The organism is Trueperaceae bacterium (genome assembly GCA_036381595.1).
Classification (GTDB): domain Bacteria; phylum Deinococcota; class Deinococci; order Deinococcales; family Trueperaceae; genus DASVCN01.
The window spans coordinates 1-50,072 of the sequence record DASVCN010000031.1; the positions used below are offsets into that span (position 1 = coordinate 1).

General features: G+C 66.6%; 45 protein-coding genes. 22 read left to right on the forward strand and 23 right to left on the reverse strand.

The window, feature by feature from the left end:
- Positions 1-103: 103 nt before the first annotated feature.
- The 5 genes from VF168_11290 (at position 104) to VF168_11310 (ending at position 6,251) form a co-directional block, all read left to right on the forward strand.
- Positions 104-1,939 carry an ABC transporter permease subunit gene (locus VF168_11290; protein HEX7004756.1) on the forward strand — a complete coding sequence of 612 codons (1,836 nt, stop codon included), beginning with the start codon at positions 104-106 and terminating at the stop codon, positions 1,937-1,939.
- Positions 1,940-1,970: 31 nt separating this feature from the next.
- Complete coding sequence (locus tag VF168_11295) at positions 1,971-3,182, forward strand: amino acid ABC transporter permease (GenBank protein HEX7004757.1); 1,212 nt, start codon at positions 1,971-1,973, stop codon at positions 3,180-3,182.
- Between the two features lie 34 nt (positions 3,183-3,216).
- On the forward strand, positions 3,217-3,996 hold the full coding sequence (locus VF168_11300; GenBank protein HEX7004758.1) for an amino acid ABC transporter ATP-binding protein: 780 nt from the start codon (positions 3,217-3,219) through the stop codon (positions 3,994-3,996).
- A 49-nt stretch (positions 3,997-4,045) separates the two neighbouring features.
- Entirely contained in the window at positions 4,046-4,945 is a 900-nt protein-coding gene (locus VF168_11305) for an aminoglycoside phosphotransferase family protein (GenBank protein ID HEX7004759.1), read from the forward strand.
- A 148-nt stretch (positions 4,946-5,093) separates the two neighbouring features.
- Positions 5,094-6,251, forward strand: a complete 1,158-nt coding sequence (locus tag VF168_11310) for a PilT/PilU family type 4a pilus ATPase (protein ID HEX7004760.1) — start codon at positions 5,094-5,096, stop codon at positions 6,249-6,251.
- 47 nt (positions 6,252-6,298) lie between these two features.
- Here the strand turns inward: VF168_11310 and rimO are convergent, their stop codons facing one another.
- The 3 genes from rimO to VF168_11325 are packed head-to-tail and all read right to left on the reverse strand — an operon-like array spanning position 6,299 to position 9,616.
- Positions 6,299-7,654, reverse strand: coding sequence for a 30S ribosomal protein S12 methylthiotransferase RimO (gene rimO / locus VF168_11315; protein ID HEX7004761.1), 1,356 nt, complete (start codon positions 7,652-7,654; stop codon positions 6,299-6,301).
- A complete protein-coding gene (locus VF168_11320) occupies positions 7,651-8,904 on the reverse strand; it encodes a hypothetical protein (GenBank protein HEX7004762.1) in 1,254 nt (417 codons plus the stop codon). The genes rimO and VF168_11320 overlap by 4 nt, the downstream gene beginning before the upstream one ends.
- Positions 8,905-8,947: 43 nt before the next feature.
- A complete protein-coding gene (locus VF168_11325; protein ID HEX7004763.1) occupies positions 8,948-9,616 on the reverse strand; it encodes a DUF3108 domain-containing protein in 669 nt (222 codons plus the stop codon).
- Positions 9,617-9,743: 127 nt separating this feature from the next.
- On the opposite strand from VF168_11325, the gene VF168_11330 reads away from it, so the two are divergent.
- A complete protein-coding gene (locus tag VF168_11330; protein ID HEX7004764.1) occupies positions 9,744-10,826 on the forward strand; it encodes an SDR family oxidoreductase in 1,083 nt (360 codons plus the stop codon).
- Here the strand turns inward: VF168_11330 and VF168_11335 are convergent.
- Positions 10,756-12,843 (reverse strand): EAL domain-containing protein, encoded by a 2,088-nt coding sequence (locus VF168_11335; protein HEX7004765.1) that lies wholly within the window; start codon positions 12,841-12,843, stop codon positions 10,756-10,758. The two genes, VF168_11330 and VF168_11335, sit on opposite strands and share 71 nt — an antisense overlap.
- On the reverse strand, positions 12,840-13,247 hold the full coding sequence (locus tag VF168_11340) for a response regulator (GenBank protein HEX7004766.1): 408 nt from the start codon (positions 13,245-13,247) through the stop codon (positions 12,840-12,842). The genes VF168_11335 and VF168_11340 overlap by 4 nt, the downstream gene beginning before the upstream one ends.
- 297 nt (positions 13,248-13,544) lie before the next feature.
- Between VF168_11340 and VF168_11345 the strand changes: the two genes are divergently transcribed.
- The gene (locus VF168_11345) at positions 13,545-15,032 is read left to right on the forward strand and encodes a hypothetical protein (GenBank protein HEX7004767.1); all 1,488 of its coding nucleotides are present in this window, start codon (positions 13,545-13,547) and stop codon (positions 15,030-15,032) included.
- Between the two features lie 53 nt (positions 15,033-15,085).
- Positions 15,086-16,366 (forward strand): serine--tRNA ligase, encoded by a 1,281-nt coding sequence (serS, locus tag VF168_11350; GenBank protein ID HEX7004768.1) that lies wholly within the window; start codon positions 15,086-15,088, stop codon positions 16,364-16,366.
- A gap of 92 nt (positions 16,367-16,458) precedes the next feature.
- On the opposite strand, the gene gatC is transcribed toward serS, so the two are convergent.
- The 7 genes from gatC to VF168_11385 all read right to left on the reverse strand — a co-directional run bounded on the left by gatC (position 16,459) and on the right by VF168_11385 (position 21,154).
- Positions 16,459-16,758: an Asp-tRNA(Asn)/Glu-tRNA(Gln) amidotransferase subunit GatC gene (gatC, locus tag VF168_11355; GenBank protein HEX7004769.1), complete on the reverse strand. Its 300-nt coding sequence runs from the start codon at positions 16,756-16,758 to the stop codon at positions 16,459-16,461.
- Positions 16,759-16,791: 33 nt separating this feature from the next.
- Positions 16,792-17,526 (reverse strand): DUF554 domain-containing protein, encoded by a 735-nt coding sequence (locus VF168_11360; protein HEX7004770.1) that lies wholly within the window; start codon positions 17,524-17,526, stop codon positions 16,792-16,794.
- On the reverse strand, positions 17,523-18,206 hold the full coding sequence (locus tag VF168_11365) for a M15 family metallopeptidase (protein HEX7004771.1): 684 nt from the start codon (positions 18,204-18,206) through the stop codon (positions 17,523-17,525). Before VF168_11365 ends, VF168_11360 begins: the two co-directional genes overlap by 4 nt.
- Positions 18,207-18,285: 79 nt before the next feature.
- A complete protein-coding gene (gene thpR, locus VF168_11370) occupies positions 18,286-18,852 on the reverse strand; it encodes an RNA 2',3'-cyclic phosphodiesterase (protein HEX7004772.1) in 567 nt (188 codons plus the stop codon).
- A gap of 7 nt (positions 18,853-18,859) precedes the next feature.
- Positions 18,860-19,618 (reverse strand): N-acetylmuramoyl-L-alanine amidase, encoded by a 759-nt coding sequence (locus VF168_11375; protein HEX7004773.1) that lies wholly within the window; start codon positions 19,616-19,618, stop codon positions 18,860-18,862.
- A 47-nt stretch (positions 19,619-19,665) separates the two neighbouring features.
- Entirely contained in the window at positions 19,666-20,304 is a 639-nt protein-coding gene (gene phoU / locus VF168_11380; GenBank protein ID HEX7004774.1) for a phosphate signaling complex protein PhoU, read from the reverse strand.
- Positions 20,305-20,365: 61 nt separating this feature from the next.
- Positions 20,366-21,154: a hypothetical protein gene (locus tag VF168_11385; GenBank protein HEX7004775.1), complete on the reverse strand. Its 789-nt coding sequence runs from the start codon at positions 21,152-21,154 to the stop codon at positions 20,366-20,368.
- A 94-nt stretch (positions 21,155-21,248) separates the two neighbouring features.
- Between VF168_11385 and VF168_11390 the strand changes: the two genes are divergently transcribed.
- Positions 21,249-22,148, forward strand: coding sequence for a patatin-like phospholipase family protein (locus VF168_11390; protein ID HEX7004776.1), 900 nt, complete (start codon positions 21,249-21,251; stop codon positions 22,146-22,148).
- A gap of 28 nt (positions 22,149-22,176) precedes the next feature.
- Here the strand turns inward: VF168_11390 and rocF are convergent, their stop codons facing one another.
- The 3 genes from rocF to gnd are packed head-to-tail and all read right to left on the reverse strand — an operon-like array spanning position 22,177 to position 25,554.
- The gene (gene rocF, locus VF168_11395) at positions 22,177-23,073 is read right to left on the reverse strand and encodes an arginase (protein HEX7004777.1); all 897 of its coding nucleotides are present in this window, start codon (positions 23,071-23,073) and stop codon (positions 22,177-22,179) included.
- A gap of 3 nt (positions 23,074-23,076) precedes the next feature.
- Entirely contained in the window at positions 23,077-24,576 is a 1,500-nt protein-coding gene (gene zwf / locus VF168_11400; GenBank protein HEX7004778.1) for a glucose-6-phosphate dehydrogenase, read from the reverse strand.
- 3 nt (positions 24,577-24,579) lie between these two features.
- A complete protein-coding gene (gene gnd, locus VF168_11405) occupies positions 24,580-25,554 on the reverse strand; it encodes a decarboxylating 6-phosphogluconate dehydrogenase (protein HEX7004779.1) in 975 nt (324 codons plus the stop codon).
- Between the two features lie 156 nt (positions 25,555-25,710).
- Between gnd and tyrS the strand changes: the two genes are divergently transcribed.
- Positions 25,711-26,916 carry a tyrosine--tRNA ligase gene (gene tyrS, locus VF168_11410; protein HEX7004780.1) on the forward strand — a complete coding sequence of 402 codons (1,206 nt, stop codon included), beginning with the start codon at positions 25,711-25,713 and terminating at the stop codon, positions 26,914-26,916.
- Positions 26,917-26,949: 33 nt separating this feature from the next.
- Here tyrS and pfkA read toward each other — a convergent pair whose 3' ends face one another.
- Complete coding sequence (gene pfkA / locus VF168_11415; protein ID HEX7004781.1) at positions 26,950-27,918, reverse strand: 6-phosphofructokinase; 969 nt, start codon at positions 27,916-27,918, stop codon at positions 26,950-26,952.
- Between the two features lie 55 nt (positions 27,919-27,973).
- On the opposite strand from pfkA, the gene VF168_11420 reads away from it, so the two are divergent.
- From VF168_11420 to VF168_11475, 12 genes are all read left to right on the forward strand, one after another.
- Positions 27,974-29,113 (forward strand): Re/Si-specific NAD(P)(+) transhydrogenase subunit alpha, encoded by a 1,140-nt coding sequence (locus VF168_11420; GenBank protein ID HEX7004782.1) that lies wholly within the window; start codon positions 27,974-27,976, stop codon positions 29,111-29,113.
- Entirely contained in the window at positions 29,110-29,382 is a 273-nt protein-coding gene (locus VF168_11425) for an NAD(P) transhydrogenase subunit alpha (protein HEX7004783.1), read from the forward strand. Before VF168_11420 ends, VF168_11425 begins: the two co-directional genes overlap by 4 nt.
- Positions 29,383-30,759 carry an NAD(P)(+) transhydrogenase (Re/Si-specific) subunit beta gene (locus VF168_11430; protein HEX7004784.1) on the forward strand — a complete coding sequence of 459 codons (1,377 nt, stop codon included), beginning with the start codon at positions 29,383-29,385 and terminating at the stop codon, positions 30,757-30,759. It abuts the gene before it with no gap.
- A 79-nt stretch (positions 30,760-30,838) separates the two neighbouring features.
- The gene (locus tag VF168_11435) at positions 30,839-31,207 is read left to right on the forward strand and encodes a VOC family protein (GenBank protein HEX7004785.1); all 369 of its coding nucleotides are present in this window, start codon (positions 30,839-30,841) and stop codon (positions 31,205-31,207) included.
- Between the two features lie 81 nt (positions 31,208-31,288).
- On the forward strand, positions 31,289-33,874 hold the full coding sequence (gene clpB, locus VF168_11440; GenBank protein ID HEX7004786.1) for an ATP-dependent chaperone ClpB: 2,586 nt from the start codon (positions 31,289-31,291) through the stop codon (positions 33,872-33,874).
- Positions 33,875-33,945: 71 nt separating this feature from the next.
- Positions 33,946-34,698 carry a PIG-L family deacetylase gene (locus VF168_11445; protein ID HEX7004787.1) on the forward strand — a complete coding sequence of 251 codons (753 nt, stop codon included), beginning with the start codon at positions 33,946-33,948 and terminating at the stop codon, positions 34,696-34,698.
- 55 nt (positions 34,699-34,753) lie between these two features.
- Entirely contained in the window at positions 34,754-36,160 is a 1,407-nt protein-coding gene (locus tag VF168_11450; protein ID HEX7004788.1) for a tetratricopeptide repeat protein, read from the forward strand.
- Positions 36,161-36,176: 16 nt separating this feature from the next.
- Complete coding sequence (locus VF168_11455) at positions 36,177-37,763, forward strand: NFACT family protein (GenBank protein HEX7004789.1); 1,587 nt, start codon at positions 36,177-36,179, stop codon at positions 37,761-37,763.
- A 44-nt stretch (positions 37,764-37,807) separates the two neighbouring features.
- Positions 37,808-38,995: an MFS transporter gene (locus VF168_11460; protein ID HEX7004790.1), complete on the forward strand. Its 1,188-nt coding sequence runs from the start codon at positions 37,808-37,810 to the stop codon at positions 38,993-38,995.
- A gap of 57 nt (positions 38,996-39,052) precedes the next feature.
- Positions 39,053-39,586 (forward strand): response regulator, encoded by a 534-nt coding sequence (locus VF168_11465; protein HEX7004791.1) that lies wholly within the window; start codon positions 39,053-39,055, stop codon positions 39,584-39,586.
- 72 nt (positions 39,587-39,658) lie between these two features.
- Positions 39,659-42,064 carry a tetratricopeptide repeat protein gene (locus VF168_11470; protein ID HEX7004792.1) on the forward strand — a complete coding sequence of 802 codons (2,406 nt, stop codon included), beginning with the start codon at positions 39,659-39,661 and terminating at the stop codon, positions 42,062-42,064.
- Between the two features lie 106 nt (positions 42,065-42,170).
- Positions 42,171-43,652: a S8 family serine peptidase gene (locus VF168_11475; GenBank protein HEX7004793.1), complete on the forward strand. Its 1,482-nt coding sequence runs from the start codon at positions 42,171-42,173 to the stop codon at positions 43,650-43,652.
- A 132-nt stretch (positions 43,653-43,784) separates the two neighbouring features.
- On the opposite strand, the gene VF168_11480 is transcribed toward VF168_11475, so the two are convergent.
- The 7 genes from VF168_11480 to VF168_11510 form a co-directional block, all read right to left on the reverse strand.
- Positions 43,785-44,303 carry an SRPBCC domain-containing protein gene (locus VF168_11480; GenBank protein HEX7004794.1) on the reverse strand — a complete coding sequence of 173 codons (519 nt, stop codon included), beginning with the start codon at positions 44,301-44,303 and terminating at the stop codon, positions 43,785-43,787.
- Positions 44,304-44,320: 17 nt separating this feature from the next.
- Positions 44,321-44,725 carry a metalloregulator ArsR/SmtB family transcription factor gene (locus VF168_11485; protein ID HEX7004795.1) on the reverse strand — a complete coding sequence of 135 codons (405 nt, stop codon included), beginning with the start codon at positions 44,723-44,725 and terminating at the stop codon, positions 44,321-44,323.
- A gap of 190 nt (positions 44,726-44,915) precedes the next feature.
- Positions 44,916-45,836: a class II fructose-1,6-bisphosphate aldolase gene (gene fba / locus VF168_11490; protein ID HEX7004796.1), complete on the reverse strand. Its 921-nt coding sequence runs from the start codon at positions 45,834-45,836 to the stop codon at positions 44,916-44,918.
- Positions 45,837-45,882: 46 nt separating this feature from the next.
- Positions 45,883-46,608, reverse strand: coding sequence for a futalosine hydrolase (gene mqnB / locus VF168_11495; protein HEX7004797.1), 726 nt, complete (start codon positions 46,606-46,608; stop codon positions 45,883-45,885).
- Positions 46,609-46,614: 6 nt separating this feature from the next.
- Positions 46,615-47,547, reverse strand: coding sequence for a signal recognition particle-docking protein FtsY (gene ftsY / locus VF168_11500; GenBank protein HEX7004798.1), 933 nt, complete (start codon positions 47,545-47,547; stop codon positions 46,615-46,617).
- Positions 47,547-49,073 (reverse strand): glutamate--tRNA ligase, encoded by a 1,527-nt coding sequence (gltX, locus tag VF168_11505; protein HEX7004799.1) that lies wholly within the window; start codon positions 49,071-49,073, stop codon positions 47,547-47,549. The genes ftsY and gltX overlap by 1 nt, the downstream gene beginning before the upstream one ends.
- Before the next feature lie 134 nt (positions 49,074-49,207).
- Complete coding sequence (locus tag VF168_11510; protein ID HEX7004800.1) at positions 49,208-50,032, reverse strand: undecaprenyl-diphosphate phosphatase; 825 nt, start codon at positions 50,030-50,032, stop codon at positions 49,208-49,210.
- Positions 50,033-50,072: the final 40 nt, after the last annotated feature.

Here is a 50,072-nt window from a genome sequence, read left to right on the forward strand (position 1 = left end):
CCCCCCCCCCCCCCCCCCGACCCTAATCTTCAGCAGAATGGTATTTTGGCAGTGAGTGATTCAGTCAAAAGAGGCTAACAGGGGCCGGGTCGGGAGTATCTAGGTGAACCGAACATTGGCAAGGCCCGAGGATGTTCGCCAGCGCGAGCGGATCCCCTTCTACCGCAACGTAAAGACCATCGCGGTTCTCGCACAGCTGATCTTCGTGGTCGCGGCCGTCGCCGCCATCTTCATACTCTGGCGCAACGTCACAGTCGGCCTCGACAAGTCGAACCTCACCTTCGGGTTCGGCTACCTCGACGATCGCGCGGGATTCGACCTCGGCGAGACCACCATCCCGTTCAACAGCAGCGATACCTACCTGAAGGCGATCATCGTCGGCATGCTCAACACCCTGAAGGTCGGCCTCGCCGGCGTGGTGCTCTGCACCATCCTCGGAGTGTCGGTTGGCGTCATGCGACTTTCTGCCAACTGGCTGTTGAGGACGCTCTCCACCGCCTACGTCGAACTGCTGCGCAACACGCCTCTCGCGGTTCAGCTCATCTTCTGGTACTACGCCGTGATTTTGGCGATCCCACCACGTTCGGAGAACGCCTCCCGGATACTCGGCGACGTCTACCTGAGTCAGATTGGCGTCGCGCTCCCCTGGCTCTACCCGAGTTACAACTTCGGCCGCTGGCTACCCTGGCTCATCGCGGCTTTCGTCGTGCTGGTCATCACCTACTTCTTCCGGCGCCGTCAGATCCAGCGTTCGGAGCGGCCGGGCAATCCCTGGTACGCCTCGCTGGGCCTGGCGGTCCTGGTAGCCGGCGTCGGCTACCTCGTGGCGGCCAGCGGGGTGAGCGTCCCGCAGAACCTGACCGCCGAAGTGAGCCCGGCGCGTGGTGTAGGCGTCGTCTACCTCGACAGTGACGGAGATGGCGAGCGCGACCGGAGCGAGGAGCGGGTGCCGTACGCGCCGGTGATAGTCACTATCGACCAGGCCAGGTTGACGACGAACAGCACCAACCTCGTCGAATCGCAGGAGATCGTCTACAGCACCTTCCGCTTCCCCATGCTCAGCCCCGAGGAGTACGACGAGGTCGAGGTCGTCTTCCGCAACCCGGAGGAGGCCGAGGGCCTGAGCGTCCACTTCGAGCGTTACCCGAGCATAGGGACCATCTACCTGGACGAGAACGGGAACGGTGAGTTCGACGAAGGGGAGAACACCTACGTCGAGGATGGCTTCATCCGCGGTTACCGCGGTATCGGCCTTGCGATGAACATCGACGGCTTCAGCCGGCGCCTGGTCTCGGACCGGATCGGCGAACTCCGGATGCCGATCTTCTCCCCGCCCCCCGTGGAGGAGCCCGCCCAGGCCGAAGAGGACGAGGGTCGCGGCGGCGGACTGGCCGGCCTGGGCGCGCTCTTCGCACCTGCGGAGCAGGCGGCTGTCGAACTGGAGGCCGAGGTAGAGCTGCCGGCAGCCAAGCCGTTGGTGTACAGCGAACCAACCATCCCTCGAAGCAGTTACTTCGGCGGCATCCGCCTCTCGACGCCCTTCCTGGCGCTGCTGCTCGGCCTGGCGATCTATACCTCCGCGTTCGTGGCCGAGATCGTCCGGGGCGGCATCCAGGCGGTGCCGCGCGGTCAGCCCGAGGCAGCCAAGGCGCTGGGACTCGGCGCGGTGCAGACCTTCTTCCTCATCGTCTTCCCGCAGGCTCTGCGGATCATCATCCCGCCGATGATCAGTCAGTACCTGAACCTGATCAAGAACTCCTCGCTGGCCATCCTGGTGACCTTCAGCGACTTCTTCCAGGTGTCGAACACAGTGGGCAACCAAACCGGCCAGTTCGTGTCCGTGTACGTGATAATCCTCGTCGGCTACCTGAGCCTGACGCTCGTCTTCAGCCTCATCCTGAACGTCGTCAACTCGAGGATGGCGCTGGTGGAGAGATGACGCCGTCGAGCCTCACACCAGGAGGTCCACCGTGACGACTCATCGCCTTCCGCCACGGCGCTACACGGGGGTCCGGGGCTGGATGAGGGAGAACCTCTTCAAGACGCCCGTCTCCTCGGCGGCAACGGTGATCGTTGGGGTGCTCGCTGCCTGGGCGCTCGTGGGTCTCTTCGGCTGGGTGATCAACGAAGGCAACTGGGAGCGGCTCTGGGTCAACCTCAAACTGTTCGGCGTCTTCCGCTACCCGGTCGAGCTGCTGTGGCGTCCACTCGTGGCGCTGGGGCTCATCCTCTTCGCCTTCGGCGTCTCCAGCCACAGTGGAGAGGGTACCTCGAAGATCCTCCGGGGGGCCTTCTACCAGTTCCTCTCGGCCGTCGTCTTCCTCACGGTCGTCTCGGTGATCGCCCAGTGGCAGGTGACGCCCTACTACATAGTCGCCACCGTGCTGGGTCTTGCCGGGTTCCTCATCGGTCGCTTCCTGCCGGCCGTGGCCGAGCGGGCAGGGCTGGTCTGGATCGTCTCGCTGCTGGCCGTCCCGGTGCTGCTCTACGGCATCCCCGGTACTCATGGCGCGATGGAGGTCGTGCCCATCCGCGAGTGGGGCGGGTTCATGCTTACGCTGGTGCTCACCACCGGGATCGTGCCGAGTTTCCCCATCGGAGTCGCCCTGGCGTTGGGTCGGCGCAGTAAGCTCCCGGCGATCAAGTACGTCTGCATAGGCTTCATCGAACTGATCCGGGGCGCCCCGCTGATCGTCTGGCTGTTCGTCGCCAACCTGATGGTGCCGCTCCTGTTCAACGTGGGGCCCGACGTAGTGCCGTCGCTCGGCAAGGCCTATATCGCGCTCACCCTCTTCAGTTCCGCCTACATGGCCGAGAACGTCCGCGGCGGCTTGCAGGGGGTACCGACTGGGCAGAGCGAGGCGGCGAGGGCCCTGGGTCTCTCGGGGTGGCAGACCACCAGGCTCATCGTCCTGCCGCAGGCTATCCGCTCGGTGATCCCCGCCATCGTCGGTCAGGCGATCGGCCTGTTCAAGGACACCTCGCTGGTGTTCATCCTCAACCTGCACGACTTCTTCAACGTCCACAACATCGTCGCTCAGCAGCCCGAATCGATACAGGTGACGGGCGGGATCCGCCTCGAACTCACTCTCTTCCTGGCGATCACCTATTTCTTCTTCGCCTACCGCATGTCGGTAGCCAGCCGCCACCTGGAGCGACTAATGGGGGTAGGGGAACGATGAGAGTCGTCCCGTCACCCCGACGGAGGTATCTTTCGTGATCGAGACAGCACCGAGAAAAGTCGACGGACACGCCCCTGAGGGTGGCGAGCGGATCATCGAGGTCTACGGGCTCAACAAGTGGTTCGGTGAGTTCCAGGCGCTGCGTGACATCGAGATGTCGGTGAACAAGGGCGAGGTGGTCGTTATCATCGGGCCCTCGGGTTCCGGCAAGTCGACGCTCATCCGCTGCATCAACAGGCTCGAGGAGCATCAGGAGGGCCGGATCGTCGTCGACGGCATCGAACTCACCGACGACGTGCGCAACATCGACATGGTACGGCGCGAGACGGGCATGGTCTTCCAGCAGTTCAACCTCTTCCCCCACCTGACCGTTCTGGAGAACATCACCCTCGCACCCATCCGGGTTCGCAAGTGGAGACGCAACAAGGCCGAGGAGCGCGCCCGCTACTTCCTCGAGAAGGTAGGCATACCCGAGCAGGCCAGCAAGTACCCGGGTCAGCTGTCGGGAGGACAGCAGCAACGGGTGGCGATCGCCCGCGCCCTCACGATGGAGCCTAAGGTGATGCTCTTCGACGAGCCGACCAGCGCGCTCGACCCCGAAGTGATCGGCGAGGTCCTCGAGGTGATGGTCAACCTCGCCAAGGACGGCATGACCATGTGTGTGGTCACCCACGAGATGGGTTTCGCTCGCGAAGTGGGACACCGGGTGATCTTCATGGACGCCGGGCAGATCGTCGAGGTCGGCACTCCCGAGCACTTCTTCACCAACCCACGAGAGGAGCGAACCAAGGCGTTCCTCTCGAAGATCCTGTAGGGACCGCTGCCGTAGCCCCCTTGGCAGTCGAGAGCGGGACAGGAGTGTGGTGAGTCAGCGCAAGATGCACGCCGACGAGATCCAGGTCGGCCCTTCGCTCGTCCGTGAGCTCGTTGCCAGGCAGTTCCCGCAGTGGGCGCATCTCCCGCTCAGGAAGGTGAAGTCGTACGGTACCGACCACCACATCTACCGTCTTGGCGACGACCTAGCCGTTCGACTGCCGCGAGTCGCATGGGCTGCCCGGCAGGCTACGATCGAGGCGGAGTGGCTGCCGAAACTCGCACCACACCTGCCCTTGAAGCTTCCGACGCAACTGGCTCTGGGACGGCCGGTGGAAGGATACCCGTTCGCGTGGTCTGTTGTGGAATGGCTGGACGGTGAACAGGTCGATGGGAACATCAGCGACCTCGAGCAAGCAGCCGTCGACCTCGCCCGGTTCATAACTGCGCTACGGGTAATCGACTCGACCGGCGCTCATCCGCGCCCGCCCGGCGCCCGGGGCAGCCCGCTGGAGGAACTCGACGAGGCAGTGCGTCGGTCCATCGCGAAGCTCGGCGATAGGATCGATTCGCACGCCGCGTTGCGTTCATGGGAAGAGTCGGCCGAGGTTACTGCCTGGCAAGGTAAGGAGGTGTGGGTACACGGTGACCTTCTGCAGGGCAACTTGCTCGTGGTGGGGGGCCGTCTGTCCGCCGTCATCGACTTCGGAGGCCTCAACGTGGGCGATCCGGCTTGTGACCTTCAGCCAGCATGGAACATATTCTCTCGGACCAGCCGCGAAAGATTCCGGGAAGAGCTGGGGGCAGACGACGGCATGTGGCTTCGTGGCCGCGGTTGGGCGCTCTGCCAGGCCGTGATGGCGTTGCCGTACTACTGGGACACCAACCCCGGCATAGTTCGTCAGGCGTCCCGAGCGCTGTCCAACGTTCTCGGGGACAGCGCCAGCTGATGCATGGAGCCACATCAGGAAGTGACGATCTACATCGGAAACCTGCTTTGAACCTTTATACAGCGGTCAGCCGCGCCTCTGACTAGACTTGTGCGATGTCGCAGCGCGCATCTGGTCGCTGCGGAAAGAGGCGGAGGTAGGCCAGACGATGAGTGACGCTAAGGGCAAGGGAGTTCGGATCGCCGACATGCTCCGCCAGATGGTGGCGCAGCGCGCCTCCGATATCCACCTCCAGGCGGGGGCCAAGCCGTACATGAGGGTCGACGGGAGCCTGAAGCCGTTCGACGGTTCGCCCGAGCTCACACCCGCCCAGACCGAGCAGATCGCCCTGGCGATGATGAGTGAGTCGCAGCGCGACCTGTTCACCCACCGTCACGAGCTGGACTTCGCCTTCAACCTGCCCCAGGTGGCCCGCTTCCGTTGCAACATCTTCCGTCAGCGGGGCGCCGTTGGCGTGGTGATGCGGGTCGTTCAGGACACCGTGCCGTCGTTCGAGGCGCTCGGCCTGCCCTCGTCGGTGATGTCCGACTTCGCCTCGCAGTCGCGCGGTCTGATCCTGGTAACCGGTCCCACCGGTTCCGGCAAGTCGACGACCCTGGCCTCTGCCCTCGACTTCATCAACAGGAAGTTCCCCCGCAACATCATCACCATCGAGGATCCGATCGAGATCGTCCACAAGAACCAGCGCAGCCTGGTCGTGCAGCGCGAGGTGGGTCTCGACACTGCTGACTTCGTCGACGCCATCAAGTACGCCATGCGGCAGGACCCGGACGTGATCATGCTGGGCGAGATGCGTGACAAGGAGACGGTTGAAGCGGCCCTCACGGCGGCCCAGACGGGTCACCTGGTCCTCTCGACGCTGCACACGCTCGACGCGGTTCGCACGGTCAACCGGATCATCGACTTCTTCCCACCCCACGAGCGAGACCAGGTCCGCATCATGCTGGCCGAGTCGCTGCTGGGCATCCTCAGCCAGCGACTGCTGCCCCGCGCCGATGGACCGGGGCGCATCGTCGCTCTCGAGGTGCTGGTGAACACGCCGCTCATCCGCGACTACATCAAGGATTCGGACAAGACGGCCCTCATCAAGGAAGCGTTGCAGGACGACAACATCCGCGGCATGCAGACGTTCGACCAGCACCTGGTCGACCTCTACCTCGCCAAGAAGATCACTATGGAGGACGCTGTCGCCATGGCCACCAGCGCCCACGAGTTCAAGCTGATGGTCACCCAGCGGGAGGGCGGGGAAGACGACCTCACCGCGAGCGGTTCGTACGACAGCGGCGGCTTCGTCAAGCACCGCTGAACACGAGTTCTCCGTCGTGGCAGTGCAGGCCGAGGGTTCCGAGAGATCTACCGGCCGAACTGAGGAACGGCAGGCTCCCAGGGAAGGGTGCGCACCACCTCACCGGTGAGGTCGTACTCGCGTGCCGCGTCTATCCGCACCTCCACCCGCTCGCCGATACGGACCGTACCGTCGCCCTGAGCGTAGATGACGCCGTCGATGTCGGGGGCGTCGAACATCGAGCGGGCTATCACCTCTCCCGGCGCCTCACCGTAATCGTCGACCACGGCTTCCACGATTCGGCCTACACGCCCTGAGTTCTTCTCGAGGCTTATCCGCTGTTGCAGCTCCATGAGTCGGGCGAACCGCTCACGCTTCACCTCTTCCGGCACCCGGCCGGGCAGCTCGTTCGCCGTTGCGCCCTCCACCTCGCTGTAGGTGAAGGCGCCCACCCGATCGAGCCGCGCTTCGGCGATGAAGTCGAGGAGTTGCTCGAAGTCGTCCTCGGCCTCACCGGGGAAGCCCACGATGAACGTCGAACGCACGACCAGTTCGGGGCACACGGCCCGCCATCCGGCCAAGGTATCCAGGTGACTCCGGGCGCCGCCCGGGCGACGCATCGCCCTCAGAACCGAGGGTGAAGCGTGCTGCAAGGGCACGTCGAGGTAGGGGAGGAGCTTGCCTTCGGCCATGAGCGGGATCAGGTCCCGTACGAACGGGTAGGGGTAGACGTAGTGGAGCCTCACCCAGGCGCCCATCTGCGCCAGTTCTTCGACGAGCGGCACCAGGTGAGCGGCCACGCTCCTGCCCTGGAACTTGCTCTCACGGTGCCGCAGGTCGCTGCCGTAGGCGCTGGTGTCCTGGGCGATGACGAGCAGCTCTTTCGTCCCGCTCGCCACCAGCCGGTACGCCTCGTAGAGGACCTCGCCGGCGTCACGTGACCTGAGCAGCCCCCGCATCTGAGGGATTATGCAGAAGGAGCACTTGTGGTTGCACCCCTCGGCGATCTTCAGGTAGCTGTAGTGGCGCGGCGTCAACTTCACACCTTGCGGAGGCAGCAGGCTCGTGAACGGGTTCTGGTCGGGGGGCGCGACGCTCCTCACCGCAGCCATCACCCCGTCCACGTCGGCCTGTCCGGTCACCGCCAGGACCTGGGGGTGACGGTTCCTGATCTCCTCCGGGCGTTCACCGAGGCAGCCGGTGACCACTACCTTGCCGCTCCTGTCGATCGCCTCGCCTATCGCCTGCAGAGATTCTTCGACGGCCGGGGTGATGAACCCGCAGGTGTTGACCACCACCACTTCGGCCTCTTCGTAGGACGGTACCAGCGTGTACCCCTCGGCCCGCAGTTGAGTGAGTACCCGTTCGCTGTCGACCAGCGCCTTTGGACAGCCGAGGCTCACGAATCCGACTCTGGCGCTCATCTCTCCTCCGTCATCAGCCCGGTCATGCTACCGGTTGCGGCGAGCCGGCGCAGCAGTGGACGCAGCTCGCCGGCCAGGTAGAGGGAACCTGCTACCACCAGGCGACCGCCGGGCGGCGTTGCGGCGATCGCAGCGAGCAGCGCCCTGGCGGGCTCTTCGATGACCGTCCTGGTGCTGCTGCCGGCGACCGTCGGTGGTTCCCCGCCCGCGCGCGTTACGAACGCCCGCTGGCTGCGTCCTTCGAGCGCCCGCAAGGTGGCTTCCCCCTGCTTCCGGCCTAGTGAACCGAACAGCAGGACGTACTCCCCGCCCGCCCTCTCACTGAGCGCCCGGCCGGCCGCCGGGTCGTGGGCGCCGTCGAGGAGCACGGTGATCCCAGCTACCTGGAAGCGCTCGCCTCGGCCCGGCAGGGGAGGGATGCCGAGTCCCTCCGCCAGCGCCGCCTCGTTCACGTCGCCCAGGAGGCGCATGGTTGCGGCCGCGACCCGCTGATTGCTCCTCCTCACCGGATCGCTTTCGGCCGCGAGCCCGGCGGGAGGCGCGAAGAGGGGGGACTCGGGAGCGTCGACATGCAGTTCGCACCCTCGCCGCCGCGCCTCCTCCTGCAACACCTCGAGCACCTCGGGTTGCTGCGTCGCGCTCGCCACTGGCAGGCCCCGCCGCATGGCGGCGGCCTTGTCCCTGGCTATGTCGCGTAGTGAAGGTCCGAGCGTTTCGACGTGATCGAGAGCGATCGGCGTGACCGCGACCGCCGCGACTCGCTCGAGCACCGCTGTCGCGTCACGTTCGGCGCCTACCCCCGCCTCGAACGCTCCGAACTCCACACCTGTGCGGGCGAAGTGCTCGAGCGCCAGCGCTAGGGTGAGTTCGAAGAACGAAGGAGTCACGGGCAGGTCGCGCGAGCGGATCCTCTCGACGAACTCCACCACCACCTCGGGCGGGATAGCCGTTCCGTCGACGGTTATCCGCTCACCGAACTCCTCCACATGAGGTGAGGTGAACGCTGCGCTTCGCCAACCTGCCGCGGCCGCGGCGGCAGCGCACATGGCAGTGACCGTCCCCTTTCCGTTGGTGCCGACTACGTGGACGGAGCGCGGCGGGTACTCGAGGCCGAGGGCGACGACGAGAGCGCGCATGCGTGCCGGGTCGCGCTTCGCGCCCCCTCGGCTTTGCCGGTAGAGCCACTCGAGGCTCTCCCGGTACGCCTTGTCACCCGCTCCGGTTGTGTTGGGGTGCTCGGTCTTGGTCATGGACCGCCCGGATCATACGGCTGTGGCCGGTACGCGGGGAAGGTCAGCGGCGACGACGACGGCGACGACGCCGGCGGCCGGACCGGGGGCGCTCTGCCTCCCGCACCGGCATCTCGTCCTCCTGCGCCACCTTCACCAGCAGCGCCTCAAGGACCTGCCCCTCGACCCGCTGACTCATCTGCAGGATGACGTTCGGTTCTTCCACGTCGATGTAGACGTACGCCGGTCCCGGATGCAGCTTGTAAGCGTGGGCGGCTCTCCTGCCCAGGGCGGTGTCGAGTTCGGTAGTACCGAGATGGATGGCGGTGACGTCCTTGCCCAGCATCGGGAAGTGAGCAGGTTCTCCCCCGGGCTCCAGGCCGCGGAGTTCGAACAGGAGCCCCAGCGGGTCGCGGTACGGGCGGATGTAGGGAACGCTCGCCTGGTCTCCTTGCCCCCTGCTCGCCTTCACGATCCCCTGGCCGGCGTCGAATACTACTTCGTAGCTCCTCTTCTCGCCGCGCCGTTCGGTGCTTTCTTGGAAGCCCAGCGAGAGCCTCCGGCCGCGGTGGAAGCGGCTCGTCTGGGTGGTCGTGGACTGCCCCAGGCTGCCCTGAAGCATCAGTCGCCCTTCGAGGTGAGCGGTCTGCCCCTTCTGTTCGGTGCGAAGCACGTGCGTCCCCACGGGTGCGCCCCTGAACGTGAGGCGGTAGCTGCAGACCTCGACCGGCATGACCGAAGGCTACCACGGCCCCGTTCGGCCCCTGCTAGCCGCACGGGCAGCGGTCGCGGGCAGGCGTCGGCCTTACAGACCGATGTGGCCCGCCCTTCTACGGTGGAGTCGAGGAGGGGATCAGCAGGTGGAAAAGAGATCGAGAGTCGTCGCAATCACAGGGGCCTCGGCCGGGGTGGGACGGGCAACGGCGCTCGAGTTCGCTCGCCGCGGAGACGATCTGGCTCTCATCGCCAGGGGCAGGGCCGGCCTCGAAGCGGCTCGCCGAGAGGTGGAATCGTACGGGGTTCGGGCCCTGGTGCTCGAGTGTGACGTGGCCGACCACCACGCGGTGGAGACCGCGGCCGAAAGGATCGAGGCGACGCTGGGCGAGATCGACGTGTGGGTCAACAACGCCATGGCCTCGGTCTTCTCGCCGGTCGAACTTATGCGGCCCGAGGAGTTCGAGCGGGTCACCAGAGTCACCTACCTGGGCACGGTACACGGCACCATGGCCGCCCTGAAGCGGATGCGGCCGCGGAACCGGGGAGTGATAATCCAGGTGGGTTCTGCCCTCGCCTACCGGTCGATCCCTCTGCAATCGGCCTACTGCGCAGCCAAACACGCCATCGTCGGGTTCACCGACTCGCTCAGGTCCGAACTCATCCACCAGGAGAGCGACGTCAAGCTCACGGCAGTGCACCTGCCCGCCCTCAACACGCCCCAGTTCGGTTGGGTCCGAAGCCGCCTCCCGCGCAAACCTCAGCCGGTGCCGCCCATCTACCAGCCCGAGATAGCGGCCGAGGCCATCGAGTGGGCCTCGCGCAACTGGCGTCGTGAGCTGTACGTGGGCCTGCCTACCTACAAGGCGATCCTGGGGCACAAGGTGTTACCCGGCTACCTGGACCACCTCCTGGCGCGCCGGGCCTGGGAGGGGCAGCAGCACGACGGTTTAGCGGAGCCGGACCGGCCCGACAACCTGGTCAGGGCCGTGGATGAGAAGCGGGACTACGGCGCTCACGGCACCTTCGACTCCAGATCGCGGGAAGCGAGTCCGACGCTGTGGCTGTCGAAGAACCGCGGAACGGTGGGGCTGGCACTGGCAGGCGCGTTTCTGGCGACCGCGGCGGCCGCCCTGGCCGGCGGTAACCGCAGAGAACTCAGCCGGCGCGCCACACCGGTTCGCGGCGCAGCAACCTACCGGCCTCGCGTGCCGGAAGCGGGCGGCTGAAGAGGAACCCCTGTCCCTCATCGAAGCCGGAGCCGGTGAGGAAGTCGAGCTGGTCCTCGCTCTCGATCCCCTCGCCCACTACCCTGAGTTGCAGGTTCTTGCCCAGTTCCACGACCGCCCTGAGGATGGCGGCATCCTCGTTGCCTCCGCCCCCGCCTTCGAGTCCGCTCACGAAGTTTCGATCGACCTTCAGTGCGTCCATCGGCAGCCGCTTGAGGTAGCTGAGCGACGAGTAGCCCTTCCCGAAGTCGTCGATGGCCAGGTGCACGCCCAGGCGTTTGAGCGCCCGCAGCATGTGGATGGTCTCCTCCTGGGTGTCGGCGGTAGCGCTCTCCGTGATCTCCAGTTCGAGGCAGCTCGGTTCGAGCCCGGAACGGTCCAGGGCCGCCTCGACGGTCTCGACGAAGGTGGGTACCTGGAGTTGCTTCGCCGAGAGGTTGACCGCGATGCGGCGGATCGGGATGCCCGACTTCTGCCACGTCACCGTCTGCCGGCACGCCTCGTTGAGGACGAGCTCCCCGAGCGCCCTGATGAGCCCGGTCTCCTCGGCGAGCGGGATGAACACTTCGGGCATTATCAGGCCCCGCTTCGGGTGCTGCCAGCGCACCAGCGCCTCCATCCCCGAGACCTGCAGGTCGTCGAGATCGAGCTGCGGCTGGTAGTGGAGCACGAACTCGCCCTTGTCGAGCGCGCCCCGCATGTCGCGCTCGAGGTTGAGACGCTCGACCGCCTCCACGTCCATGGCGGGGGTGAAGAAGCGGTACTGCCCCTTGCCACTCTCCTTGGCGAGGTACATGGCCAGGTCTGCGTGCTTGAGCAGGTCGTCGATCTCGAAGTGGGTACCGTTGGAGAGCGCGATCCCGACGCTCGCGCTCAGAGCGACCCCCTGCCCGTTCACCTCGAACGGTTGCGAGATGCGAGCCAGGATCTTCTCGGCCACCTTGGCGGCATCCTCGGGAGCGTCGATGGCGGGCAGGACCACCACGAACTCGTCACCGCCCAGACGCGCCACGGTGTCCTCGTCGCGCACGCTCTCCAGGATCAGGTGAGCGCCCGCCTGCAGTACGTCGTCGCCGAACTCGTGTCCCAGCGAGTCGTTCAGCACCTTGAAGTTGTCGAAGTCGACGAACATCACGCCCACCGATCGGCCTACGCGCCGGGCGTGAGCCAGCGCCTGGCGCAGCCGGTCCCGCAGCAGAGTCCGGTTGGGCAGGCCGGAGAGGGGATCGTAGTAGGCCAGCTGCTTGAGTCGTTCGGTCATCTCCTTCTGAGAGGAGATGTCTCGCGAGATGCTGACCATGTGCGGCTCGCCCTGCCACATCACCAGTGAGGTGGAGCCTTCGACCCAGCGCCACTCCCCGCCGGCGTCGCGCATCCGCAGCTCGTAGTGGTCCATCGCCCGCCACTGCCTGAATCGCTCCCGGTCCTCGGGATGGATCAGCTCCAGCGGACCGGTCGCCAGCAGCGCCTGTTCGGAGTAACCGAGTACGGTCGCGTGGGACGGGCTCACGTAGACGTAGCGGCCCGCCATGTTGGTCATGGCGATGAGGTCGCGGGCATTCTCGGCGATGAGGCGGAAACGCGCCTCGCTCTCCCTCAACGCCTCCTCGGCCGCTCGCCTGGCGCGGCGTTCCTCGGCCTCCCGCAGCGCCCGGTTGACGGTGGGCGCCAGCAGGTTGAGCCGGCTCTTGTTCACGTAGTCGAACGCCCCGCTCTTGAGGAGGTCAACGGCGGCCTCCTCGCCGATAGCCCCCGAGACGACGATGCAGGGGATGTCGGCGTCGCAGGCAGAGAGGACCTCGATCACCCCTTTGGCACTGAAAGTGGGCATGGCATGGTCGGTAAGCACGATGTCCCAGCCGCAGTTCGCCAGCGCTTCCTGAGTGCCGGCCCTGTCCTCGACCCGCCTGGTCTCGAGTTCGAAGCCGTTACGGCGCAACTCCAGGCGGATGAGTTCGGCGTCGTCCGACGAGTCCTCGACGATGAGGGCCCGCAACCTCCTGATTTCCGGTTTCACGGGGCCTCGTTGACCATCAGCCAGTAGACACCCAGTTGGCGGACGGCCTCGCTGAACTCCTTGAAGTCGATGGGCTTCTGCACGTACGAGTTCGCTCCACTGGTGTAGCTCTCGACCACGTCGCGCTCCTCCTTCGAGGTCGTGAGCATCACGACTGGCACCATCTTGGTCAGTTGATTCTCGCGGAGCCGCCTGAGGACCTCGATGCCCGAGACCTTCGGGAGGTTGATGTCGAGCAGCACCAGCTGCGGGAGATGCCGAGGGTTGCGGCCGGCATGTTGCCCGCGGGCGAAGATGAAGTCGAGGGCTTCGGCTCCGTCGCGCACGACTTCGACCGCGTTTGCGATGTTCTGGTTCTTCAACGCCCGCAAGGTAAGGTCCACGTCGTCCTGGTTGTCTTCCACCAGGAGTATGTAACCGCTGCCGGTCACAGGCGGGCCCCGGTCCGTGCCGCTTCGCGAGCTGCCTCGCGGAGAGTGAACGATTCGCTGCGTCGCTTCAATCCTGCCCCCCGAACTTCCGGTCGGAACGGTTCATCTCGTCCCGCCGTAGGTCACATTAGCGTACTCCCCGGGCCGTCTCTAGGACGTGTGCCGCGCTTCGCCGGCAGTGCATGGGGGAGCGGCAGGAGTCACCGGTCGCCAGGACCAACCGGATTCGGGGGTACGCTTCGGGAAGATGCCGCGGGAGCCGAAGAATCGATGATGCTCGGTCGCGTCGCCGGATTGCTGCTGCTCACCCTGCTTTCCGGTTGTCTGCCCATACCGAACGTTCGGGTCGAGCTGGATGTCGCCCCACCCTCCTACCGGGTACCGCTCGAGGAGGTCGAGGTCGAGTACGTAGTTCGGCCCGGTTTCGACGAGCAGCACACGCCCTCCGAGTTGAACCGGACCGCCTACCTGCGCTACAGCATCGATCCGCAGCCCGAAACCCTGGTCCTCCTCATGCCGGGGATCTTCGGAGGCGCCGCGAGCTTCGACGGTCTCGCCCGGCAGCTCGTCGCCAGCACGCCCGGTCTCGAGGTCTGGGCGATAGACCGCCGCTCCAACCTGCTCGAGGACCGCTCGGCGATGGTGCGGGCTCTGCGCACGGGTGACCCGGAGGTGGCGCTCGACTACTACATCGAAGGCTGGGGCCGGCCCGGCGGCTTCACACCCCTCGCCTTCGACGAGGTCCCCTACCTCCGCTACTGGGGCATCGACGTGCACCTGCGCGACCTCCACCGGCTGATCCTCGACGCTCGTGCTCGGGCGCCAGGCGTCATCCTGGGGGGTCATTCGCTGGGCGCTGCCCTGGTGAGCCTCTACGCCGCCTACAGGGTAGGAGCGGGCGATGAACCGGCCTACGGCTATCAGTTCATCGATGGCCTCGTCCTACTCGACGGTGCGCTGGGAAGGACCGGCGCCTTCGCGCGGCCCGACATCGGTTTCGCCGTCGGTCCGCTTCGGCTGGCACCCTCGGTGAGCGAGCTCGAAAGCGGCGACGGCGCGCCCTACTCGAACAACATGATCAGTCCCCGCTACCAGATCGAGCGTGAGGTGGCGGCTATCCTGGCCCGCCTCGAACCCGACGCCGATGCGCCGACGCAGCTGACCGACATCCCGATGAGCAACCGGGCCCTGGTAGGGGTGAGGAACGACGACGAGTACGGCGTAGTACCCATCTTCAGCGCCAGCCTGGGCCACGCGGTGGGTGCCGCGTTCGACGGCAACCTGGGGGCGGTCCTGCTGGGCGGCCTCGACGGTGTGCGGTCGAAGAGCGTCGCCGGCCTCGCTCCCGGAGCCGAGCGGGTTACCTGGGATCCCGGTGACCCGGCCCGGGAGAGGACCGACCTGGCTTCGTACGTGCGCTCCTGGACGCTGGAGGAGACCAACTTCGCCGAGTGGTACTTCCCGTTGCGGCTGGCGCTCGAGATGACGCTCCTCGATCCGGCGCTCGAAGACGCGGACGGTTTCCTGCCCAACCGGCTGGTCCCGGTGCCTACGCTCGCGTTGGGGGCGGGTCGGGGGTTGCTCCAGACCCTCGGCGGGATGCGCACCTACGCGAACGTCCGCTACGGCTCACCGATTACCGCCTACGTGCTGCCGGGTCTCACTCACATCGACATAGTCTCGGCGCGGGCCAACCCGGCGGTCCCGATCCTGCAGAGATGGATCGCCTTCTTCACCGGCGGTGGACCCGGCGGCTGATGCCCGAGGGCCGGATTGGCCGCCCAGGCGGCCTTTCCCGTACACTTGTCAGCATGCTCGATCTGCGCTTCATCCGGGAGAATCCCGAGACCGTACGCCGTGCCATCAGGGCCAAACAGCTGGACGACGCCCTCGCCAAGCTCGACAAACTCCTGCTGGTCGACGAAGAGCACCGGCTTCTGCGGCACGACCTCGAGGAGAAGCAGGCGCGGCGCAACGCGGCAAGCAAGGAGATCGGCGAGCGCAAGCGGCGCGGCGGGGAGGCCGAGGATCTGATCCGGGAGATGGGCGCGCTGTCGTCCGAGGTGAAGCGCCTCGAGGAGAAGAGCCGGGTGCTGGAGGCGCAGATCGGCGAACTCCAGCTGGAGATCCCCAACCTGCCCCACGAGAGCGTCCCCTACGGCGAGAGCGAACACGACAACGTCGTCGTGCACGAGCGGGGCGAACTCCCCGAGTTCGACTTCGAGCCGAAGCCGCACTGGGAGTTCGCCGTCGAACGCGGCTGGATCGACCTGGATGCGGGCGTGAAGATCAGCGGCGCGGGCTTCCCGGTCTTCAGGGGAGCCGGAGCGAGGCTCGTAAGGGCGCTCGAGCGCTACTTCCTCGACCGGGCCCTGGAACGCGGCTATCAGGAGGTCATCCCGCCGTTGCTGGTCAAGCCCGAGTCGGCCCGCGCGACCGGGCAGTTGCCGGACAAGGAAGGGCAGATGTACAGGGTCGAGGATGGCCTCTACCTCGTGCCCACCTCGGAAGTCGCACTCGCCAACCTGCATCGCGGCGAGATCCTCGACGAGGCCGATCTGCCTCTGCGCTACGTAGCCTTCACCCCCTGCTTCCGTCGCGAGGCCGGTTCCTACGGCAAGGAGGTGCGGGGGATCAACCGGGTGCACCAGTTCGACAAGGTCGAGGTGGTTCAGTTCACCCACCCTGACAGGTCGTACGAGGCCCTCGAGCGGATGACCGAGGAGTCCGAGGCGCTGCTGGCCGAGCTGGGACTGCGCTACCGGCGACTGCTGATGTGCAGCGGAGACATGGGGTTCACCCAGGCGAAGAAGTACGACCTCGAAGTCTGGAGTCCGGGGCAGGCGCGGTGGCTCGAGGTATCGAGCGTCTCCAACATCACCGACTTCCAGGCCCAACGACTGCAGACGCGATTCCGGCCGGGCGGGGCCGCCGGGCGGGGCAAGCCCGAGATGGTGCATACACTGAACGGTTCGGCCCTGGCGATCGGACGGCCACTGGCGGCGATTCTGGAGCACTACCAGCAGGCCGACGGGAGCGTCGTGCTGCCCGAGGTGCTGCGCCCCTACGCCGGCGTCGAGCGGCTCGAGTGAGGGGCCAGCGGCTCATCTCAGTCGTCACCCCGACTCGGGTGGGTGGGCCGGCCCACTGCTAGCTGTCCTCGTCGACGGTCCGGCTCCCCCTGCTAGCTGTCCTCGTCGACCGTCCGGGGCACCTTGAGGAAGCCCTCCTCGCTCGTCTCGACGGCCAGTTCGAGCACCACTTCGCGGGGTAGCGACCCCGTCACCTCGTCCTCACGCAACACGTTCTCGAGATGCACCGGCCTCACCATCTCTTCGACCCCCTCGGTATCGAGCTCCCCCAGGGTCTCGAAGTACTCGAGTATCCGGCTCAGGTCGTCGCGCAGCGACTCCCGCTCCTGAGGAGGCACCTCGATGCGGGCCAGCTTCTCGAGGTGCCCCAGTTCCTCATCGCTGATCTTCACGGGCGGAGTCTAGCACGCGCGTGAGACCGGCCCTCACGCGTAGAAGAGCTTGGCGAGCTGATAGAAGGCGATCACCAGCAGGAGTGCCGGCAGCATCGCCGCGATGCGCATCCTGCGGACCTGCAGCAGGTCGAGTCCCAGGCCCAGGATCATGATCCCGCCTACCCCGTTCACCAGCAGGATCCGGGGGTCGGTCGCGGGGTTGGGGACGAGTTCGGCGAAGAAGCCGGCACCCAGCGAGATGCCTCCCTGATAGACGAACACGGTGACTGCCGAGAACGCTACCCCGAAGCCGAAGCTGGTTGCCAGCGCCAGCGACGCGATGCCGTCGAGAGCGCTCTTCAGGATGAGGAAGTTGTTGTCCCCGGCGAGGCCGTTCTGGACCGAGCCGATGAGCGCGAGGGGACCGACGCAGAAGAGGAGGCTGGCTGTGACGAAACCTTGGGTGAAACTCCCCTGACCGCCGAAGCGCCGCTTGAGGCGCTCCCCGAGGCGTTCGAGCAGGTCGTCGAGCCGCCACCACTCCCCGAGCGCCGCGCCTCCGGCGAGCGCTGAGAGCCCGACGATCAGCCCGGGCGGACTGGCCACCTTGGTGAGGTCGAGCGCGTTGACCACACCGACGATGACGGTCGTGAGCCCGAGGGCCTGGACCACCGTCGCCACGATCCGCTCCGGCAGTTTGCCCCGGAGCGCCAGGCCGGCGGCGGAGCCCGCGAGGACCGTGATCACGTTGACGAGGGTGCCTGACGTCTGTTCGAAGGGAGTCACGGCTTCTCATCAGCCTCCTCGAGCCGCTCCCACAACCACTCGCGCAGCGTGAGGCCGCTCGCCTCGACCGCGGCGGCGGTTGGTCTCCCCACCCAGCGGTAGTGCCACGGTTCGTAGGCGTAACAGGTGACCTCGGTCTCGCCCTCCGGATAGCTCATCAGGAATCCGAAGCGCCAGGCGTTCTCCGCCAGCCAGCCGCCTTCCCGGGTCTCGGCCCAGTCGTCGAGATCCCATGGCGCCGGCCCTCCTGCGCTGCGCAGGTCGAGCGCGGTGCCCAGCTGATGCTCGGAGTGTCCGGGCCTGGCGCTGGTGAGCAGCGCCCGTTCCCGACCGAGCGTCTCTACCCAACCGGCGAAGACCCTCTGCTGGTAGTCGAACGAGCGGTAGGCGCTCTGCAGTTCGAAGTGGATCCCCTCGGCAGCCGCTGCTGCCACGAGGTCGGCGAGATCGGCAACGGCGGCGGCGGTGAGCGGTCTGTCGTCGGCGAGGCCCGCGTTCCTGACTGGAACGAGGTCGGGCGGCACGAACTGGGCCGGCAGCCGGTAGGCGGTATCGACGAGGAGATGGCGCCATTCGCCGCTCGGTGTGAGAGCGGGCAGATCGGCGTACTCGCACGGCGGAGGAGCCGCGACGGCCGTGACGAAGAGGGTGAGGAGGCCGAGAACGATCGAAAGACGCATGAGGGACAGAGTACCGCGTGACGTGGAGCGATTCCTGGTTCGAGCGGAGCCGTTCGTGCCGCTTTCCCAGGTCGAGGGATCACGAGGCGGCCAGCCTCGCCGACAGCAGTTCCTCGTAGCGCGCCCCCGACGCTCTCAATTCGCTCGAGAGCAACGCGACCGACTCGACGCGCCAGCTCACCGGTGCAGGCGGGGGTGCGTTCAGCAGGTCGGCGAAAGCCGAGCGCGCTGCCTGGCCCATCCGTTTCACTCGGCCCAGGGTCAGGTGGGGCCGGAACGTCTCGGTGCGGCTCGCATCGGCAACGTGCTCGAGCCCCGCAGTCACGAGCGACTGGAGATGGTCGAGCTCCTCCCGGTCACCGCCTACGCCCAGCCACAGAACACTCGGACGGGCCGGGGTGGGGAAGGCTCCGAAGCCTGCGGTGGAGAGAGTGAACGGCCTGGAGCGTCGCGCCGCCTCGCTGACTGCTAGTCTGCATGCCGGCAGTGCACGAGCCTCCACCTCGCCGAGGAAGCGCAGGGTCAGGTGGCTCTGTTCCAGCCTTTGCCAGCGGATGTCCGCGTCGCTCAACTCACGCTTCAGGAGACTCTGGGCTTCGCCCAGGCGCTCCTCGACCCGTCCGGGAAGCGCCAGGGCGACGAACAATCGCATCTCAGAGCCGGCCGCGCTGTTCGAGGAAGTCGACTATTCCCTCCTCCAACAGGCCCGCCACCCGCTCTGGCCGCTGCAGCAGGCGCATGTCCAGCGGGTGGCTCAGGTAGCCCATCTCGACGATGACGGCCGGGGTTCGACGGGCGAGGCTGTGGCGGTAAGCGGGGTTGAAGGCGTAATACTCGAGCATGTCGCCGGTCACGTTACGGTCGTCGTCCGGGAGGGTGGAACCGCCCAGGTTGGCGTCGTCGATGAGCGCCTTGAGGCGGGCGTCCCAGCGATTGCGGCGGGGCCTGAAGACCGCGCTCTTGTAGCCGCGACGGTGGGCCGCCGGACTGCTGTCGGCGTGCAGTGAAACGACCAGGTCGGCGCGGTAGTTGGGCGGGATCGTCGCCGGAAGGAGTTCGACGATCAAGCCACGTTCGCGTAATCGCGCGGCCAGCGCCCTGGCTACCGCCTCGTTCACTTCGACCTCGTACTGCCCACCGCCGTAGCCACCGGTCGAGGCGCGTAGCGAGGCCAGTTCTTCCGGGTGGAGTTGAGCGTCGAGGTGACCGATCTGTATGCCCACCTTCGGCGGCCCCAGCAGCCGGTTGCGCAACATCCGGAAGGTGGAGGTGGCGGCCTGGCTGGTGCTCTCGGTCAGGACGTCGGTTCGCTGGGGGAAGGTCAGAGCGAGCAGGACCGTGCTGGACAGCAACAGGAGGAACGTGAGCCACGCTCGTCGCGTGGCCGCCCGCCGGGGTGCCAGGTCCTGCATGCCTCGAGCTTACCGGACCGCCGGCTGCCCGCGACAGGAGAGCTCTCTCAGAGCCGCTCGTTGGTGAGCCAGAAGATGAGGTGCTCGTTGACGTTCTCGATGTGGTCGCCCAGCCGCTCCAGGTAACGACCGACGGCAAGGAGCTCGATTCCCGGGCCGATGCGGCTGGCGTCCGCGATCATGAAGCTGAGGAGTTCCCGCTGGATCTGCTCGTAGAGGTCGTCGATCTCGTTGTCCATCGCCAGAGCGCGTCGGGCGGCCCCGGCATCCGACTCGGCGAGGGCCTTGCTGGTCACCTCCAGCATGGCGATGAGCACCTGCAGGATGCGTCCCATGTCGAGGTACTTCTTGACGGGTGGCTTGCCCGCCAGCAGTATCGCCGACTTCGCCACGTGCACGGCGTAGTCTCCCGCGCGCTCGATATCGGCGAGTGCCCGGTACATCGCCCCCAGGAACCGCAGGTCACGAGCCGCCGGTTGACGGCGGGCGATGACCGTGAGGATCCGCCGCTCCAGGCCCTCCTGCAGCTCGTCTATACGCAGATCGGCGGCGACGCAGCGCTCGCCTGCAGCGACGTCGCCATCGATGAGCGCCATCCGGGCGAGGTCGCACTCCTCGCGTACGAGGCTCAGCATGCGAACCGTTTCGCCGGCGATCTCCTGAAGGTCCTGATCGAGGGCGGTCATGCTCGCTGAGCGTAGCATCCGCGGCGAGAACGACGATCGAGCGCGCCTGGTCGCGGCGCGCTCAGGTTCGGCTGCGGCGGCGCCGCCGTCGGCCCCGGTCTGCCGGCGGGAGGTCGAACTGGGTGAGATCGGTGCGGCTGCGCTCGCCCCGATCGTCGCTGATCGGCTCGATGACCACCGGGGCCTCCTCGGCCGTCTCGTAGATCCGACTCTGCGGGAAGAGCCAGCGGTATACGCCGGGACGGATGAGCAGCAGGAGGAAGGCCGAGGCGAGCACGCCTGGCCAGGTACCCGTGTGCTGCGCGAGGAGCGCCTCGATGCCCAGGCCCCCGTACTGCCACTGGGCGAGGGCCAGTCCAGCCGTCGCCCAGGCGAGGGTGTAGCCCAGGATGGCGTCGACCGGTCCAGCCCAGCGGTGCTCGCGCGGAGAGGGGTAGATGGCGAGCCAGCCAACCAGAGCGAGCTCGAGCGCCAGTACCCCCTGCCGCGCCAGGGGAAGTTCTCCCTGAGCGCCGAAGTTGGCGTAGAGGGCGGCAACGACCAGACCAGGGGTGGGTCCGTAAGCCAACGCCGCCAGGACGAGAGGGAAGTGCTCGAGTCCGGCCATGAGCGGCGTTTCACCGGCCGGCGCCTCCTGGAGGTCACCGTAGATCAGCAGGCGCAGGAGCACAGAGGCGGCGACGCAGAGCGCGCACACCAGTGCCGGCCTGGGATTGCCGAGCGCGGCCAGGTCGAGCCGGGCGAGGCCCGCGGTCACGCTGACCAGAGCGAGGAAGAGGGCGGCCAGCAGGCTGTAGCCGAGGATGGGGTCACCCACGAAGAGGGAGACCAGGGGCTGCAGATCTGGCATTGGGGGAGTCTAGCATCAGGGCATATGTCACAGCTGCGGCAATAATCATGTTCCCTACATGCGGTTCATGGTCACCTCCCTATACTTGGAGGCGATGACCCCGACCCCCGAAGAACTCCCCTCTGGTGCAACCCGGCCCCGAATAGGCATCGCGCTAGGAGGCGGCAGCGCTCGCGGTTACGCTCACATAGGCGTGCTGGCGACGCTCGAGAAGCACTCGCTGGCTCCCGATCTGATCGTAGGCACCTCTTTCGGCGCCGTCATCGGCGCCCTCTACGCAGCCGGTCACTCGGTCGCCCAGTTGCGACACGACGCCTCGGCGATGCGGCGCCGTCATCTGCTGCCGCACCTGCTCGATTTCGGCCTGCACCGTGCTGCTCTGTTCGAAGGACGCCGGCTCGAGGCCTACTTCGAGGGCCTGACCGAAGGACGTACTTTCGCCGACCTCGAGGTCCCACTGGTGATCGTCGCCACCGACGTCGACAACGGGGAGAGGGTGCTCCTCGACGAGGGCCCGCTGGCCAGGGCGTTGCGCGCCAGCACCGCGATGCCGGGGGTCTTCTGGCCGGTCGAGGTGGACGGCAGGCGCCTGGTCGATGGTGGCCTCGGCGCGCCGGTGCCGCTCGAGACCCTCGACGAATTCGACGTCGACATCCGTGTAGGGATCGGAGCCGGGATGACAGCCAACGATTCCCCGGCCATCCAACTCGCCCAGCGGCTGGTCCAGACGCCCATGGGCAGGCGGCTGCATCGGAGCCTCTCCGACAGCCGACACCGCAACCCGATGGCGAGCCTGGGCAGGGCGTTGGCGTTGACCGTGGACAGCTGGTGCTGTCCCGAGGAGGAGGCCGATTCTCTCCAGGTGCATACCCGTCCGCCGATCTCCTGGCTCAACTTCAACCGGGCAGACGCAGCGATCCGGGCGGGTGAGGAAGCGATGTCGCGTTTCATGCCGCGCTTGCGCACCGCGCTCGCCGACCTGGACCTCGCCTAGGCGACCGACCCCGTTCGACTCACGTTGTTCAGAGGATCCGCTTGCCCATCAGGCTGGCGGCTAGTTCGACCATGATCGCCGCGGTCCCGTTCCTGACGTCGAGGAACGGGTTGACCTCTACGAGGTCGGTGCTGGTGACGCTGTCCGACTGACAGAGGAGCTCCATCAGGGAGTGGGCCTCGCGGTAGTTGAGTCCTCCCGGGACCGGGGTTCCTACTCCCGGGGCGACCGACGGGTCGAGCACGTCCGCATCGAACGACAGGTGCAGCCTGGCCGTCTCAGAGAGGTATTCCAGCGCCTCGCCGGCGACCTCCACGATCCCGCGGCGGTCGACGTCCTCCATCGTGTAGGCGCGCAGCTCCAGGTCGAAGATCAGCTGTCGCTCGCCCTCGTCGAGGGTGCGAAGGCCTATGAAGACAACGTCCTCGGGCCGAAGTACCGGCCCTCCGCCCCAGATGTCGAGCAGCTTGGGATGACCGTGCCCCAGCAGGTGCGCCAGAGGCATGCCGTGTATGTTCAGGCTCGGTGAGGTCTCAGGAGTGTTGAGGTCGGCGTGGGCGTCGATCCACAGAACGCCTGTGCGGCCGTGCGCGGCGACTCCTGCGATCGTCCCCATCGAGATCGAGTGGTCACCGCCCAGCGCGAGGGGATACCGGTCGGGAGGCAGGCTGCTCAGCTTCCGGTAAGCGATCCGGCAGGTATCGGCTATCGGGTCGACGAAGTGGAGGCCGCCTTCGTTGGCCAGCGCCTCGGGGACCGGCACCTCGACGTTGCCAAGGTCTTCGACCCGATGACCGAGTGCGACGAGAGTGTCCTCCAGTTTCGCCAGGCGCATGGCGCTGGGGCCCATGTCCACCCCTCGGCGTCCGGCGCCGAAGTCCATGGGGACGCCCAGGATGGCGATCTCCTTGGGTGACTCGGCCACCTCCTAGCCATCCCCCGGCCGGTGCCAGTGTCGACCGCTGCCTGCGAGTAGCCGGTCTGCCTCAGGGGGCCCGAAGCTGCCGGCGGGGTAGGGGCAGGGCTGTTCGGTGAGGCGATCCTGCTCTTCGAGCACCGGCGCCACTACCCGCCACTGGGCCTCTACCTCGTCCGCGCGCATGAAGAGTGTCGCGTCGCCGGTCATCGTGTCGAGCAGCAGGGTCTCGTAGGCGTCGGGGTTGGGGCGTTCGAAGCGACGAGCGTAGGTGAACTCCATATTGGCTCGCTCCAGCGCTATCTCCTGGCCGGGAACCTTCGTGTTGAAGCGCAGGTCTATCCCCTCGTCCGGGGTGAGTCGGAGAGTGAGTCGATCGGGCCGCGGCTGGGCTGGAAGCGAGAAGGGTATGTGTGGTGGGTTGCGGAATCGGAGGACGATCTCGGTGGCCTTGCGCTCCAGCCGCTTGCCGCTCCGCACGAAGAACGGCACACCGCTCCAGCGCCAGTTCCTGATCTCGAAGCGTACCGCGGCGTATGTCGCCTGCTTCGAGTCCGGATCGACGCCCTCCTCCTCGCGGTAGCCGGGCATGCCGTTGGCGGCCACGTACTGACCCAGCACCGTGTCGGCTGGAGCCGGACAGGTCATCGCGTGGAAGACCTTTACCTTCTCGTTCCGCACGCTGGTGGCGTCGAAGTTGGCGGGTGGCTCCATCGCCACCAGAGACAGCAATTGCAGGAGGTGATTCTGGAAGACGTCGCGGATCACGCCCGACTGCTCGTAGAAACTCCCGCGCCCGTCGACTCCAAGGTCCTCGGTCATCGTGATCTGCACGTGATCTATGTATCGGTTGCTCCACAACGGCTCGAAAACGGTATTGGCGAAGCGCAGCACGGCCAGGTTCTGAGCCGTCTCCTTGGCCAGGTAGTGGTCGATCCGGAAGAGCTGGCTCTCGTCGAAGTGGCGGATCGCCAGGTCGTTCAGCGCTACCGCGCTCTGCAGGTCGTGGCCGAACGGCTTCTCGATGACCAGGCGGGTCCAGCCCTCGTCGCTCTGCTGGAGGCCCGCCTCGCTGAGGGACTCGATGAGCCGCGGGTAGGTAGATGGCGGCGTGGCGGTATAGAAGACCCGGTTCTCCTGCTGCGACTCCCCCAGCAGCCTCTTGAGACGCTGCATCCCCTCGGCCTCGCCGTACCCTCCCCTCACGTAGACGAGTCGGGGAGCCAGTTCTTCCCAGGTCGCCCTGTCGAACTCTCCAGGGTCGGCCTCCAGCGACTCACGAGCGTGCTCACGCAACGTCTCGTCGTTCCAGTCGCTACGGCCGTAGCCGACTATGGTGGTTTCCGGGTGGAGGTAGCCCCGGCGGTGGAGCGCGTAGAGCGCCGGCAGGAGCTTACGGGAGGCCAGGTCACCGGTCACGCCGAAGATGACGAAGGCGCAACGAGGCGCGACTTCCTTGCCCCGGTCCTCGCCGGACGTTACCGCCGGATGCTCGAGCACCTCCGCGCTCACCTGTCAGCCACTCCTCTCGACCTCGTCCATCGCCTCGTCTCCCGGGTCGTCCTGACTGACCATGTCTTCGGCTGGAGTGTCCATGGCCACGATGGCGTGACCGCCGAACTCCTTCCGCAAGGCCGCAGCCATCCTGGCGGCGAAGCCGTTAGGCTGGCGGCTGGCGAACCTAGCGTAGAGGGCCGAGGTTATCGCATGCATCGGGACGGCGTGCTCGACCGCGAAGTCGACCGTCCAGCGCCCCATGCCCGAGTCCTCCACGTACCCCCTGATGTCCTCCAGGCGTGGATCCTGCTCGAGAGCGAGCAGACCTAGCTCGAGCAGCCAGGAGCGCACGACACTCCCTTTCATCCAGAGTCGCGCCACCGCGGGAAGGTCGATCTCGCCGTGAGGGTAGCTGGCCATCGCCTCGAAGCCCTCGCCGTACGCCTGCATCAGCCCGTACTCGATTCCGTTGTGGATCATCTTCACGAAGTGACCGCTGCCGCTACCGCCCGTCCTGAGATAGCCCCCCTCAGGAGACAGCGTCTCCAGCAACGGAACGAGCTCACCGATCGCCTCCTCGCTGCCGCCCAGCATCAGGTTGTAACCGCTCTCCAGTCCCCAAACTCCCCCCGAGACGCCACAGTCCACGTAGTCGACCGAGAGTTCGGCTGCCTTCGCCGCTCTCCGACGGGAGTCCTTCCAGAACGAGTTGGCACCGTCCACGAGGATGTCGCCGGGATCGAGCAGTGGCAGGATCTCGTCCACCACCGACTCCGTTATCTTGCCGGCGGGCAACATCAGCCAGGCCACCCGAGGCTTCTCGAGGGCAGAGACGAGATCTTCCAGGTCACTGACGGTGCGGCCCCCTTGCTCTTCCAGGTGGGCCTTCGCCTCCGGGTCGAGGTCGTTGGCGAGCACCTGGTGCCCGCCGCGGATGAGCCGCAGAGCCATGTTGCCGCCCATCTTGCCCAATCCGACGATGCCGACTTCCATAGATCCTCCCTTGGCGATGCTAGCAGGGGCGGGCGGAACGGCTATGTGTGTTGCCTCCGCCGGGAGGACGAGCAGCGGCTGGTGGACGCCGAATGCGGTGATAGACTCGCCCCTGGGCTCGTCCGGGAGCGGCGCGAGCGAGCCGAGAGGAACGACATGGACGTAGACGACAGCCTGAGTTGCCTGGGCCGGGGAGTGGAACAGCTGGTTCCGGCAGCGGGGCTCCGGGAGAAGCTCGAGCTAGCCGAGCGAGAGGGACGGCAGCTGCGTGTGAAGCTTGGGGTCGACCCGTCGAGCAGCGACCTCCACGTTGGCCACGCGGTGGTACTGCGCAAGATGCGGCAGTTCCAGGATCTGGGTCACAAGGCGGTGCTCATCATCGGCGACCGGACGGCGACCATAGGTGATCCGTCGGGCCGTTCGAAGACGAGGCCCGTACTCACCCTCGAGCAGACGCGGGAGTTCGGCCGCACCTACCTGTCCCAGGCGACGCTCGTACTCGACGAGAACCCGGAGCGGCTCGAGGTCCGCCACAACTCGGAGTGGCTCGATGGGATCGACTTCGGCGAGATGATCCGGCTTGCCTCGACCTATACGGTCGCCAGGATGCTCGAACGCGACGACTTCACCAAGCGCTACGCCGCGGGCATACCCATCTCCATCCACGAGTTCCTCTACCCGCTTTCGCAGGCCTACGATTCGGTCGCGATCCGGGCCGACGTGGAACTCGGCGGCACCGACCAGTTGTTCAACCTGCTGGTCGGCCGCGACGTACAGCGCGCCTACGGCCTGGATCCGCAAGTGGCCCTGACCACGCCGCTGCTCGAGGGCACCGACGGGGTCGAGAAGATGTCCAAGTCGCTTGGCAACTATATCGGGATAACCGAGCCGGCAGAAGTGATGTTCAGGAAAGCGATGCAGGTGCCCGACTCGCTCCTCGTCCGCTACGCGGAGCTCACTACCGCTACCGAACTGGATCCTCTGCGCGAGCTGCTGGAGAGGGACCCTGTCGCCGCCCACCGGGTCTACGCCCGCGATCTGGTGCGCCTCTACCACGGCGACGAGCCGATCGCGCCGGCCGAGGAGCGCTACGATCAGGTTGCCAGGGGGGGCATCCCCGAGGAGCTCGACGAGGTCAGGGTCGAGAACGGGGAGCTCGACGGTGGCGCTATCGGCGTCCTCAAGCTCTTCACGCTGGCCGGGTTGACCGCCTCGAACGGCGAAGCGCGCAGGCTCATCGGCAACCGCGGACTGCGGGTGGATGGCGAGGTGCTTAGCGACCCCCAGGCGAAGGTCTCGCTCGAGCAGCCGCGGGTGCTGCAACGCGGCCGAGATCGGTTCGTGCGGGTCGTGGCCGGTTGAAGGGGTGAGCGACCGGCGCAGCGGTCGCGAGGCTCAGATCGCCAGTACCTTGGCGATCTCGTAGAGCTGCCAGTCGAGCTCCTTCTCCTTCTCGCAGGCTTCAACGAGGGGCACGAAAACGGCGCCGCGCTTGTCGACGCCCACCATCATCCCGGTCTTCCCCTTCAACAGTCCGATCACGCCGATGTAGCCGAGGCGGGACGCGAGCACCCGGTCGCGAGTTATCGGGGAGCCCCCACGCTGGGTGTGACCGAGGATCGAGGTTCGAACCTCGTAGCCGCACGCCTCGATGATGTGTGCCTGCAGGGCCAGCGCTCCGCCCGGGTAGGCGCCTTCGGCCACGACCACGATGCTCGAGCTCTTGCCACGTTCCTGGGCGTTGACGATCATCTTAATGACCTCGTCGCCACTCATCCTGATCTCGGGCAGGAGTATCGCCTCGGCCCCGCCGCCAACGCCCACGTTGAGGGCGATGTGTCCCGAGTGGCGGCCCATGACCTCGACGAGGAAGAGGCGGCCGTGCGAAGCAGCGGTGTCGCGAAGCCGGTCGATCGCCTCGAGCGCCACGTTTAGGGCGGTGTTGAACCCGATCGTCACGTCGGTGCCATAGATGTCGTTGTCGATGGTGCCGGGGATGCCGATCACCGGCACGCCCTGCTCCTCCCACAGCTTCGACGCCCCGCGGAACGAGCCGTCTCCGCCGATCACGACGAGGCCCTCTATGCCGTGCTTCCTCAGTTGCCTGGCAGCCTCGGCCCGGCCCTCCGGCTCCATGAACTGCTTGGAGCGGGCGGTGCGCAAGATGGTGCCGCCGCGCTGGATGATGTTGGCGACGGCTCGGGCCCCGACCTCTTCGATGTCGCCCTCGATCAACCCCTGGAATCCCCTGTAGATGACCGAGGTCTTGACGCCTTCGTGTATCCCGGTGCGGATGGTCGCTCTGATGGCAGCGTTCATGCCAGGCGCGTCGCCGCCACTGGTGAGGACCGCGATGTGGTTCACGGCCACCGAGTATAGCCCGTGCCCCAGGGAACGCGTTGTGTAATCATGTGGCGAGATGATTCTCTTTGCAGGCAAGGAACCCCCGCCGGAAAGTCGTGTCGCGCTGATGCCGAACTCGGTGGCCAGGCTCGTGGAACTCGGCTTCGAGGTTCGAGTGGCGAGGGGGATCGGTGACTCCCTACACCTGAATGACGAGAGCTACGAGGAGGCCGGGGCCAGGATCGTCGCCGACGACGAGCCGGGCTTCGCCGAGGCCGACTTGGTCGTGCGCCTGAACGCCCCGACGGCGGCGGAGGTTGAGGCGATGAAGCGGGGCTCGATCCTCGTTTCGTTCCTCGACCCGTTCCGGAACCCCGAACTGATCTCCCGCCTTGTGGGCCGCGGCATCAGCACTCTCTGCATGGAGCTCATCCCGCGCAGCACCTATGCCCAGAAGATGGATGCCCTCTCGTCGCAGGCGAGCCTGGCCGGGTACGCCGCCGTGATCGTGGCGGCCGAGCGGATAGACAAGGCGCTGCCGATGATGAGCACGCCCGCGGGAACGATCGCCCCGGCGCGAGTTTTCGTGGTGGGCGTGGGCGTCGCCGGCCTCCAGGCCATAGCGACCGCCAAGCGCCTGGGAGCGCGGGTCGAGGCGTACGACACCAGGCCGGTGGTCGAGGAGCAGGTCCAGTCGCTGGGCGCCCGGTTCGTGAAGATAGACGTGGGGGAGACCGGTCAGACGGAGCAGGGTTACGCGAAGGCGCTCACCGAGGAGCAACTGGAGATGCAGCGCAAGCAGATGGCCCGCTACTGCGCCAACTCCGACATCCTCATCACCACCGCGCAAGTGTTCGGCCGGCCAGCGCCGCGGATAATCACTGCCGAGATGGTAGCCGGTATGCGACCCGGCAGCGTCGTTGTCGACCTGGCCGCTTCGACCGGGGGCAATGTGGAGGGGACCGTCGCCGGCCAGGAGGTGGACGTGGGGGGCGTGCGGATCGTCGGGCTCGCGAACATGCCGGGGCAGGTGGCCCGAGACGCCAGCCAGATGTACTCCTCGAACGTCTACAACCTGATCGAGCACGCTTTCGACAAGGAGCTGGGCCGGCTCGAACTGGACACATCCGATGCCGTCGTCGACTCCTGCCTGCTCACGTCGGGCGGCGAAGTTCGCCACGAGCAGATCCGCGCCTTGGTGGAGGCCACCGCATGATCCTTCTCCTGTTCATCTTCGTTCTGGCGATCTTCCTGGGGCTGGAGCTCATAACCAAGGTCCCGTCCCAGCTGCACACGCCGCTCATGTCGGGCGCGAACGCGATCTCGGGGATAACCATAGTGGGTGCGATCGTGGCCGCCGGCAGCAGCGGCCCGTTCGCCACAATCCTCGGTTTCCTGGCGGTCGTCTTCGCTATGATCAACGTCGTCGGCGGATATATGGTCACCGACCGGATGCTGGCGATGTTCAGGAGCAAGGGGCGCTAGGTGGAACTCATCGTCCAACTCGCCTACATCGCCGCCTCGGTGATGTTCATCATCGGCCTCAAGATGTTGGGTCGCGCCGGCAGCGCGCGCAACGGTAACCTTCTCTCTGCCCTGGCGATGCTGGTCGCGATCGTGGCGACCCTGGTTCAGGGGGGACTCGACTTCACCTGGATAGTCGCCGGCCTGATCGTAGGCTCGGGCGTCGGACTCGTCGCGGCACAGAGGGTGCAGATGACCCAGATGCCGGAGATGGTCGCGCTCTTCAACGGCTCCGGAGGCCTCGCGAGCATGCTGGTCGGTTGGGCCGAATACCACAACGCGGGCGAAGTCCCCACCTTCACGGCGGTCGCCATCTTCTTCACCATCCTCGTGGGAGCCGTTGCCTTCACCGGCAGCGTCGTAGCCTACGGCAAGCTGGCGGAGCGCATCCCCGGCCGTCCGATCCAGTTCAGCGGGCAGCAGTGGGCCAACGCCCTGCTGGCTCTCGCCATCGTCGCCACTGGCCTGCTCTTCATCGCGACGCCCGAAACCAGCTATCCGATCTTCGTCGTGCTGATGCTGCTCTCGCTGCTCCTCGGCGTCCTGGCGGTCATCCCCATCGGCGGGGCCGACATGCCGATCGTTGTATCGCTCCTCAACTCCTACTCGGGCGTAGCCGCCAGTGCCGCGGGCTTCATCATCGGCAACAACGTGCTGATCGTGGCCGGCTCGCTGGTAGGCGCCAGTGGCCTGATCCTCACGCAGATCATGTGCAAGAGCATGAACCGGTCGCTGGCCAACGTGCTTTTCAGTGGCTTCGGCGCGGCAACCGGGGGCGCCTCGCGCGAGGTCGAGGGGGAGGTCCAGCCGATTTCGGCCGAGGACGCCTACTTCATCCTGGAGGCGGCTCGCAGCGTACTGTTCGTGCCCGGCTACGGGATGGCGGTAGCCCAGGCGCAGCACGCCGTTCGCGAACTCGCCGACCTGCTCGAGGCCAACGGTGCAGAGGTGCGCTACGCCATCCACCCGGTCGCCGGCCGCATGCCGGGCCACATGAACGTCCTGTTGGCCGAGGCGAACGTTCCGTACGAGCAGCTCGTCGAGCCGGAGGACGTGAACCCGACCATGGCAACGGTGGACGTCGCCGTCGTCATCGGCGCCAACGATGTCGTGAACCCGGCTGCCCGCGAGGACCCCGGTTCGCCGCTATACGGGATGCCGATCATCAACGTCGATGAGGCGAAAACGGTGTTCGTGCTCAAGCGGAGCATGAAGCCGGGCTTCTCGGGCGTGGAGAACGAGCTCTTCTACAAGCCCAACACGAGGATGCTGTTCGGCGATGCGAAGGCCAGCCTGTCGACGCTGGTCTCCGAGTTCAAGGAGGCGGAGGCGGCGTAGGCGGCGGCCCCGGCCGGCTTCGCTCGTGGACGGCTGGAGCCCTGGCGAACGGGTGGCGTCCCGTTCCACCGAGGTGAGCATGATCGAAGGCTTCCACCACGTAGTCATCTTCTGCAGCGATACCGAAGCCTCGCGGGCGTGGTACGGACGGGTCGGCTTCCGCTACCTGCGTGGCTACGAGGGGATGCACTGGTTCGCTCTCGGCGACGCCGAGATAATGCTCCACCCCGGCGGCAGGAGGGGGCGCGATTCGAAGCCGAACCTGCACGTCTCAGTTCGTGATGCGGCCGCCGAGCTCGCGCGACTGAACGCCGTGGGCATCGAGGCGTTCGATCATCAGGATCCGGCTGGGCCGATCACCGAACCGGTGACGCGTCCCTGGGGTGACGTCGAGTTCGAGATCTACGACCCCGACGGTCAGATCTGGGTGTTCACCGAGACTGGCTAGGGCGCGCCCAGCCTCGTAGGCGAAGCTTCGCCGTATGCAGCGAGGTTGACAACACCAGACTCAGATTTCATAATACTCCTCATGGATGCCGAGAGGCTGACCGAATCAGCTCTGCAGGCGGTGGCGTCGGGCCAGCAGGTAGCCCGTGCGAGGCAGCACCAGGCCTTCGGGCCTTTGCACCTGGCGACCGCCCTGCTCGCCGACGCGAGCGGCGCCCCAGCGAGGGTAGTCCAGCGGGCCGGGGGCGAACTGCAGCAGATACAAGCGGCGCTCGACGCTGCGCTGGCCAGGCTCCCGCGAGTTTCGGGCGATACCCAGGCCGGCCAGTACATGGCGCCGGAGCTCGCGCGAGCCTTCGACGAGGCCGACCGCCTCGCTCGCGAGTGGGGCGACAGCTTCGTGGCTGCCGACGCTCTACTGGTCGCCCTGCGACAGACTGCCGGTCGTGATCTGGCGATGCTTCCTGAAGGCGACTCGCTGGTGGCGGCTGCGAGCGAGATCAGGAAGGGACGCACAGTGGACAGCAAGACAGCCGAGGGCAGCTTCGAGGCCCTCGAGAGATACGGAATAGACCTCACCGAGCGAGCCCGCGACGGGAAGCTCGACCCGGTGATCGGCCGCGACGAAGAGATACGCCGCACCATCCAGATCCTTCTGCGTCGCACCAAGAACAACCCGGTGCTCATAGGCGATCCCGGGGTAGGGAAGACCGCGATCGCAGAGGGGTTGGCGGTTCGCATCGTCAACAAAGACGTTCCCGAGGGACTGCAGGGCAAGCGGATCGTCCAGCTCGACATGGGTAGCCTGCTCGCTGGTGCCAAGTACCGCGGCGAGTTCGAGGAGCGGCTCAAGGGCGTGATCAAGGAGACCGTCGACTCGGGCGGCGAGATCGTGCTGTTCATCGACGAGCTGCATACGATCGTCGGCGCCGGGAAAGCAGAAGGAGCGGTCGACGCGGGGAACATGCTCAAACCGCCGCTGGCCCGCGGCGAACTGCGGATGATCGGCGCGACCACCTTGAGCGAGTACCGCGAGATCGAGAAGGACGCAGCGCTCGAACGGCGCTTCCAGCCCGTGCTGGTGGACGAGCCATCGATCGAAGAGACGATCAGTATCCTCCGCGGCATCAAGGAGAAGTACGAGGTCCACCACGGGATCCAGATTTCGGACCCCGCGATCATCGCAGCGGCAGTCCTGTCACACCGTTACATCTCCGACCGCCGGTTGCCCGACAAGGCCATCGACCTGATAGACGAAGCGGCCTCGCGCATCCGGGTACAGCTGGAGAGCCTGCCCGAGGAGATAGACGACCTGAGACGGCGCAAGCTGCAGCTCGAGGTCGAGCTCCAGGCGCTCAGGCGGGAGGAGGACCCCGAGTCGGCTCAGAGGCTCGTGCGGCTCGAGGAGGAGCTCAGGGCCATAGAGGACCGTATGTCCGAGGCGCAGGCCGGTTGGGAGGCCGAGAAGCAGATCCTCGACCAGCTGCGCGAGGTCCAGGAGGAGCGCGACCGGGTCAGAACCCAGATCGAGGCTGCCGAACGCGACTACGACCTCAACCGGGCCGCGGAACTGCGCTACGGGCAGCTGCCCAAGCTGGATCAGCAGTTCCGGGAACTGTCCGCGAAACTCGAGAATGCCGAATACGTGCGGCTGGAAGTGGGCGAGGACGAGATCGCCGAGGTAGTCTCGCGAACTACCGGCATCCCCGTGTCGCGCCTCGTCGAGAGCGAACGGGAGAAGCTGCTCGACCTCGAACGGGCGCTGCACCAACGGGTCGTGGGACAGGACGAAGCCATCGATGCAGTGGCCGACGCCATCAGACGTTCACGAGCCGGGCTCTCGGACCCGAACCGACCGATCGGCTCGTTCATCTTCCTCGGCCCGACCGGAGTAGGGAAGACCGAGACGGCCAAGGCGCTGGCCGAACAGCTGTTCGACAGCGAGGAGAACATGATCCGTCTCGACATGTCGGAGTACATGGAGAAGCACACGGTCGCCAGGCTCATCGGGGCACCGCCAGGCTACGTCGGCTACGAGGAGGGTGGTCAGCTTACCGAAGCGGTACGCCGCCGGCCCTACTCGGTCCTGCTCTTCGACGAGATCGAGAAGGCCCATCCCGATGTCTTCAACGCCCTGCTGCAACTACTCGACGACGGCCGACTTACCGACGCTCACGGCCGCACCGTCGACTTCCGCAACACGGTGGTGATCATGACCAGCAACATCGGTTCCCCTCAGATCCTCGAGATGAGCCGAGCCGGTGCCGACCAGAGCGAGATCAGGAGCGCGGTGATGGGACAGCTGCAGCAGCACTTCCGCCCCGAGTTCCTCAACCGCGTCGACGACATCATCGTGTTCCATGCGCTCGACCGCGAACAGGTCGGCGCGATAGCCGAGATCCAACTCGATCGACTGCGCGAACGTCTGGCCGAGCGGCGCATCCAGCTCGAACTCTCGCCCGCCGCCCTCGAACAGCTCGCCGCCGTGGGATACGACCCCGTCTTCGGCGCCCGACCCCTCAAACGGGCCATCCAGCAGCTGATCGAGACGCCGCTCTCGCGCAAGATCATCGCCGGCGAGGTAGGCGACGGAAGTCTCGTTCGGGTGGAGCCGAGCAGCGACGGATTCAGCTTCCAGACGGTGGAAGCCGAGCCGGTCGCGAACTGACGGGCCACGCCTCCACGAGGGGGCCCAGGGCCGGCTTCGCGCCGGCATGGGCCCCGCGGTAGCATTGGCGAATGGTCGACCTCTGCTTGATCGTTCCCCATCCCGACGACGAGGTCTTCGGTTCCGGCGGCCTCTTCCGCCGCATGACCCAACACGGCAAACGCGTCGTCACCATCACCCTCACACGGGGCGGCGCCGGCCGCACCCTCGAGCTGTGCAGCCGGGAGGAGCTACCCGCCTGCCGCGAGCAGGAGCTCAGGCGTTCACTGTCCGCACTGGGTGTTCGGGACGACGACGTCTACATCTTCGACTATCCGGATTTCGTCACCGCCGCCGACCGCGGCATGGATCCGCGACCGGGGCTGCAGGGTGAAGACCAGGGGGAGGTGGCCGGCCGGATCAGCGAGATAATCGACCACGTGTCGCCACGCGTCATCCTCACCTTCCCGCCCAACGGCGCCAACGGTCATCCGGACCATGTCGTCACGAACCGCCTGGCGCTGGCCGCGATCGAGTCAGCTCGCAGCAGGCCGGAGAAACTTTTCTACTTCGCCAGCGAACGTCCTTATCAGGGGCCTGTGCCCGCGGGCTTCCTCGAAGCCGAGGAGCTGAAGGCCCGGCACCTGGCGCCGACCCATTACGTCGAGCTCGGCTGGGAAGTCGAGGCGAAGCTGCGGGCGATGGCGCAGCACGAGACGCAGGCACGCAGCGTGCTCATGTACATGCGCCGCTTCTCCCGCCGGCTCATGGTGGAGAGTTTCCACCAGGCCGTGCCGGTACCTTCGCAGGAGGAGTTGGGGGGCCAGACCGTTTACTGGCTCTGAACCTGGGGCGACCTAGGAGGATGGCCGAGAGTGGGCGCGTGGTACCGTATTCTCGATGTTCGGAAGCGGTGAGCTGAGCGATCTCGAGCCTGTGCGCCAGGCGCTGGCCCAGGGGAGATACGACGCCGCCTTCGCTCTTCTCGAGAGCGCCGTACGGCGTCGTCGCAGGCGTCGCAGCAGGGCCCTCTACCGCCTTCATCTCGCCGGCCTCTACGCTCTCTACGGCGACGAAGGGCTCGAGGAGGGCTCGCTGGCCCTCAGGAGCGCCGTAGAAACCGATCCCGCAATTACCGAACTGGTCCTCTATCAGGCCCTCTACTGGGAGTTCGGGGCGCTGGCTGGGGAGAGCGCGCGGGCCGTGAAACGCGGTCTCAAGGAGGTCCGCGAGTCCGGCGACGCGGAGGCCCTCTATCACGCCGCCAGCGCCCTGTTCACCGCCGGCGCGCTCGAGGATGCGCTGCACTACCTCGCCGCTCTCGAGGAGCCGGAACTTCCCAGCTACCTGGGCTGGCGCCGCTGGTCGCTGGTGGGGCTCATCGAGGAGCAGCTGGGCCGGCTCGATGGCGCCGCTGCCGCCTTCGAGCGATCGGTTCAGCTCGCCTCCGGCACCGACCAGCAACTCGAGCGCCTCGCGCTCGCCGGTTGCCTGATAGAGATGCGCCGCGGCGAAGCAGCGCTGCTGGTGCTGGGCGGCGTCGACGAATCGCTGCTCGAGCTCGAGGACGATCTCGCCCACCTGCGCTACCTCACCGGCCGAGCCGAGTTCGAGCGTGGCAACCCGAACAGGGCGCTCGAGCTGCTCGCCGAAGCGAGTACCCTCGCCGGTGACGAGGGGGAGCAGCTCTATGCCGTTCGTCTCGCCCAGGGTCAGGTGATGCTGAGCCTGGGCAACTACCGTGAGGCAGCCGAGCTGTTCCAGGATGCCGCCGGGAGCGCGGCCGACGACCAGGTTTCGTACGCGCTGCACGAGTGGTCGCTGGCGCTGATGGAAGCCGGGGACCTCGACGCCGCCCAGGATCACCTCGAAGAGGTGGTTGCCGACCTCTCCTATGCCTACCGGGCCGACGCCCTCGCCGATCTCGCCGAGGTGCTGTTCAAGCTTGGCAACTTCGACCGTTCCGCCGTTCTGGCAACCCAGGCTCTGGAGTCGGGGGCGACGGCAGCCGCCTGTTTCACGCTCGGCTCGATAGCCTACGAGTACTTCCGACTGGACGAAGCGGTCACCTGGTTCGAACGGGCCGCCAGCGCCAGCGAGCCCGGTGAGCCCGTCTGGGTTCTCGCCCAACAGCTCCTGGCCGACGTCTTCGCTCAGAAGGGGCCCGAGGTCGCCGAGCGTCTCGCTACCCACGCGCGAGCCGCCCTTGCCTACACCGACCCGAGTAACGAGTGGTTCCTGCCGCTCAAGGGCTATCTGGAGTCGGCCGAACAGCAGCTGGGTGGTCATCGCCGGGTAGTCAACTAGAGCCGCGGCCGAACCCGTGGAAGGTCTGCTCATCGCCGAGGAGCTCCGTCGCCTCGCGCCGCTCCTGCCCGCGGGCCGCAACGCCTGGCGCTTTCCCGATCCGCAGACCTTCGTCCTGCCGCTCGAGCAAGGCGGAGCCCTCTGGCTCTACAACCGGCCGCCCGAGCCGCGCCTGGAACTGCTCTCCACCGCCCCCCGCCCGGGCCGCACCCACAGCGGATTCCAGGATCTGCTGGCGGCCAGGGCGAGCGGGGACCTCGTAGCGGTCCGCCAGCGCAAGCTCGACCGCGTGGTCACCCTCGAATTCGGCGCCGCCACCGGTTTCGTGGAGACGCCCGCCGTCCGGCTGGTAGCCGAACTCACCGGGCGCAACTGCAACCTCATCCTCCTCGACGAGGAGGGGATCGTCCTGGGTGCGGCCCGCGAGATCACCTCGGAGGTCAACCGTTTCCGACAGGTGGTGTCGGGGCGTCCCTACCGGCCTCCACCCCCCTACGAGAAGCTCGATCCCAGGGAGGCGTCCAGGGAGGAGCTCAGAGGGACGCTGGAGGGGCGACAGCTCCGCCACCTCAGGAAGGTTGTCGACGGGATCGGGCCGCGGCTCACCGCTGCGCTCGCCCGCACGGCCCGCGTGAGCGAAGATCGGCCATTGCAGGGGGCCGAACTGGAACGGGCGGCCGCGGCCCTCGTCGAGCTCACCAACGAGCCCACCCGAACGATGCAACGCGCCCTAGGGCTGCCCGACGCAGCGACGCAGCGAGAGACGGAGCGGCGCGACGAGCTGAGCAGGCGCTTGCGCGAGCGGATCGCACGTGAACTCGACCTGGTGCGCAAGCGCCTGGGCGATCTGGAGAGGGCCCGGGCCGGGATCGAGGAAGCTGACACGCTGAGAAGGACCGGCGAGCTCCTGCTCGCCTTCGCCCACGAGGTTCCCGGCGGCAGCGACGAGGTCACGCTCGACGACTTCACGGGGGAAACCGTCACCATCCGCCTCGACCCCGCTCGCAACGCCGCCGCCAACGCGCAGGCCTACTTCGACCGCGCTCGCAAGCGGGAGGGGAGAGCGCGCCAGGCGGAGTCGCGAGAGCCGGAGCTGCGGGAGCGAGAGGAGGAGCTGAGCGCGCTGGTCGGGAGGCTTGACGATCTCGGCGACGCGGAGCTGGAGCAGCTTCAGGTGCGGTTCCTGCCCTTCGAGCGGACCCAGCGCCGGCGTGGCGTGGGGGCCAGGTACGTGGGGCCCCACGGACTGCCGGTGCTGGTGGGCCGGAACGCCAGGGAGAACGACGAGATCACCTTCAAGATCGCTCGCAGTCGGGACGTGTGGCTGCACGTACAGGGTTATCACGGTTCGCACGTCATCATCCAGGCCGAGAACAGGGAGGTTCCGTTCGACACGATCCTGTTCGCCGCCCAGCTGGCAGCCGGATACTCGAAGGCCGCCGGGTCCGACAACGTGCCCGTCGATTACACCCTCAGGAAGAACGTCTGGAAGGTGAAGGGCCAGCCGGCCGGTTCCGTCAACTTCACCCGCCACAAGACCGTCTACGTGACGCCGGATCGACGGCCCGAGACGGAGTCGACGGAGCAGGGCCGCAGGGAGTAGCACCGCTACGGCCGGCCCTCCGGCACGGAGTTAGACTCTAGCTCATGCTGCGCCGACACCGCGCGCTCTCGGGCGCCTCGCTGGCCCTGCTGCTCGTCGTCGCTCACGCCGTGAACGATTCGTTCAGCGGCATGCTCTCTGCCCTCCTGCCAACCTTCCAGCTGCGCTTTGGCGCGAGTGAGACGCTGCTCGCCACGCTCGTCGCGACCCAGTCGTTCTCCTCGTCGGTGACCCAACCGGTCTTCGGCGCGTTGGCCGATCGCCTCGGTCGGCGCATCGTCGGGGCGCTGGGTGTGGTCACCTCCTCGGCACTGCTGAGCCTGATGGGGCGGGTCGAGTCTGTGTGGCTGCTCTTCGCGCTCCTGCTCGTTGGCGGTCTCGGCTCTGCTGCCTTCCACCCGTCTGGCACCAGCATCGCCCGCGCTGCCGCCCGCTCGACGAAAGGGTTGGCTGTCGGCATCTTCAGCGCCGGGGGAACGATCGGGCTGGCGTTCGGGCCGCTGATCATCGGCTACTTCATCATCAACGACCTGCTCGAGTTCAGTCCCTGGCTGATGATCCCGGGCCTCATCCTGGGAGCTCTGCTCTACCTCCTGGTGCCGGTGCAGGAGCGGGCGCCCCGCGAGAACAGGCCCAAGCTGTTCGACGCCGAGCTGTTCAGGGGGCCAGTCGGGACCCTCTGCTTCGCCGGCATCCTGCGCTCGATCGCCTGGGTAACGCTGATAAACGGCGCCCCCTTGTGGCTCGTGCACGAACGAGGGATCGCGGCAGATAGCGCCACCCTCTTCTGGACCCTGACCTTCTTCTCCTTCTTCGGCGGCCTCGGCGGCATCGCCGCCGGCTACCTGGAGAAGCGGCTGGGCAGAGAGGCCCTGATCAGCGGCAGCATGCTCCTGGCGCTCATCCCGCTGTACGCGCTCTTCCTCCTGCCTGCCGGCTCGCCGGTCTACTTCCTGGCCGTGGCGCTGGCCGGCGCCCTGGTCAACGGCGGTCTGCCCCTCATGGTGGTGAGCGCTCAGGATCTGGCTCCGCACGCCATGGGAACGGCCTCGGGGATGCTGATGGGGCTCACCTGGGGCACCGCCGGTGTCGTCTACATCCTCGTCGGCGGTCTGCAGGAGGCGATCGGGATCGGCCCGGCAATGGCTATCTCCTTCTCGACCCTGGTACCCGGTTCGCTGCTGGCGCTGAAGGTGCTCCGAGGCAACGCCCAGGCCCTGAGCGCCGACTGAGGGGAGCGTTCATCCGCGTTCAGACTCCGTTCGGGGCCGTCCTATTAGGCTAGGCCCGTGTTGGAGGGAAGTGTGCCGTTGAGACTCGAAGGAACAGCATCGATGCTTGCCGAGGTGCACGGCAGGCAGGTATCGATCCTGCTGGTGGAGGACAGTGAGGACGACGCCCTGCTCACCCTGCGTGCCCTGAAGAAGAGCACGGTCGAGCTGGAAGAGGTCGTTGTCGTAGCCGACGGGATCGAAGCCGAGGATTACCTCTTCACCCGGGGCAAGTTCGAGAAGAGGAACGGCGCGATCATGCCGAAACTCATCCTTCTCGACATCAACCTGCCGCGCATGAGCGGCCTCGAACTCCTGAGGTCGCTCAGGTCCGACCCTCGGACCAGGATCGTGCCCGTGGTGATGCTCACTTCCTCGGCGGCCGAGCAGGATCTGGTGAGCAGCTACGGCGCCGGGGCGAACGGCTACATCCAGAAGCCGGTCAACTCCAGCGACTTCGAGGAGGTCGTCCAGAAGGTGGTCAAGTACTGGCTCGAGATCAACCGAGCGCCGGGCGACTGGATGACGGGAGTGGCCAGCCAGCAAGCCTGACGCGACCGGTCCAGCCTGCACCAACCTCCGTCAGGAGCGGGAACGCGAGCGTCACTGAGATAATATGGCTCGATGTACCTGCGCACGTTCGGTGGTCTGGCTATCGAAGGTACCGGCTTCCGACGGCTGAAACCGCTGCTCCTCGCCGCCTACCTGGCCCATGCCGGGCCCACGCCGCGGCGCTACCTGGCCGAGATCTTCTGGCCGGGTGCGAGCGACGCGATGAACAGCCTCTCGGTCGCCCTGTCGCAGTTGCGCCGGGGCGCGCCGGGGGCTGTCGATGCGGACGACATCAGGGCGTGGTCCGACCTGGACAGCGACGCGGGTGAGTTGCGCCGCGCCTTCGAGACGGCCGCTTACGATCGCGTGGCGGAGATCTACAGTGGGGCCTTCCTCGACGGGGTGGACCTCGACATGAGTGAGGAGTTGGAGGAGTGGCTCTTCGACACGCGCGAGAGCCTGGCCCGCACGGCGCGCGAAGCGCTTCTGCGGTCGGCCGAACTGAGCGCGGGCAAGAGTAGGTTCGACGAGGCCGGACGGCTGGCCGAGCAGGCCCTGAGGACCGCTGGAGCCGGAGAACCCGAACCGGAGGAGCTGTTGCGTTTCGGCATCCTCCTGTCCGCCGCCAGGAGCCCGTCGATCGCGGAACTGCGGCGCTTGGCGCAGGAGTACGGTCTCTCGGCAGATATGCCGCCGGAGCAGGCGCGCGCCCGGTTGGCCAGGGTCCTGGTGGGCAGGGAGTCGGAGTTGACGCGCCTCTCTGCTCTCGCTCCCGGCGAGTGGGCCTGGGTGACGGGCGCCTCAGGGATGGGCAAGACCGCCCTCCTGGGTGAGCTCGAAGGCACCTACCTGCCGGCTCGGGAAGGTCTGCCGTACGCGACTCTCGAGCCACTGTTGGCCGAGACCCTGGGAGCAAGCGAGACGCTGATGCTCAAGAGGCTTTCGAGCCTCGAGGGCACGGTGATGGTGGATGACTGGGAGCAGACGGACGAGGAGAGCCGGAAGCTCCTGACCAGGCTGCGTCACCTGCGGCCGCGCGTCAACCTGATCATCGCCTCTACCTGCCCGCCGCTGCTGCCGGTAGAGGTCGAGCTCACCCTTGGCCCGCTGTCGGTTGATGCCCTGGGCCCCTACGCCGACTCGCTCGAACAGACGGGGGGCCTTCCAGAACTGGTGGGGGCCCTGATGAGGGACGATTCGCTCGAGGCGGCCCTAGAGCGCCGACTCGACCAACTGGGCCCCGACGCCAGGCGCCTCTACCTCGCTCTCGCCCTGCTGGAACGGGGCGACGTCTCGCTGGTCCGGCGTGCGCTCTCGCTCCCCAGCGTCGAGACCGCCACCGCCCTGGGCGAGCTCCTACCCACCGGTCTGGTCGAAGCCTCGGGTGCCGTACGGGCGCGCCAGGCGGCGCTCGACTACCTGACCTCGCGACCGAACGAGATGGGGCAGTTGGCGCTCCAGCTGGCCCGCGAACTCAGCGGGGTCGAGGCTTTCCCTCTGTACGAGCGAGCCCGGGCGTTCTGGGAGGAGAACGATCTGCCGCGTGCCGCGGCCGCCTACCTGGCCTGGGGCGAGGAACTCCTGCGCAGAGGATTCGCCCGACGCAGCGCCGAGCTGCTGTCCGAAGCGCCATCGACCGAGGAGGTTATCCTGCTCTGGAGCCGCGCGCTCGAGCAGGCCGGCCAGTACAAGGAAGCGCTCGAGCGTCTGGGTCGACTGCCCGAGACTCCCCTCGTCTCGGCCCTCAAGAGTGCCCTGTACTGGCGTCTGGGCCGCCCCGCCGATGCCGAGGCGGCCGCGCAGAGAGGGCTGGAAGGGGAGACCGAGGCCCGGGCCGAGTCGCTCAATACCCTAGGCGTCCTGGCCAGGTCGCAGGGAGCGTTCGAGGAGGCGGCGAGCCACGCGCGCCGCGCCGCCGCCCTGTGGCAGGCCCTCGGCAATCAGAACCGTTGGGTGTCGACTCTCAACAACGTCGGGATCGCCGCCGCCCTTCAGGGCAAGTCTGCCGAGGAGGCTTTCGCCGAGGCGCTCGAGGCCTCGGGTGACAACTCGCTGCTGCGGGCGCGCACCCTTCTGAACGTCGGCTGGGCACGAGAGCAGCAGGGGCAGCTGGCGCACGCCGAGGAGGCGTTCCTCGAGGCCGCCCGACTGGCGGCCGAGGCGGGGGTTACCGAGGTCGCTGCCTGGGCCTGGAACAACCTGGGAGTTCTCTTCCACCGCCAACCTCAGGCGGAGAAGGCCAGGGACGCCTACGAGCAGGCGTTGGCTCTCGCGCAGCAGGCCGGTGAGCAGCGGATCCTCGGCATGGTGCTGGCGAACCTCGCCGAACTGACGTCGAACTACGAGGCGTGGGAGGAAGCGCTGCGGATCCTCGAGAAGTCCGGGCACGAGATGATCGCTACGAACTTCCGGGAGAGTCTCGACGCCGACCATCCCTTCGCGAGACGAAGCGAGGAATCTGGCGGAGGAGAGAGCTGAGCTGTCATATCCTCCTGTCAGTCGTTCAGGCCCGATTCAGAGTACCGTCGGTACTGTCCGATCGTAGGCTGGACTAATATCCGACTTACTCATAGGGGAGGTAGGCATGTCGCGCGAACGTCTTCGAGCCAACTTGATCGTCGTCCTGCTGCTGTGCAGTGCTTTGCTGGTGGGTTGCAGAACCTCCGGATCTCCGGAGGCGACCTTCAGGCAGCTATCGGTAACAGCGGATCTCGATCTCGACTACGCACTCCGCGGTGAAGTGGTCTCCGGAAAGGTCTACGGTGACAACGCCAGGGGTGTGAAGGTCAGCGTCGCCGGGATCCCGGCTGAAGTAACCGTCCTGACTGGCAACACTTTCGAGTTCGTCGTCCCCCAGGCAGCTCCTACGGGCCGGCAGCAGGTCGTCGTCGAGCTGCAGACGAGGACCCTGGACCATGTTCTGTACGTGCTCGGCGACGACGTCGATGAGCGCGTGTTCTCGCTGACGCTGGCGCCGGGTACGACTACCGAGGAGTTGGCCGAGGCACTCGCGGGGATCGACTACGAGCTCGTTTCGGGGCCTTACTCGCTCGGGGCCGATGCCGGCGTGTGCAGTGGCGAGAGGGTCGAGATCAGGGTCTCCGGGATGGGAACCGGCTGGGCGCTCACCCAACTGAACCAGCTCGCCGGCGGAGGCGTGGTGCTCGGGAGCGATCCGCTCACCGGCTACTCGTCGGGAGCCACCTCACCGCTTTCGGCCATCGGGGGCCGACTGGCGAGGAGCCGCGGCCTCACCGGGTCCGGTACGATGATCGCCGTTCTCGACACCGGGGTATCGAGCCATACCGAGCTGGGCAGCAGACTGCTCACAGAGCAAGGCTACGACTTCGTCGACCTGGGATCGCCGCCGGTCGATGATTACCCGGGCGGTCACGGTACGCCGGTCGCGGTTCTGGCCGCCGGCACTCTCTCGGGCGTGGCGCCCTCGGCTTCCATCCTTCCTGTGAGGGTGTGTAACGGGAACGGAATCTGCTACAGCGACGACGTACTCGCTGGTATCTGCTACGCACTTGCGACGGCCGAACGAAGCGGCCCGGGTATGGACGATCTCGTTCTCAACCTGAGCTTCGGAGGCGAGACGCCGGTCGATTCCGTAGCCCAGGCACTGGCGTTCGCGGTAGAGCGCGGCGCGGTGGTGGCCGCTTCGGCCGGCAACGGGGGTGGGCGAGGCTCGCCCGCCCACTATCCGGCGGCACACGACCTCGAAGGAGTGGTCGTTACCGGAGCGCTCGACGCCTCGCTCCTCGACGAGCTGCTCGGCAAGTGGTCGCCTGCGTCGTTCAGCACGCGCGGGAACTACGTGGACATCGCGGCTCCGGGCGTCGCCCTCAGGAGCGGTAGTCCCGACGGCCTCTACGGCACCGGCTACACCGGCACGTCGTACGCCTCGGCGTTCACGGCGGGCGCGCTGGCGCTGTGGCAGGAGGTGCACCCCGAGCTCACGGCGCCCGAGATCGAAGCCGGTCTCGAAGCGGCCGCCGAGCCCCTGCCCTACCCGGAGACGGCGGTGGGCGCCGGCATGCTCGACGTATCGACCGATCCTTGAACGAACTGAGGGTGCCGTGACCGGCTGGTCACGTACCCAGGAACGTAGGCGGCAGTAAGAATCTGCCGGCAGCACGTGAAATTGGAGGTCGCCACCGGGAACCCAGTGGCGACCTTGCTGATGGTTGCCGGCTTACCGGGTCTCGCGCAGCAGCTCTTCGAGGCGGTCCCAGGTCTCCGTCACGCCCTGCAGCATGCCCATGTCGAGTACCGTCTTGAGCGCATCTGCCGACGCGTACTGGGAACGGCTCACCACCTTCGTCCTGCCTCCGAGGTCGATGAACTCCACCGTCGCAGTAGTTGCCGGCAGTTCACGGTTGATATTCCCTTCGGCATCCGAGAAGTAGTCGGTGTACGCGATCTTCACCGGTACTTCGATCTCGTGGAAGATCTGCTTGCCCCAAGACTCCATCCCGAAGAAGTCCCCCTGGTTCTCGTCGACACACTTCATGCAGTAGTGCCACTCGCCGCCCGGCCTGAAGTCGAGTCTGCACACCGGCAGCTCCCAACCTTTCGGTCCCCACCAGTTCTCCAGGTGTTCGCACTTCGAGAACATCTCGAAGACGAGCTCCCGCGGAGCCTCGAAGACGCGCTCCAGTACCAGTTCCTTCTCGTTCTCGACTCTCGAATTCATCTTGCTTGCGGTGGTCATGGCATCCCTTCGACTCTCTAGCGATCTCGTTCGCTGTTCTTCGTCTGCAGATTCCTTAGATACTCATCCAGCTGGTCGAGTTTCTCCTCGGTTATGGGGCGGAAGGAGTGAAGCCAGGCATCGAGCGCACGGAACGGCTCGGGGCGCAGTCGATAGATCCTGCGGTTCGCGTCCGCTCTTACTTCCACGATCCCGCTCTCGCTCAGGACCTTCAGGTGCTTGGAGGTCTGCGGTTGCTTGAGCTCCAGTCGATCGGCGATCTCTCCTACGGTCTTCGGGCCGCTCCGCAGGAGCTCGACTATCCGCATGCGGTTCGGTTCCGCCAGTGCGCCCATCGCCGACGAACGGAGAGCCGCGCTCTCGGTCGCTACCTCTTCGGAAGGCCCCCTGCTCCGATCTCGTTTCACCTCCTTCTCGTTCATCCTGATCCCTATATACTCTCCAGAGCATATTCCTGTCAAGGCATATGCCGTCCGAATGACGGATCCCGGACGTCAGACGCGGGAACGAGGTGACGTGGCGAGCTGTTCGACGACAGGTCCGACGGTTACGACCAGTGGCCGCGCCCAGATTCTCCCTTGGAGGGGTCTGGGGAAAGGCTCGAGTGACCCGCTAAGCCTTGCCCTTCGAACCGAAGACAGCGATCCGGTCTTTCACCAGCTCCTTCATCTGCTCCCTGGCCGGGCCGAGGATCTTGCGCGGGTCGAACTCCTGAGGCTTGTCGCGCAGTATCTCGCGTACGGCGGCGGTGAAGCCGAGGCGCAGGTCGGTGTCGGTGTTGATCTTGGCGATCCCCTCCTTCACGGCCTGACGCACGTCATCCTCGTGGATACCGACGGCGTTGGAGAGCTCGCCGCCTGCCGCGACCAGGCGTTGGACGACCGAAGCAGGGACACCGCTGGCTCCGTGCATCACCAACGGTTGTGGGAGACGCGCTGCGATCTGCTGGATCCGCTCGTGGTCGATGAAGGGCCTCGTCTTGCCCTTGTTCGGCCCGTGCGATGTCCCTATCGCTACGGCAAGATAGTCGGCCCCGCTCTCCTCCATGAACCGTACGGCTTCGTCCGGCTTGGTGAGGATCGCATCCTCTTCGGCCACCACCACGTGCTCTTCGACTCCACCCAGGCGACCGATCTCGGCCTCTACCGTCACGCCTACGGCGTGGGCCGCCTCTACTACCTTGCGGGTCTCGGCGACGTTCACCGACTCCTCCTCGTGCGATTTGTCGATCATCACCGAGGTGAAGCCCAGGCGGATGGCCCTCATGCACGATTCGAACGAGGAACCGTGGTCCAGGTGGATCGCTACCGGGACCGATATCTCGCTGCCCATGGTGCGGACGATGTCTACCAGCTGCCGGCCGCCGTACTTGAGGCCGCCTTCGGAGATCGCGACGATCACAGGCGATCGGCTCTCCTCGGCCGCTTCGAGTATCGCCTGGGTGATCTCCATGTTGTTGGTGTTGAAAGCGCCTACGCCGTAGCGGCCAGCTCTCGCGGCCGCAAGGATCTCGAGCCCGCTTCTCAGTGCCATTCGGCGAGTATATCTGCGCGCGCGGAACGGGCGCAAAAAGGATGAGCTACCGGCCCTCGCCGCTGCCGCTGCGATGCAGCCACTCCACTACCGCCAGGCAGGCCATCTCGACCGCATGCGCGATTCGCCAGCGAGCCTTGTCGCGTTCGCCGACCGTGTTGCTGATACCCCTCACCTCGGCGAAAGGCGCCTCCAGCGCCAGCGCTACCTGAGCCGCCGCCGCCCCTTCCATCGACTCGACGGCGACCTCGAAGCGGGCCCCGGTGCCCATCGCGCCCGTGACTCCCGTTACGGTCTCTGAGGTCCCGAATGGTACCAGCGGGTGGACTCCGCCTGCGATCTCCGAGCTCAGCTCCCGGTCTACCGGTATGCGGTTGTAGTAGGTCGCGGGGGAGGTGAGGAGGGGGAGGCCCATCCTCTCCATGCCTTCGAAACCGTCCCTGGTGATCACGCCACTGTCCAGGTGGGTCTCCTCACTCGCCACCGCCACATCCCCCACACTCAGGCCGAAGCCGGGGAAGGCGCCGCCTATGCCCACCTGGATCACCGATACCGGTTCGAGCCGGGCGATGGCGAGCGCCAGGCCTGCCGCGGTGTTGACCTTGCCCACCCCGAAGGTCGCTACCGCCACCGGCGCCCCGTGGAGCAGACCCCGCCGAGCGTCGCCGTGACGCAGCTGCAGGCTGCACGACTCCTCGAGTTCCTCGTGCAGCGGTGCGACCTCCGCCGCTGTCGCGGCGATGATCAGGTGCGCGGGCGCGGTCCGTGCCAGGGGCGCCTAGGCGGCCTTCGCCGGGATGTCCAGGAGAGCTTGAACGAAGGCGGCCGCGTCGTAAGGCTGGAGATCCTCGGCCTTCTCGCCCACGCCGATGAACTTGATGGGTAGTTCCAGTTCTCGGGTGATGGGTAGGAGGATGCCCCCCTTGGCGCTGCCGTCGAGCTTGGTCACGATGACACCGGTGACGCCGACCGCCTCGTGGAACTTGCGTGCCTGCTCCAGCCCGTTCTGGCCGGTCACCGCATCGAGCACCAGCCAAACCTCCTTCGGCTCGCCGGGATCGGCCTTGCCGACCACCCGCTTCACCTTCTTCAGCTCCTCCATCAGGTTGTGTTTGGTGTGGAGCCGACCGGCGGTGTCGACGAAGAGCAGATCGAGACCCTTCGCCCGCCTCGACTGGGCGGCGTCGAAGGCGACGGCGCCGGGGTCGCTGCCGTCCGGCCCCGATACCGTCGGGATCCCCAGGCGTTCACCCCACAGCTCCAGTTGAGCGGTTGCCGCCGCACGGAACGTGTCACCAGCGGCGAACATCACCTTATGGTTCCGCTCCTGGTAGTAGCGCCCCAACTTGGCGATGGTCGTCGTCTTGCCCACGCCGTTGACCCCCACTACCATGACGACCTTGCCTTTCGGTTCCACCATGTGCCTGGTCACGTCGAGGTCGAACCCTACCCGTCGCAGCTTCTGGCGCATCCTGTTCGGCTCCAGCTGGTCGAGCAGAGCCTTCTCCAGCGCCTCACGGAACGACATACCTCGCTCGCGCTCGCGCTTGGCGTCGGCGACGACCTCAGAAGCGATGCGGGCCCCTACGTCGGCCCCTATGAGCGCGAACTCGAGCTCGTCCCAGTCCAGCTCCCAGCTGCGGGAGGCGTCCTGGTTGAGGACGTCGCGGGTCTTGCCGAGCCCCTGGCGCAGCCTGTCGAACCACGACATCAGCTGCCGGCACCCGTCTTCTCGGCGGTCGCGGCCTTGCCAGCCTCGGCGGCCTCCTTCTGAGGATTGTCGTCCGGGAGGCCGGCGTTGATCGCGTGGATCGCCTTGCCGATCCGGTTAAGGACCCTCGCCTTGCCCAGGATGGTTATCACGTCCACCACCGACGGGGAGTTGGTGCGCCCGGTGATCGCCGCCCGGAGCGGCATCATCACCTTGCCCATCCCTACGCTCTGCTCCTGCACGTAGTCGTGGATCAGCTCGTCGACACTGTCGTAGTCGAAGAACTCGACCATCGACAACTCCCGTTCCAGATCCTCCAGATACGATTGACCGGCGGCTAGCCGCTTGCGGGCGTCCTCGTCGTAGCTCACTTCCTCCTCGAAGAAGTAGCCGCTCTGATCGACGAAGTCGTTGAGCGTTTCGACCCGCGGCTGAAGCACGTCGATCACGTCGAGCAGGTAGTCGTCGTCGGACCACTCGTAGCCGGCAGCGCGTAGGAGCGGAGCGGCCCGCCGGCCCACCTCCTCCAGCGGCAGCAGTTCGCGCAGGTATTTGGCGTTGAAGTGGCGGAGCTTCTTGAGGTCGAAGACAGGGCCCCCCAGCGAGATGCGCTCGATGGAGAAGGCGGCGATCATGTCATCCAGGCTGAAGAACTCGCGCCCGTCGGGCATGCTCCAGCCCATGTTCGCGAGGAAGTTGAGGAGGGCTTCGGGCAGTATCCCCTGCGATCGGTACGAGTCGACGCTCGTGTCGAGCTTGCGCTTGCTGATCTTGGTCTTGTTCTGATCCGGGTTGCGCAGCAGCGGGAGGTGCGCGAACACCGGGAGGTCCCAGCCGAACGCCTCGTAGAGCAGCACGTGGATGGGCGTCGAGGTGACCCACTCCTCGGCGCGCATCACGTGGGTTACGCCCATGAGGTGATCGTCGACGACGTTGGCAAGGTGGTAGGTCGGGTAGCCGTCGCTCTTCAGGATCACCGGGTCGCGGATCTCCCGGTTCTGGATGGTGATCTCGCCGCGTAGCTCGTCGTGGAAGCTCGTCGCTCCGTCGTCGGGGGTGACCAGTCGAACCACGTGGGGCTCGCCGGCCGCGGCCCGTCGCTCCTGCTCCGAGCGGGGCAGGTTGCGGCCACGGCCGTCGTAACCGGGGTCCTGACCTCGGCGCTTCTGTTCGCGGCGCATCTCGTCGAGTTCCTCGGCGGTCTCGAAGGCGCGGTACGCCTTCCCGTCGGCCAACAGAGTGTGGACATGCTGCCGGTAGGTCTCCAGCCTTTCACTCTGCCGGTAGGGACCGTTCGGCCCGCCTGCTCGAGGGCTCTCGTCGGGCTCGAGGCCCAACCAGCTCATCATCTCCAGGATCCGCTGCTCGGACGTGGGGTTGTAACGCTCTCGGTCGGTGTCCTCGATCCTCAGGATGAAACGCCCGCCGCGGCTCTTGGCGAGCGCGTAGTTGAACAGTCCGACATATGCTGTTCCGACGTGCGGGTCGCCCGTCGGTGAGGGCGCGATTCGGGTCACGACAGTCATGGGGAACCCTCCCTTGTCCCGGCATTCTAGCTCAGCGGGGTCACCGTCCGTGTTGCCCCTGGGCCGCTGACAACGCGCTTTCTGCCGCGCCCCAAGCCTCGTCCGGGTCGGCAGCGACTACCCCGCGGAGGAGCCTATCCGTGCCAGGGGATCCCCACCGCGAGCGAGACCAGGGTCAGTACCGCGATCACCCAGAGGTAGGGGGCGAACATCCTGAAGCGGCCCATGCGGAGCAGGCGGAAGAGCCAAGCCAGCGCCAGGTAGCCGGTGACGAAAGAGGCGACCGTCATGGCAGCGAGCGCCGCGAGGGGTATCTGGGCGCCGCGTACTTCGGAGACTCCCAAAAGGGCGACGCCCAGCGAAGCCACGAGGTAGAGCAGGAACGAGAAGCGGGCCGCGAGTGCGCCCTCGGCACCCCGTCCCAGCATCGTTGCGATGGTCATTCCCGAGCGTGAGATGCCGGGTGTGACCGCGACACCCTGGGCGACGCCGGTGATCAGGGCATCGCGGAAGGTCAGGTCGTGCGGGCTCTTCTTCGTCCCTGACCTCGGGGTGAACCAGAGGACGAGGCCCGTAACTATGAGGGCCAGGGCCACGGGCAGGGGTCGGTTCAGCGAGTGGAAGACCTCCTTGAGCAGGAGCCCGATGATCGCCGTCGGTACCGAACCCGCCAGCACCAGCAGGGCCAGGCGCCAACCATCGGTTCTTCGGCCGGCCGCGCCGGCGACGCCGGCGAAGAAGCCGCCCAACGCCATCGCTACGTCACGCCGCAGGTAGATCAGGACGGCCAGCAACGTCCCGGTGTTGGTCGCGATGTCGACAGCGAGCGCCAACGACTCGCCGGGACCGCTGAAGCCGAAGTAGTAGTTGGCCAGGACCAGATGGCCTGAGGAGGAGACGGGAAGGAACTCGGTGAGTCCCTGGACCACACCCAGGACGATCGCTTCGAAGACGCTCATGCAGCCCTACCTCATCGAGAAGAGGGGTCGGAGAGCGCTC

Excerpts from the sequence above, each read along its gene's own strand:
- VF168_11310 (HEX7004760.1), top strand. The coding sequence starts at position 5,094 with ATGAGTGACGCTAAGGGCAAGGGAGTTCGGATCGCCGACATGCTCCGC.
- rimO (HEX7004761.1), bottom strand. The coding sequence starts at position 7,654 with ATGAGCGCCAGAGTCGGATTCGTGAGCCTCGGCTGTCCAAAGGCGCTG.
- VF168_11320 (HEX7004762.1), bottom strand. The coding sequence starts at position 8,904 with ATGACCAAGACCGAGCACCCCAACACAACCGGAGCGGGTGACAAGGCG.
- VF168_11325 (HEX7004763.1), bottom strand. The coding sequence starts at position 9,616 with ATGCCGGTCGAGGTCTGCAGCTACCGCCTCACGTTCAGGGGCGCACCC.
- VF168_11345 (HEX7004767.1), top strand. The coding sequence starts at position 13,545 with ATGATGCTCGGTCGCGTCGCCGGATTGCTGCTGCTCACCCTGCTTTCC.
- serS (HEX7004768.1), top strand. The coding sequence starts at position 15,086 with ATGCTCGATCTGCGCTTCATCCGGGAGAATCCCGAGACCGTACGCCGT.
- VF168_11365 (HEX7004771.1), bottom strand. The coding sequence starts at position 18,206 with ATGCGTCTTTCGATCGTTCTCGGCCTCCTCACCCTCTTCGTCACGGCC.
- VF168_11375 (HEX7004773.1), bottom strand. The coding sequence starts at position 19,618 with ATGCAGGACCTGGCACCCCGGCGGGCGGCCACGCGACGAGCGTGGCTC.
- phoU (HEX7004774.1), bottom strand. The coding sequence starts at position 20,304 with ATGACCGCCCTCGATCAGGACCTTCAGGAGATCGCCGGCGAAACGGTT.
- VF168_11385 (HEX7004775.1), bottom strand. The coding sequence starts at position 21,154 with ATGCCAGATCTGCAGCCCCTGGTCTCCCTCTTCGTGGGTGACCCCATC.
- VF168_11390 (HEX7004776.1), top strand. The coding sequence starts at position 21,249 with ATGACCCCGACCCCCGAAGAACTCCCCTCTGGTGCAACCCGGCCCCGA.
- gnd (HEX7004779.1), bottom strand. The coding sequence starts at position 25,554 with ATGGAAGTCGGCATCGTCGGATTGGGCAAGATGGGCGGCAACATGGCT.
- tyrS (HEX7004780.1), top strand. The coding sequence starts at position 25,711 with ATGGACGTAGACGACAGCCTGAGTTGCCTGGGCCGGGGAGTGGAACAG.
- VF168_11420 (HEX7004782.1), top strand. The coding sequence starts at position 27,974 with ATGATTCTCTTTGCAGGCAAGGAACCCCCGCCGGAAAGTCGTGTCGCG.
- VF168_11425 (HEX7004783.1), top strand. The coding sequence starts at position 29,110 with ATGATCCTTCTCCTGTTCATCTTCGTTCTGGCGATCTTCCTGGGGCTG.
- VF168_11435 (HEX7004785.1), top strand. The coding sequence starts at position 30,839 with ATGATCGAAGGCTTCCACCACGTAGTCATCTTCTGCAGCGATACCGAA.
- clpB (HEX7004786.1), top strand. The coding sequence starts at position 31,289 with ATGGATGCCGAGAGGCTGACCGAATCAGCTCTGCAGGCGGTGGCGTCG.
- VF168_11445 (HEX7004787.1), top strand. The coding sequence starts at position 33,946 with ATGGTCGACCTCTGCTTGATCGTTCCCCATCCCGACGACGAGGTCTTC.
- VF168_11450 (HEX7004788.1), top strand. The coding sequence starts at position 34,754 with ATGTTCGGAAGCGGTGAGCTGAGCGATCTCGAGCCTGTGCGCCAGGCG.
- VF168_11460 (HEX7004790.1), top strand. The coding sequence starts at position 37,808 with ATGCTGCGCCGACACCGCGCGCTCTCGGGCGCCTCGCTGGCCCTGCTG.
- VF168_11470 (HEX7004792.1), top strand. The coding sequence starts at position 39,659 with ATGTACCTGCGCACGTTCGGTGGTCTGGCTATCGAAGGTACCGGCTTC.
- VF168_11475 (HEX7004793.1), top strand. The coding sequence starts at position 42,171 with ATGTCGCGCGAACGTCTTCGAGCCAACTTGATCGTCGTCCTGCTGCTG.
- VF168_11480 (HEX7004794.1), bottom strand. The coding sequence starts at position 44,303 with ATGACCACCGCAAGCAAGATGAATTCGAGAGTCGAGAACGAGAAGGAA.
- VF168_11485 (HEX7004795.1), bottom strand. The coding sequence starts at position 44,725 with ATGAACGAGAAGGAGGTGAAACGAGATCGGAGCAGGGGGCCTTCCGAA.
- fba (HEX7004796.1), bottom strand. The coding sequence starts at position 45,836 with ATGGCACTGAGAAGCGGGCTCGAGATCCTTGCGGCCGCGAGAGCTGGC.
- ftsY (HEX7004798.1), bottom strand. The coding sequence starts at position 47,547 with ATGTCGTGGTTCGACAGGCTGCGCCAGGGGCTCGGCAAGACCCGCGAC.
- gltX (HEX7004799.1), bottom strand. The coding sequence starts at position 49,073 with ATGACTGTCGTGACCCGAATCGCGCCCTCACCGACGGGCGACCCGCAC.
- VF168_11510 (HEX7004800.1), bottom strand. The coding sequence starts at position 50,032 with ATGAGCGTCTTCGAAGCGATCGTCCTGGGTGTGGTCCAGGGACTCACC.